The organism is Limnohabitans sp. MORI2, from assembly GCF_027925025.1.
Taxonomy (GTDB): Bacteria; Pseudomonadota; Gammaproteobacteria; order Burkholderiales; family Burkholderiaceae_C; genus Limnohabitans.
In genome coordinates this window covers 1,131,266-1,188,260 of the sequence record NZ_AP027058.1, presented here as the reverse complement: position 1 = coordinate 1,188,260, position 56,995 = coordinate 1,131,266, and the positions used below count along the sequence as shown (strand labels likewise).

Annotated in this window: 53 protein-coding genes, 3 tRNA genes and 1 pseudogene (2 of these 57 cut by a window edge); 29 read left to right on the top strand and 28 right to left on the bottom strand. The window is 53.7% G+C overall.

What is annotated here, in order from left to right; all coding sequences use genetic code 11:
* Positions 1-881 carry the 3' portion of a D-2-hydroxyacid dehydrogenase family protein gene (locus QMG27_RS06015; protein ID WP_281814330.1) on the top strand. Its footprint begins 127 nt before the window's first position, so the window shows 881 of its 1,008 coding nt (coding positions 128-1,008); the start codon falls outside the window, past its left edge; its stop codon occupies positions 879-881.
* 15 nt (positions 882-896) lie between these two features.
* Here the strand turns inward: QMG27_RS06015 and QMG27_RS06010 are convergent, their stop codons facing one another.
* On the bottom strand, positions 897-1,562 hold the full coding sequence (locus QMG27_RS06010) for a glutathione S-transferase (protein ID WP_281814327.1): 666 nt from the start codon (positions 1,560-1,562) through the stop codon (positions 897-899).
* Between the two features lie 174 nt (positions 1,563-1,736).
* On the opposite strand from QMG27_RS06010, the pseudogene QMG27_RS06005 reads away from it, so the two are divergent.
* From QMG27_RS06005 to QMG27_RS05980, 6 genes and pseudogenes are all read left to right on the top strand, one after another.
* Positions 1,737-2,660 (top strand): annotated as a pseudogene (locus QMG27_RS06005) (3-hydroxyacyl-CoA dehydrogenase family protein); the annotation flags it as partial.
* A 6-nt stretch (positions 2,661-2,666) separates the two neighbouring features.
* Positions 2,667-3,446, top strand: coding sequence for an enoyl-CoA hydratase (locus QMG27_RS06000; protein ID WP_281814325.1), 780 nt, complete (start codon positions 2,667-2,669; stop codon positions 3,444-3,446).
* A gap of 79 nt (positions 3,447-3,525) precedes the next feature.
* Positions 3,526-4,245, top strand: coding sequence for a Crp/Fnr family transcriptional regulator (locus tag QMG27_RS05995; protein ID WP_281814322.1), 720 nt, complete (start codon positions 3,526-3,528; stop codon positions 4,243-4,245).
* A 13-nt stretch (positions 4,246-4,258) separates the two neighbouring features.
* Positions 4,259-5,341, top strand: coding sequence for a phosphotransferase (locus QMG27_RS05990; protein ID WP_281814319.1), 1,083 nt, complete (start codon positions 4,259-4,261; stop codon positions 5,339-5,341).
* Between the two features lie 27 nt (positions 5,342-5,368).
* Entirely contained in the window at positions 5,369-6,631 is a 1,263-nt protein-coding gene (locus QMG27_RS05985) for an acyl-CoA dehydrogenase family protein (RefSeq protein WP_281814316.1), read from the top strand.
* Between the two features lie 9 nt (positions 6,632-6,640).
* Entirely contained in the window at positions 6,641-7,345 is a 705-nt protein-coding gene (locus QMG27_RS05980; protein ID WP_281814313.1) for a glutathione binding-like protein, read from the top strand.
* 3 nt (positions 7,346-7,348) lie between these two features.
* On the opposite strand, the gene QMG27_RS05975 is transcribed toward QMG27_RS05980, so the two are convergent.
* Entirely contained in the window at positions 7,349-8,605 is a 1,257-nt protein-coding gene (locus tag QMG27_RS05975; protein ID WP_281814310.1) for a VCBS repeat-containing protein, read from the bottom strand.
* A 122-nt stretch (positions 8,606-8,727) separates the two neighbouring features.
* Here QMG27_RS05975 and QMG27_RS05970 point away from each other — a divergent pair, with 122 nt between their 5' ends.
* Together QMG27_RS05970 and QMG27_RS05965 are read left to right on the top strand one after the other, a co-directional pair.
* Complete coding sequence (locus QMG27_RS05970; RefSeq protein WP_281814308.1) at positions 8,728-9,267, top strand: hypothetical protein; 540 nt, start codon at positions 8,728-8,730, stop codon at positions 9,265-9,267.
* A 56-nt stretch (positions 9,268-9,323) separates the two neighbouring features.
* Positions 9,324-10,268 (top strand): hypothetical protein, encoded by a 945-nt coding sequence (locus QMG27_RS05965; protein ID WP_281814306.1) that lies wholly within the window; start codon positions 9,324-9,326, stop codon positions 10,266-10,268.
* A 17-nt stretch (positions 10,269-10,285) separates the two neighbouring features.
* Here QMG27_RS05965 and QMG27_RS05960 read toward each other — a convergent pair.
* Both QMG27_RS05960 and QMG27_RS05955 read right to left on the bottom strand, forming a co-directional pair.
* Positions 10,286-10,362, bottom strand: a tRNA-Arg gene (locus QMG27_RS05960).
* Positions 10,363-10,404: 42 nt separating this feature from the next.
* Positions 10,405-10,481: transfer RNA gene (locus QMG27_RS05955), tRNA-Pro, on the bottom strand.
* 87 nt (positions 10,482-10,568) lie between these two features.
* On the opposite strand from QMG27_RS05955, the gene QMG27_RS05950 reads away from it, so the two are divergent.
* The 7 genes from QMG27_RS05950 (at position 10,569) to QMG27_RS05920 (ending at position 18,367) form a co-directional block, all read left to right on the top strand.
* A complete protein-coding gene (locus QMG27_RS05950; RefSeq protein WP_281814304.1) occupies positions 10,569-11,498 on the top strand; it encodes a LysR family transcriptional regulator in 930 nt (309 codons plus the stop codon).
* Between the two features lie 54 nt (positions 11,499-11,552).
* Positions 11,553-12,986: an FAD-dependent tricarballylate dehydrogenase TcuA gene (gene tcuA, locus QMG27_RS05945; protein WP_281814302.1), complete on the top strand. Its 1,434-nt coding sequence runs from the start codon at positions 11,553-11,555 to the stop codon at positions 12,984-12,986.
* Complete coding sequence (tcuB, locus tag QMG27_RS05940; RefSeq protein WP_281814299.1) at positions 12,973-14,145, top strand: tricarballylate utilization 4Fe-4S protein TcuB; 1,173 nt, start codon at positions 12,973-12,975, stop codon at positions 14,143-14,145. Before tcuA ends, tcuB begins: the two co-directional genes overlap by 14 nt.
* 15 nt (positions 14,146-14,160) lie before the next feature.
* Positions 14,161-15,135, top strand: a complete 975-nt coding sequence (locus QMG27_RS05935; RefSeq protein ID WP_281814297.1) for a tripartite tricarboxylate transporter substrate binding protein — start codon at positions 14,161-14,163, stop codon at positions 15,133-15,135.
* A gap of 23 nt (positions 15,136-15,158) precedes the next feature.
* Complete coding sequence (gene modA / locus QMG27_RS05930) at positions 15,159-15,950, top strand: molybdate ABC transporter substrate-binding protein (protein ID WP_281814296.1); 792 nt, start codon at positions 15,159-15,161, stop codon at positions 15,948-15,950.
* A 34-nt stretch (positions 15,951-15,984) separates the two neighbouring features.
* Positions 15,985-17,370 carry an OprD family outer membrane porin gene (locus QMG27_RS05925; RefSeq protein ID WP_281814294.1) on the top strand — a complete coding sequence of 462 codons (1,386 nt, stop codon included), beginning with the start codon at positions 15,985-15,987 and terminating at the stop codon, positions 17,368-17,370.
* A gap of 82 nt (positions 17,371-17,452) precedes the next feature.
* A complete protein-coding gene (locus QMG27_RS05920; RefSeq protein WP_281814292.1) occupies positions 17,453-18,367 on the top strand; it encodes a CaiB/BaiF CoA-transferase family protein in 915 nt (304 codons plus the stop codon).
* A gap of 57 nt (positions 18,368-18,424) precedes the next feature.
* Here the strand turns inward: QMG27_RS05920 and QMG27_RS05915 are convergent, their stop codons facing one another.
* The 11 genes from QMG27_RS05915 to QMG27_RS05865 form a co-directional block, all read right to left on the bottom strand.
* Entirely contained in the window at positions 18,425-19,558 is a 1,134-nt protein-coding gene (locus QMG27_RS05915; RefSeq protein WP_281814291.1) for an enoyl-CoA hydratase/isomerase family protein, read from the bottom strand.
* Positions 19,559-19,700: 142 nt separating this feature from the next.
* The gene (gene typA, locus QMG27_RS05910) at positions 19,701-21,518 is read right to left on the bottom strand and encodes a translational GTPase TypA (RefSeq protein WP_281814289.1); all 1,818 of its coding nucleotides are present in this window, start codon (positions 21,516-21,518) and stop codon (positions 19,701-19,703) included.
* Between the two features lie 15 nt (positions 21,519-21,533).
* Positions 21,534-22,508, bottom strand: a complete 975-nt coding sequence (truB, locus tag QMG27_RS05905; protein WP_281814286.1) for a tRNA pseudouridine(55) synthase TruB — start codon at positions 22,506-22,508, stop codon at positions 21,534-21,536.
* 52 nt (positions 22,509-22,560) lie between these two features.
* On the bottom strand, positions 22,561-22,932 hold the full coding sequence (rbfA, locus tag QMG27_RS05900; RefSeq protein ID WP_281814284.1) for a 30S ribosome-binding factor RbfA: 372 nt from the start codon (positions 22,930-22,932) through the stop codon (positions 22,561-22,563).
* A gap of 19 nt (positions 22,933-22,951) precedes the next feature.
* Positions 22,952-25,783: a translation initiation factor IF-2 gene (gene infB, locus QMG27_RS05895; RefSeq protein WP_281814282.1), complete on the bottom strand. Its 2,832-nt coding sequence runs from the start codon at positions 25,781-25,783 to the stop codon at positions 22,952-22,954.
* Between the two features lie 24 nt (positions 25,784-25,807).
* Positions 25,808-27,292 carry a transcription termination factor NusA gene (nusA, locus tag QMG27_RS05890; protein ID WP_281814261.1) on the bottom strand — a complete coding sequence of 495 codons (1,485 nt, stop codon included), beginning with the start codon at positions 27,290-27,292 and terminating at the stop codon, positions 25,808-25,810.
* Between the two features lie 28 nt (positions 27,293-27,320).
* A complete protein-coding gene (rimP, locus tag QMG27_RS05885; RefSeq protein WP_281814259.1) occupies positions 27,321-27,881 on the bottom strand; it encodes a ribosome maturation factor RimP in 561 nt (186 codons plus the stop codon).
* Positions 27,882-28,018: 137 nt separating this feature from the next.
* Positions 28,019-29,653, bottom strand: coding sequence for a dipeptide ABC transporter ATP-binding protein (locus QMG27_RS05880; protein ID WP_281814257.1), 1,635 nt, complete (start codon positions 29,651-29,653; stop codon positions 28,019-28,021).
* Positions 29,650-30,711: an ABC transporter permease gene (locus QMG27_RS05875; RefSeq protein ID WP_281814254.1), complete on the bottom strand. Its 1,062-nt coding sequence runs from the start codon at positions 30,709-30,711 to the stop codon at positions 29,650-29,652. The genes QMG27_RS05880 and QMG27_RS05875 overlap by 4 nt, the downstream gene beginning before the upstream one ends.
* Positions 30,677-31,711 (bottom strand): ABC transporter permease subunit, encoded by a 1,035-nt coding sequence (locus QMG27_RS05870; protein ID WP_281814251.1) that lies wholly within the window; start codon positions 31,709-31,711, stop codon positions 30,677-30,679. The genes QMG27_RS05875 and QMG27_RS05870 overlap by 35 nt, the downstream gene beginning before the upstream one ends.
* Positions 31,708-33,570, bottom strand: coding sequence for an extracellular solute-binding protein (locus QMG27_RS05865; RefSeq protein WP_281814248.1), 1,863 nt, complete (start codon positions 33,568-33,570; stop codon positions 31,708-31,710). The genes QMG27_RS05870 and QMG27_RS05865 overlap by 4 nt, the downstream gene beginning before the upstream one ends.
* Positions 33,571-33,605: 35 nt before the next feature.
* On the opposite strand from QMG27_RS05865, the gene fabI reads away from it, so the two are divergent.
* Together fabI and QMG27_RS05855 are read left to right on the top strand one after the other, a co-directional pair.
* Entirely contained in the window at positions 33,606-34,418 is an 813-nt protein-coding gene (gene fabI / locus QMG27_RS05860; RefSeq protein ID WP_281814245.1) for an enoyl-ACP reductase FabI, read from the top strand.
* A gap of 63 nt (positions 34,419-34,481) precedes the next feature.
* A complete protein-coding gene (locus tag QMG27_RS05855) occupies positions 34,482-35,339 on the top strand; it encodes a DNA ligase (RefSeq protein ID WP_281814243.1) in 858 nt (285 codons plus the stop codon).
* A gap of 15 nt (positions 35,340-35,354) precedes the next feature.
* Here QMG27_RS05855 and QMG27_RS05850 read toward each other — a convergent pair whose 3' ends face one another.
* Entirely contained in the window at positions 35,355-37,619 is a 2,265-nt protein-coding gene (locus QMG27_RS05850) for an arginine/lysine/ornithine decarboxylase (protein ID WP_281814240.1), read from the bottom strand.
* A 79-nt stretch (positions 37,620-37,698) separates the two neighbouring features.
* Here QMG27_RS05850 and QMG27_RS05845 point away from each other — a divergent pair.
* A tRNA-Ser gene (locus tag QMG27_RS05845) sits at positions 37,699-37,789 on the top strand.
* A 63-nt stretch (positions 37,790-37,852) separates the two neighbouring features.
* Here QMG27_RS05845 and QMG27_RS05840 read toward each other — a convergent pair.
* Positions 37,853-38,299 (bottom strand): polymer-forming cytoskeletal protein, encoded by a 447-nt coding sequence (locus tag QMG27_RS05840; RefSeq protein ID WP_281814238.1) that lies wholly within the window; start codon positions 38,297-38,299, stop codon positions 37,853-37,855.
* A gap of 27 nt (positions 38,300-38,326) precedes the next feature.
* Positions 38,327-39,262, bottom strand: coding sequence for a M23 family metallopeptidase (locus tag QMG27_RS05835; protein WP_281814235.1), 936 nt, complete (start codon positions 39,260-39,262; stop codon positions 38,327-38,329).
* Between the two features lie 200 nt (positions 39,263-39,462).
* On the opposite strand from QMG27_RS05835, the gene aat reads away from it, so the two are divergent.
* The 3 genes from aat to QMG27_RS05820 are packed head-to-tail and all read left to right on the top strand — an operon-like array spanning position 39,463 to position 41,745.
* On the top strand, positions 39,463-40,203 hold the full coding sequence (aat, locus tag QMG27_RS05830) for a leucyl/phenylalanyl-tRNA--protein transferase (RefSeq protein ID WP_281814233.1): 741 nt from the start codon (positions 39,463-39,465) through the stop codon (positions 40,201-40,203).
* A 2-nt stretch (positions 40,204-40,205) separates the two neighbouring features.
* Entirely contained in the window at positions 40,206-40,952 is a 747-nt protein-coding gene (locus QMG27_RS05825) for an arginyltransferase (RefSeq protein ID WP_281814231.1), read from the top strand.
* 13 nt (positions 40,953-40,965) lie between these two features.
* Positions 40,966-41,745: an IclR family transcriptional regulator gene (locus QMG27_RS05820; protein ID WP_281814229.1), complete on the top strand. Its 780-nt coding sequence runs from the start codon at positions 40,966-40,968 to the stop codon at positions 41,743-41,745.
* Positions 41,746-41,789: 44 nt separating this feature from the next.
* On the opposite strand, the gene QMG27_RS05815 is transcribed toward QMG27_RS05820, so the two are convergent.
* The 6 genes from QMG27_RS05815 to QMG27_RS05790 form a co-directional block, all read right to left on the bottom strand.
* A complete protein-coding gene (locus QMG27_RS05815; RefSeq protein WP_281814227.1) occupies positions 41,790-42,761 on the bottom strand; it encodes a serine hydrolase in 972 nt (323 codons plus the stop codon).
* A 119-nt stretch (positions 42,762-42,880) separates the two neighbouring features.
* Positions 42,881-44,419, bottom strand: a complete 1,539-nt coding sequence (locus tag QMG27_RS05810) for a 2-isopropylmalate synthase (protein ID WP_281814225.1) — start codon at positions 44,417-44,419, stop codon at positions 42,881-42,883.
* A gap of 207 nt (positions 44,420-44,626) precedes the next feature.
* Positions 44,627-45,430, bottom strand: coding sequence for a CDP-diacylglycerol--serine O-phosphatidyltransferase (gene pssA, locus QMG27_RS05805; protein ID WP_281814223.1), 804 nt, complete (start codon positions 45,428-45,430; stop codon positions 44,627-44,629).
* A 106-nt stretch (positions 45,431-45,536) separates the two neighbouring features.
* Complete coding sequence (ilvC, locus tag QMG27_RS05800; RefSeq protein ID WP_281814221.1) at positions 45,537-46,553, bottom strand: ketol-acid reductoisomerase; 1,017 nt, start codon at positions 46,551-46,553, stop codon at positions 45,537-45,539.
* Between the two features lie 37 nt (positions 46,554-46,590).
* The gene (ilvN, locus tag QMG27_RS05795) at positions 46,591-47,082 is read right to left on the bottom strand and encodes an acetolactate synthase small subunit (RefSeq protein ID WP_281814218.1); all 492 of its coding nucleotides are present in this window, start codon (positions 47,080-47,082) and stop codon (positions 46,591-46,593) included.
* A gap of 17 nt (positions 47,083-47,099) precedes the next feature.
* Complete coding sequence (locus QMG27_RS05790; RefSeq protein WP_281814216.1) at positions 47,100-48,872, bottom strand: acetolactate synthase 3 catalytic subunit; 1,773 nt, start codon at positions 48,870-48,872, stop codon at positions 47,100-47,102.
* A 261-nt stretch (positions 48,873-49,133) separates the two neighbouring features.
* On the opposite strand from QMG27_RS05790, the gene QMG27_RS05785 reads away from it, so the two are divergent.
* Genes QMG27_RS05785 through QMG27_RS05765 form a run of 5 tightly spaced genes read left to right on the top strand, consistent with a single transcriptional unit; the run spans position 49,134 to position 51,888 of the window.
* Complete coding sequence (locus QMG27_RS05785; protein WP_281814213.1) at positions 49,134-49,700, top strand: RNA polymerase sigma factor; 567 nt, start codon at positions 49,134-49,136, stop codon at positions 49,698-49,700.
* Positions 49,697-50,137, top strand: coding sequence for a DUF3619 family protein (locus QMG27_RS05780; protein WP_281814210.1), 441 nt, complete (start codon positions 49,697-49,699; stop codon positions 50,135-50,137). Before QMG27_RS05785 ends, QMG27_RS05780 begins: the two co-directional genes overlap by 4 nt.
* Positions 50,138-50,144: 7 nt before the next feature.
* Positions 50,145-50,798 carry a DUF3106 domain-containing protein gene (locus QMG27_RS05775; RefSeq protein ID WP_348773627.1) on the top strand — a complete coding sequence of 218 codons (654 nt, stop codon included), beginning with the start codon at positions 50,145-50,147 and terminating at the stop codon, positions 50,796-50,798.
* A complete protein-coding gene (locus QMG27_RS05770; RefSeq protein ID WP_281814207.1) occupies positions 50,795-51,304 on the top strand; it encodes an RDD family protein in 510 nt (169 codons plus the stop codon). The genes QMG27_RS05775 and QMG27_RS05770 overlap by 4 nt, the downstream gene beginning before the upstream one ends.
* Positions 51,301-51,888 (top strand): TIGR00730 family Rossman fold protein, encoded by a 588-nt coding sequence (locus tag QMG27_RS05765; protein WP_281814204.1) that lies wholly within the window; start codon positions 51,301-51,303, stop codon positions 51,886-51,888. The genes QMG27_RS05770 and QMG27_RS05765 overlap by 4 nt, the downstream gene beginning before the upstream one ends.
* 74 nt (positions 51,889-51,962) lie before the next feature.
* On the opposite strand, the gene QMG27_RS05760 is transcribed toward QMG27_RS05765, so the two are convergent.
* Positions 51,963-52,301, bottom strand: a complete 339-nt coding sequence (locus tag QMG27_RS05760) for a P-II family nitrogen regulator (protein ID WP_104797326.1) — start codon at positions 52,299-52,301, stop codon at positions 51,963-51,965.
* A 36-nt stretch (positions 52,302-52,337) separates the two neighbouring features.
* The gene (locus QMG27_RS05755) at positions 52,338-54,032 is read right to left on the bottom strand and encodes an NAD+ synthase (RefSeq protein WP_281814200.1); all 1,695 of its coding nucleotides are present in this window, start codon (positions 54,030-54,032) and stop codon (positions 52,338-52,340) included.
* Between the two features lie 44 nt (positions 54,033-54,076).
* Between QMG27_RS05755 and QMG27_RS05750 the strand changes: the two genes are divergently transcribed.
* On the top strand, positions 54,077-55,252 hold the full coding sequence (locus QMG27_RS05750) for a GNAT family N-acetyltransferase (RefSeq protein ID WP_281814197.1): 1,176 nt from the start codon (positions 54,077-54,079) through the stop codon (positions 55,250-55,252).
* Positions 55,253-55,308: 56 nt separating this feature from the next.
* On the opposite strand, the gene ppa is transcribed toward QMG27_RS05750, so the two are convergent.
* Together ppa and QMG27_RS05740 are read right to left on the bottom strand one after the other, a co-directional pair.
* Entirely contained in the window at positions 55,309-55,836 is a 528-nt protein-coding gene (gene ppa, locus QMG27_RS05745) for an inorganic diphosphatase (RefSeq protein ID WP_281814194.1), read from the bottom strand.
* 94 nt (positions 55,837-55,930) lie between these two features.
* Positions 55,931-56,074: a DUF3149 domain-containing protein gene (locus QMG27_RS05740; protein WP_281814191.1), complete on the bottom strand. Its 144-nt coding sequence runs from the start codon at positions 56,072-56,074 to the stop codon at positions 55,931-55,933.
* Between the two features lie 110 nt (positions 56,075-56,184).
* Between QMG27_RS05740 and moaA the strand changes: the two genes are divergently transcribed.
* Positions 56,185-56,995: the 5' portion of a GTP 3',8-cyclase MoaA gene (moaA, locus tag QMG27_RS05735; protein ID WP_281814189.1), read on the top strand. The gene runs 353 nt beyond the window's last position; only the first 811 of its 1,164 coding nucleotides appear in the window; it begins with the start codon at positions 56,185-56,187; the stop codon falls past the right edge of the window.

The window sequence follows — 56,995 nt, the reverse complement described above, 5'->3', positions numbered from 1 at the left end:
GGCTGCGTGATGCCGAAGTGCTGGTGTTGATCCGTGAACGCACCCACATCACCCGTCAGCTGCTGGACAAACTCCCCAAGCTTAAACTCATCTCCCAAACCGGCAAGGCCGGCTCTCACATCGACATTGCAGCCTGTACCGAACGCGGCATTGCTGTGGCCGAAGGTTCTGGCTCTCCTATCGCTCCCGCTGAATTGACATGGGCACTCATCATGGCAGCCATGCGTCGCCTGCCTCAATACATCAGCAACCTCAAACACGGCGCTTGGCAGCAGTCGGGGCTCAAAGCTGGCTCCATGCCCCCCAACTTTGGTTTGGGGCAAGTGCTGCGCGGCAAAACCCTCGGCATTTGGGGCTACGGCAAGATTGGTCAACTGCTGGCCGGCTACGGCAAAGCATTTGGTATGCGCGTGGTGATGTGGGGCAGTGAAGCCTCGCGAGAACGTGCAGCCAAAGATGGCTTGAATGTCGCCCCCTCACGCGAGGTGTTTTTTGAAGAGTGTGATGTGTTGTCGCTGAATTTGCGTTTGGTCGACGAAACACGGGGCATCGTGAAACTTGCAGATTTAACCCGCATGAAACCCACCGCATTGCTGGTGAACACTTCTCGTGCTGAGTTGATTGAACCCGACGCGCTCATCACCGCGCTCAACCGTGGACGTCCAGGCATGGCCGCCATTGATGTGTTTGAGAGTGAGCCCATCATGCAAGGCCAGGCGCTGCTGCGTTTGGAAAACTGCATTTGCACGCCCCACATTGGCTACGTGGAACAAGACAGCTACGAGCTGTATTTCGGCACGGCGTTTGACAATGTGGTGAACTTCATCAAGGGTACGCCCACCAACATCGTCAACCCTGGCGCACTGCAAGTACGCCGCTGATCAGCCCCTGCGGATCTAGCGCCCCTTGTTGGCCATGCGCTCGGCCATCAAGGCCATGCAAGCCTTTTTGTCTTCGTTGACTTTTTGCACCGAGGCACGCTCGGCCATTTGCTGGCTATATGCTTTGATCGGCAAATGCGCTAACAAATCTTCACCAAGCACGGACTTGGAAGCAAGAGAAGCCAAGGGCAAGCTCACGATGGCCGAGCAATCAGCCAGCGTGAAGGTGTCTCCTGCCACATAGGGTGAGAACTTCAGCAGTTTGGTCAAACCCGCCACACCTTTGGTGAGTTGCTTGCGCACACGCGTCTTGACCGCATCATCAACCTTGCCGCCAAAGAAAGCTTCTGGGTAAAGTTCTCGGGCCACGAGCTCCACATGCAAATCAATGTAGGTGATGATTTCACGCACTTTGGCCGCCTTGAACGGATCTGCAGGCAACAAGGGGTGATGTGGGTAAGCCTGCTCAATGTATTCAGCGCATACCGCAGATTCGCTGATACAGCCCTGTGGTGTTTCTAAAAAAGGCACCTTGCCCATGGGCGAGCGCAGCAAGGTCTCGGGCGAAGCTGGCATGACCCAGACGAGTTCTTCCTCAAACGGCACGGCTTTTTCAAGCAGCTGAATTTTGAGCTTGTTGTAGTAGTTGCTGACAGCGAAACCGCAAAGCTTGAGGGTCATGAAAAGTACTCCAGTCAATAAGGACCGAATTCATTCTGTCACAGGCCCATGCGGCTGAGCGCGAGAAACGCGGTATCGGTGTCACCCAAGTGCAACTCAAAAGGCCAGACAGCCTCGGCCATAATCTTCGCCATGAATTCCATCTACAAAACCATTGGCATTTTGGGAGGCGCCACAGAAGCGCTGCAAATCGCATCGGAGGGCGTGGCCGATTTCGCCACCATTGACCGTATCTTGCGCGACCAAGCAGGTTTCAAGCTCGGCCCGTTCCAACTGCTCGACATGACTGGCATTGATGTGGCACACGAGGCGATCACCTCTGTCTACCAACAGTACTTGAACGAGCCCCGTTACCGCCCAAGCGACATCGCAGCGCAACGTATCAACGAAGGCAAGCTGGGTCAGAAAACTGGTGCAGGTTTTTACACCTACGCGAATGGCGAAGCGCAAATGCCCGCCGAGCAACCCATACCCAGCGTGGCAGAAATGCCCCCTGTGTGGGTGTCTACACGCGCCATGCGCCGTCCCGAGCTGTTGCAATTGCTCAAGGACTTGGGCGCCAAAATTGAAACGGGTGCGTCGCCATCGGCACAAGCGCTGTCTATCGTTGCGCCCTTGGGTTTTGACGTGACAACCGTCGCCATCGTCGAGCGCCTCGACCCCGCCCGCACCATTGGCATCGACATGCTGATTGACGACAAGCTCACCCAACGCCGCGTGCTGGCCACCAGCCCCGCCACACGCGCGGACATGCGCGATGCAGCACACGCCTTGTTTGCCCGCGATGACAAAGCAGTCTCGGTGATTCGTGACAGCGGTGGTTTTGTCACGCAACGCGTGGTGGCCAACATCATCAACATCGCTTGCGACATGTGCCAACAGGGTTTGTGTACACCCGAAGAGATCGAAGCCACAGGCGCAGCGGATTTGGGCCACAGCATGGGCCCGCTCACCATGGGCAACAAATACGGCCCGACGGAAATCTTAGAAGTGCTGTTCAATGTGCAAACCGTGTACGGCGACACACGCTACCGCCCTAGCCCTTGGCTACGCCGTCGCGGCGCCTTGGGCTTGAGCCTCATGCACATCGAAAGCTAACCCCTCATGAGCGCGGAACTCAAAAGCACCAACCAAGGTCAAACCCTCATCTTGACCTTGTCAGACCCTGCGCTGCGCAACGCCATGGGCCCAGCCATGTACGCCGCTGGCATTGAAGCGCTCAATGTGGCCGAGACCAACCCTGACATTCGCAGTGTGGTCATCACCGGCGAAGGCGCACACTTTTGCGCCGGCAGCGATGTACAGCGCCTCAAAGCCAACCGTGAACAACCCGCCGAGGTTCAAGCGCAAATCATTGAAAGCTTGCACAGCTGGATGGAGGCCGTTCGCACCTTTCCTAAGCCCATCATCGCTGCGGTTGAAGGTGCGGCGGTCGGTTCTGGCTTTTCACTCGCGCTGATGTGCGACTTGGTGGTGGCTGCGCAAAACAGCGTGTTTGCCACGGCGTACAGCAACTTGGCCTTGTCACCCGATGCAGGTGCGAGTTGGCATCTGACAAAGATGCTGCCGCGACAGTTGGCAACTGAGTTGCTGCTCTTGGGTGATCGCATCAGCGCGCAACGCTTGCATGAGCTTGGCGTGGTCAACCGTGTGGTCGATTCGGGGCATGCATTGTCTGAAGCCTTGGCCTTGGCTGAACGCATCAATGCACGCGCCCCCAATGTGATGAACAGCATCAAAGAACTGGTGAACGATGCCAGCATGAACAGCCTCACCGCCCAATTGGCGCAAGAGCGCAATCAGTTTGTAAAAAACTTGCATCACCCCAACGCAGGCATTGGCATACAAGCCTTTCTCAACCAAGAAACACCCAACTACAAATAACCGCTGCACTCACACCCGCCACCGCCGCGGGTCTCCTGAGTGACAAATTCTTACTTTCAGGTCACACAAAAGACAGGCTATGGACGATCCTATTCTTAACATCGAAGAACGCGAGGCCATCAACGCAGGACGTTGGTTCTCATCTCTTTCACCTTCACTCAGGCACGACATTCTTCGATGCGCTTACGTCAAACGATGCAAAGACGGCGACTTGATTGCAGCTCGCGGCGACTCAGCCGACGAGTGGATGGCGTGCGCCAAGGGCGCCGTACGCGTGAGCTCGACCTCGCTGTCGGGCAAGCAAATCACATTCACCTATGTGGAGCCCGGCATTTGGTTTGGCGACGTGGCGATCTTGGACGGAGACCGACGCACACACGATGTGTACGCGCATGGCGACACATCTATTCTTTGTGTGGCCAAAGCGGACTTTCAAAAAATTCTCGCCCAGCATGTGGAGTTTTACGACGCCATGCTGCGCCTGCAAGCGCGTCGCATTCGTCAGCTGTTTGGTCTTGTGGAAGACCTCAATACCCTGCCACTGCGCTCGCGTTTGGCCAAGCAACTCTTGCACTTGGCGCGAAGCTATGGCGTGCCTTGCCTCACAAATGGCCAAGAAATTCGCATTGGGTTGCAACTCGCTCAAGAAGAACTGGCGCAGCTCTTGGGTGCCTCACGCCAACGCGTGAATCAAGAGCTCAAAGCCATGGAGCGCGAGGATGCCATTCGCATCGAACCAGGCGGCTTGGTGATTCGCAACCGCGACGCTTTGCTACACATCAGCGAAGCCGACCACTGACAGGAGCCCACGCATGAGCCGGGACGACACAACCAGCGCCCAGCCCATGCCCAGCGCACACAGCGTCAACACAGCTGCGCTGAACGCGTGGCTCAGCGCCAACCTCACGGGTTTTGAAGGCCCCATCTCGCTGGAGATGTTCAAGGGCGGGCAATCCAACCCCACCTACAAACTCGTCACGCCGCGCAAAAACTACGTGATGCGCACCAAGCCTGGCCCAGTGGCCAAGCTACTGCCTTCAGCCCACGCTATTGAACGCGAGTTCAAGGTAATGCAGGGCTTGTACGGCACCGACGTGCCTGTACCTCAAATGCATGTGCTGTGCGAAGACGAATCGATCATCGGACGCGCGTTTTATGTGATGGAACACATCGAAGGCCGTGTCCTGTGGGACCAAACCCTACCGGGCCAATCAAACGCCGAGCGGGCTTCCATTTACGATGAGATGAACCGTGTGATTGCCGCCTTGCACACGGTCAAATTTGCAGAGCGTGGTCTTGAAACCTATGGCCGCCCCGGTAATTACTTCGAGCGCCAAATTGGTCGCTGGAGTAAGCAATACATCGCATCCATCACGCAACCGATCGATGCCATGGACAAGCTCATGGCATGGCTACCCGCCCATATGCCCGCCAGTGCCAAAGACGAGAGCAAGGTGAGCATCGTGCACGGCGACTATCGCCTTGATAACTTGATGTTCCACCCCACCGAGCCACGCGTGGTGGCATTGCTGGATTGGGAGCTGTCTACGCTAGGACACCCACTCGCCGACTTCAGCTACTTATGCATGGGATGGCACATTCCACCTGGCACTTTCAGAGGCATTGGTGGCGTCGACATCGCGGCCTTGGGCATTCCCAGCGAAGACGAGAACATTCGCCGTTATTGCGACCGCACTGGGTTAGCCACACCTGCCGACTTGAAATCTGATTGGAATTTTTACCTCGCGTACAACATGTTCCGCATTGCAGCCATCTTGCAAGGCATTGCCAAACGTGTGGAAGCCGGCACAGCCTCAAGCGATCAAGCCAAAGCCAACGGTGCAGGTGCACGCCCCATGGCAGAGCTGGCATGGAAGTTTGCACAACGCGCCTAAAAAAATACAACGAGACAAGGAAACCCCATGAACTTCGATTACAGCGACAAAGTCAAAGACCTACAAGCTCGGTTACTGGCTTTTATGGATGCGCACATCTACCCGAATGAACAACGCTTCTTCGAAGAAATTGCCGCCAACCGAGCCAAGGGCAATGCTTGGGTACCCACCCAACTGGTGGAAGAGCTTAAACCACTCGCGCAAAAAGCGGGCTTGTGGAATTTGTTTTTGCCCCACAGCCCGCGCGCCCCAACAGGTCTGAGCAACTTGGAGTACGCCCCTTTGTGCGAAATCATGGGTCGCGTCCCTTTTGCAGCTGAAGTGTTCAACTCTTCTGCCCCCGACACGGGCAATATGGAAACATTGGAACGCTACGCCAGTGAAGCTCTCAAAGACCAATGGCTAGAGCCCTTGCTGCGCGGCGAGATCCGCTCAGCGTTTTTGATGACGGAGCCAGCCGTTGCATCGTCTGACGCCACCAACATCCAATGCAGCATCGTGCGCGATGGCAATGACTACGTCATCAATGGAACCAAGTGGTGGAGCTCAGGCGCAGGTGACCCACGCTGTGCGGTGTACATCGTGATGGGTAAGACAGACCCCACTGCGCCGAAGCACGCTCAGCAAAGCATGGTCGTCGTGCCTGCCAACACCCCTGGCGTGAAAGTCATTCGCCCCTTGAGCGTCTTTGGCTACGACGATGCACCGCACGGGCACATGGAGGTGAGTCTCACGAATGTGCGCGTGCCCGTTGAAAACCTATTGCTGGGTGAAGGCCGTGGCTTTGAAATTGCACAAGGTCGTTTGGGCCCTGGACGTATTCACCATTGCATGCGAACCATTGGCTCAGCCGAACGCGCGCTGGAATTGATGTGCAAACGCCTCAACAGCCGTGTGGCATTTGGCAAGCCTTTGTCGGCCCAAGGCGTATGGCACGAACGCATTGCCGAGTCGCGCATCATGATTGAGCAAGCGCGCTTGCTCACACTCAAAGCGGCCTACATGATGGACACCGTGGGTAACAAAGAAGCACGCTCTGAAATTGCCATGATCAAGGTGATTGCCCCTAACATGGCCAGCCAAGTAATTGACTGGGCCATGCAGGCTCATGGCGCAGCAGGTGTGTCGGATGACTTCCCATTGGCTTATGCCTACGCCACCCAGCGTTGGCTGCGCTTGGCCGATGGCCCTGATGAAGTGCACCGTCAGTCCATCGCCAAACTCGAGCTCGCGCGGCACATCGCCAGCGCACCACAAGACATTGACATGCCGATCACGCGCGGCAGCTAAGGAGGACACATGATTGACGTTTACTCATGGGCCACGCCCAACGGACACAAAGTCCACATCATGCTTGAAGAGTGTGGCTTGAAACTGGGCCGCGATTGGGTAGCACACCCTGTCAACATTGGCCAAGGTGATCAGTTCAAGCCTGAATTCTTGAAGATCAGCCCCAACAACAAAATTCCAGCCTTGGTTGATCCCCATGGACCTGATGGCAAACCTATCAGCGTCTTTGAATCGGGTGCGATTTTGTTGTACCTCGCCTCGAAGACAGGCAAGTTTTTACCCAAGAGCGACCGCGCCAAGTTTGAAGTGTTGCAGTGGCTGATGTTTCAAATGGGGGGCGTGGGGCCAATGCTCGGGCAAGCCCACCACTTTCGCATCTATGCGCCTGAGAAGATTGACTACGCCTACAACCGCTACACCAACGAAGCCAAGCGCTTGTATGGCGTGATGGACAAGCGTTTACAGACCAGCAAGTTCATTGGCGGCAACAGCTACAGCATTGCTGACATCGCCATCTTTCCGTGGCTACGCAGCTGGCAAAACCAGGGCATTGACTGGGCTGACTACCCTCACCTCAAAGCTTGGTTTGATTTGATTGCTGCACGCCCGGCTGTCCAACGTGGTGTGCAGGTGTTGGCTGATTTGCGCAAGCCCTTGCAGGATGACAAAGCCAAAGAGGTTTTGTTTGGGAAAACTCAGTACGCGTCCAAATGAGGCTCAATTGGCGCTAAATACCAATCCGCATCGCGTACCCGAAGCCGTACCAGAGCATCCCGCGTCGTAAGCGATGAACTGATTAGAGCCGTTCAAACGAAACATGCCAGGGAATCCACCAGCTGGATTAGAACCCGGCGTGGCCAACGTGCCATTGCCGAGGTTCAGTGATGTGTGGCTGTTGACAGGAAACTTTTTCATGCCCGCGGCATTCCCTGCTGCCGTTTGCATATACCCATAAAAACTATCAGTGCTAGAAACATAAAACAAATCCATCATGATCGCCGTATCACCGCTGAATGACACGGTAGGAAATAGATTCGAAGTCCCCGATGTGCAATTGGTAAAAAATGGCGGCGTGGATTGATTTTTCATCCACATCTGACTCTTTACGCCTGAGCTCAACTCGCCACTCACCACCAGATCAAGACGATTGTTTAGCGTTGGGATGAGAAATACTTGCTCCACACGTACGGGCATCGTAGGGGGCGAATATTGACCTTGGTTCACAAGGCAATTGGTCAGCCATGCAGACGTTTTATCTTCAAAAGGGGCCACTGATCCGCCTGTGCCTCTGAACACCATCAGCGACTCAAGATGCGTTGTACCGTCCTTATTGGAAAGCACCAAATCAGGATAGTTATCTCCGTCAATTTTTCCAGCCGATGCACGATTGCCTTTCAAAATCAGGCCCGTCCCAACACGTGTGTAAGCGCCGTTGCTTGAGCTTAAAAACACCAACTGCTCCTCTTCAACGGTACCCCCACATGACAAAAACACATCAGGTTTTCCGTCGTTGTTGAAGTCTGAGGTAATCGCATATTGATTGTTCACACAGGCCGCGCGATTTGAAAGAATGCGGGCTGTGTCATCGACCCATTTCGAATCATCTTTCCATCGCAAGAAATAAACCTTACCCGCCTGCCCGCCACTGCGTTTCACGACCACAAAAGCAGACAGTTGCCCATCTTGAAAAAAATCGCCAAACGTCAAAGAAACAGGACTAGTAGCGAGTTCATTCGCATCAAAGCTACTAATTCCAGGCAAAGACTTCACATCGTCAATTTGGGAGCGCAGCAAACGGGTATCGTTTTTATTGGCATACGAGCTGGTCGCACTTGCCAGCGCGGCATAAATTGGCCATGAATCAACATTTTGGCTCGCTGACGGCGAAGATGACGTAGATCCGCCCCCTCCCCCTCCGCACCCAATGAGAGCGAGAGCACACAACCATAGCAGTGATAACAGCTTGTAATTCATCTGTAGATTTGAATCGACCCATTCTCACTTTACTTGATCGATGAAAAACAAACTGACAAACTGATAAAGTTAGCTCTGTTCCAACCGATTCAAAAGACGTCATGTTCAAAAAGTTTTTCCTGTTGACCTGCCTGCTCCTGTCTGTGTGGACGGGCGTGCTTGCGCAAGATAAACCTTCAGCATCACGTGCTTTGCTCGCACGCCCACCGCAATCGGGCCCTGAACCCATGCTGCTGTTGGGACCCAAGAACAAACCGTTCACTGATATTTTGGTGCACACCACAAAACTGGACTACTACGACTGCAAAGGCATCGTGGCCCCCTGGTTTCGCGAGCTGTTAGTGGCTGAAATGAACTACTTTGCCGAACTGGTGGAGTTGCCATTCGTCAAAGGTGATGCTTGTGTGGTCAGCATTGGCACCGAAAAAAGCCTAACCCCTGGGCGCGTGAACATCCATCTCTACGTCAATGAACAGCGCCTCATAGCCTGCGTACGTAACGAACAATGTCCCATCTTTCGCAGTGTCAGCTTGATTCCTAAAGACAAAGTGCTGTACCGCTCCTACTTTTTGTCCGACATGTCCCGCAAGCTGATTTCTCAGCAATGCGTGACAGACAAAGGTAAGCACTACCCCGATACAACCTGCTACACCGTGCCCTGAGGCTTTTTTGCCGCAGGGGCTAAAGCCTCCCCTTGAACAGTCGATCTTCTAGGGATATGCGTTTTCTTTCCTCTTCCTTCATCGCTGCAGCATTGGTTCTGACGAGTTTCATCAACTCGCCAGCTTTAGCCAATGACCCGCCCAAGAAACCTGCAGCCAAAGAAGAGCCGCCCAAGCCCAAGTTTGACTATGTCGAAGAAGAAGGCGAAAAGGGACGAAGTGGCTACGTCTACAAGCGTGTAGCTAAGCCCAAGTTTGAAGAACCGCAAGAGGTGCCCAAGGCTGAACCGAAGGAGCACAAACCGGCAGCCAAAGACGACCATGGCAAAAAAGATGATGGCCATGGCGCTCCTCCAAAGAAAGAGGAGAAGAAGGACGATGGTCACGGGGCCCCGACTAAAAAAGAGGAAAAGAAAAAAGATGACGGTCACGGCGCACCTAAAAAGGACGGTGGTCACGGTGGTGGGCATGGCAAGGATGCCAAAAAGCCTGCTGTGCCTGCAGTCAGCGCGGTGTATGACCCTGCGGTGATCAAACTCGATGGCAACAACCGCCCTCTCACGCCGGTGATGTTCACCAACAAATACGCCGACTACTTTGTATGCCACAAAACCATCAAGACCAAGTTCAAAGAAACCGTCTTGGCAGAGATGAACACCTTCGCAGATCGTATGGGATTGCCACGCGCGCAAGACATGCCATGCATGATCAAGATTGCCAAGGCCAACACCAAATTTCCGGGGGCCGTCTACATTGAGTTCTATACCGATGTCAAAGCGGAAAAAGAATGCATCAAGATGGGCGAATGTGGCTCAACACGCCTCATGATGTTGTTTCCCAAAGACAAGACCGGCTTACACAGCAAAGAGCTATACCGCTCATATGTGTTGACGGACGAAAAAAAGTTCCGTCGCGCCAACTTTTGCGTGAGTCCCGATGGACATTTCCTGGGCGAAAAGCACTGCTATGTGGCACTGCACCCTGATTGGCTGTTTAACTGACAGCGACTCAAGAAAAATGGCCTGTCCGACAGGAATCGAACCTGTGACCCACAACTTAGAAGGTTGTTGCTCTATCCAACTGAGCTACGGACAGAAATGAAAAAAGGCCTCGAAAACGAGGCCTTTTTTGCTTTTGTGGTCGGGGCGATAGGATTCGAACCTACGACCCTCTGGTCCCAAACCAGATGCGCTACCAGGCTGCGCTACGCCCCGATCTCGCCATTGTAACCCGCAAATCACCTGTTTTCTAAATCTGCTGATACGAAAATCAGCCAACCGATCTTCATCCACAATTGAGCCGTGAAAATAGATTTTGATGGCATCCAAGCGTTCGTGGTCACAGCCGAGCTCGGCGGCTTCAACAAAGCCGCAGAACAGCTGCACATCACGCAAACTGCACTGACACGCCGCGTGCAAAAACTTGAAGCCTATTTAGGCCTGAAACTGCTCGACCGCACCACGCGGCGAGTTGAAATGACGGCGGTTGGCCGAGACTTTTTGCCCCAAGCACGCGCCATCGTGAATGAGATGACAACCGCCGTCGGACGTCTCAAAGACATGTCTCAACACGCCAAAGGCAACTTCACCCTTGCCTGTGTGCCCAGCATGGCAGCGCACATGCTGCCTCAGCTGATTCGCCAATATGCCGATGTGTGCCCTGGCAACCGCATCCGCTTGTTAGATGCCGCCTCTTATGAAGTGCGTCAAGCTGTACTCAACCACCAAGCTGAAATCGGGATTGCGGTCAATGGTGAAACCCACCCTGATTTAGTTGAAACCCCGCTATTCGACGACCCCTTGGTGTTCATCTGCCGTGACACCCACCCACTCCATGGCAGAGACTCGGTCACATGGGCGGATATGCGTGAAGCAGACTTGATCGTGGTGAGCAACTTCATGGCTACACGGGTCTTCATGGACTACCAGTTGGCCAAGCACGGCATTCGACTGAGCGGCAACTATGAAGTTCAGCATCACGCAACAGCCATCAACTTGGTTGCGGCGGGCGTAGGCTGTGCCATCCTGCCCTCATCCACTTTACTGGAAGGCGACCGTGCGCACGTACGCAAGATCACCTTAACCGGCCCAGTGGTCAAACGGAAAGTGGCTTTGCTGAGGCACAAAAACACCAGCCTCTCGCCAGCTGCCCAGGCTTTTTATGAGTTGATTCAAAAAGCGCACCTCAAGCCCAAAACATCGAAAACTCAATTAATGCGCAAAACGAAATAATCATCACAGATATTTCACTTCTCAACATAACTGTTTCGCCCGACACTCTGGGGCATGACAACCCAAGCACGTACAAACGAACCCGACGTTTTGGTCATTGGTGGCGGTAATGCGGCCCTATGCGCAGCCCTGATGGCAGCCGAGGCCGGTGCCTCGGTGCTGCTGCTCGAAGCCGCACCACGCGAATGGCGCGGCGGCAATTCAGGCCACACCCGCAATCTGCGATGCATGCATGATGCACCGCAAGACGTGCTGGTTGACGCCTATCCCGAAGAAGAATATTGGCAAGACTTGCTCAAAGTCACTGGCGGCATCACCAACGAAAAGCTGGCACGCTTGGTCATCCGAGCTTCATCCACTTGCCGCGATTGGATGCGTAAGCATGGCGTGCATTTCCAGCCCCCACTCTCAGGCGCTTTGCATGTGGCCCGAACCAATGCATTTTTCATGGGCGGTGGCAAAGCGTTGGTCAATGCGTATTTCCGCAGCGCAGAAAAATTGGGCGTGCAAATTCGCTACAACGCCCCCGTCGACAAACTCGACATTGAGAACGGACGTTTTGTGGCCGCGTATGTGGGCAACGAGCGCATCACCGCGAAAACCTGCGTTTTGGCCGCTGGTGGTTTTGAGTCCAACCGCGAATGGCTGCGCGAGGCATGGGGACAAAACGAGCGCGGCGAATGGCCTGCCGACAACTTCCTGATTCGAGGCACGCAATTCAACCAAGGCGTGCTGCTCAAGCACATGTTGGCGCACGGCGCTGACCGAATTGGAGACCCCACCCAAGCCCATATGGTGGCGATTGATGCACGCGCACCGCTGTACGACGGTGGTATTTGTACGCGCATTGACTGTGTGTCACTTGGCGTGGTGGTCAACCGCGATGGTCAACGCTTCTACGACGAAGGTGAAGATTTTTGGCCCAAGCGTTACGCCATTTGGGGACGTTTGGTCGCCCAACAACCGGAGCAAATTGGCTACTCCATCATTGATGCCAAGGCCATTGGTCGCTTCATGCCGCCCGTCTTCCCTGGCGTGCAGGCCGACACGTTACCAGAGCTTGCACAAAAACTTGGCTTGCCCGTGGACACGTTCATGCACACCCTCAACGACTACAACCATGCCTGCCGCATCGGCACGTTTGATCACACCAAATTGGACGATTGCCATACCGAAGGCGTGACGCCTGCTAAAACGCATTGGGCTCGCCCCATCGACACAGGGCCTTTCTATGGCTATGCACTGCGCCCAGGCGTGACCTTCACGTACCTTGGATTGAAAACAGACGAGACTGCTGCAGTTCGCTTCAACGATGTGCCAAGCAGCAATCTGTTTGTCGCGGGCGAAATGATGTCTGGCAACGTACTAGGCAAGGGCTATACCGCCGGTGTGGGCATGTCAATTGGCACGGCCTTTGGTCGCATTGCAGGCACACAAGCCGCTAAAGCGGCTTTGGCTTTGAAGGAGGCAGCACATGCAAACGCTTGATGCCCTCACACGCGATGCACGCGCCTTGGCCAATGGCGAAGTCGTGTTGTCAGCCCCCGAAACTGAAGTGGCGCGACAGCTCCAAATTTGCAATGCTTGTCGTTACTGCGAAGGCTTTTGCGCCATGTTCCCAGCCATGACACGGCGCTTGGCGTTTGACAAAGCAGACATTCATTACTTAGCCAACCTGTGTCACAACTGCGGTGCTTGCTTGCATGCATGCCAATATGCACCGCCCCACGAGTTTGCCGTCAACGTGCCACAAGCCATGGCCCAAGTTCGTGGGCAAACCTATGCAGACTATGCATGGCCACCGGCACTCGGTGCGCTCTACAAACGCAACGGCCTCACCTTGTCTTTGGCCTTGGCCGCAGGCTTGTCGATCTTTTTGTTGCTCACGCTGCAAATGAACGGCACATTGCTTTCTAACCAGCTGGCGGGCAACTTTTACAACCTGTTTCCGCACAACTTGCTGGTAGGCATGTTTGCCCCCGTGTTCTTGTTTGCTGTACTTGCGCTGGCATTGGGTGTGCGCCGCTTTTGGCGTGACATCACACCTGCCACCAGCGGTGCAGCACTCACACCGCCTGCCGCTGGTGAAGCCACACACGACGTGTTGCGCTTGAAGTATTTGGATGGCGGTCACGGCGAAGGGTGCAACAACAAAGACGATGCCTTCACCCTCTCGCGTCGCCGCGCACATCACCTCACCTTCTACGGCTTCGTGCTGTGTTTTGCAGCGACCAGCTTGGCCACGGTCTACCACTACGCCCTCGGCTGGGCGGCCCCTTATGACTTACCAAGCCTTCCGAAAGTGTTGGGTGTCATCGGTGGCGTGAGCTTGTTGCTAGGCACCGCAGGCTTATTCAAACTCAACTTGCAACGCCACCCATCGCATGGCGATGTCGCGCAAAAACCCATGGACTTGGGCTTCATCGCCTTGCTGTTTTTCATCAGCTTGAGCGGCTTGGTATTGTGGCTAGGTCGTGGCAGCACAGCGATGCCCGCTTTGCTGGCCATTCATTTGGGCGTGGTGATGGCCTTGTTTGCCACCCTGCCGTACGGCAAGTTTGCACACGGCATTTTTAGAACAGCCGCCTTGCTGCGGTATTCAGTAGAAAAGAGACAACCCAACACCATCGGTTTGGGCAGCGATTAATTTGAAAGGATAACCATGAACAAACGTAATTTCATCAACACCTGCGCCTTGCTGGCGCTTGGCCTCAGCAGCTTTACAGCCCAAGCACAAGAATTTCCACCGAAGAAAAGCATCACCATGGTGGTGGGCTTTGCAGCGGGCGGTGCAGCAGACACAGCAGCACGCATCATCGCCAAGAAATTGGGCGACAACATTGGTGCTTCTGTGGTGGTGGACAACCGTGGTGGTGCGGGCGGCAACATCGCGCATCAATTTGCGGCCAATGGCCCAACCGATGGCAGCACAATTTTGTTTGGTTCTGTGGGCCCGCTCACGATTGCGCCACACATGATGAAGATCGCGTACGACCCCGTCAAAGATCTCTCCCCCATCACCATGGGCGTGAACTTTCCCAATGTCTTGGTGGTCCATGCGGGCACAGGCATCAAAACTTTTGCCGAATACATTGCCTACGCCAAAAAGAACCCCAAGAAACTCGACTACGCTTCGACAGGCCCAGGGTCGGCGTCCCACCTCGCTGGTGAGTTGCTCGACGACATGGCCGGCATTGACACCGTGCACGTCCCCTACAAAGGTGGTGCACCTGCCTTGCAAGATTTGCTAGGTGGCCGCGTTGCCGCTTACTTCTCAACCTATTCCACGTCACAAGCCTACATCGACAACGGCAAACTGATTCCTTTGGCCAGCACCGGCGCACAACGCTTGAAGCAGCTGCCCAAAATTCCAACCATTGCAGAGTCTGGCTACCCCGGCTTCAGTGCCACCAACTGGTATGCGTTTGTGGCTTCGTCCAAAGTGCCCGCACCCATCTTGGACCGCTGGAACACCGAGCTGGTCAAAGTGCTCAAGTCACCTGATGTGGTGGAGCAACTCAACAGCCATGGCCTTACCCCACAACCCGGCACACGCGATGAATTGGCCAAGTACATCGCCAAAGAGTCAGCCACATGGGGCCGCGTGATTCGTGAACGAAAAATCACAGGCGAATAAATAAAAAATCTAGGAGACAACACATGAACACTTCGTACATCCTCACCCGCCGCCTGCTGCTCGCTGGCCTTGGCTTATTCCTTGCCGCATCCCACATTGCACAAGCGGCAGAAATTCGGGTCATCACATCTGGCGCATTCACCGAGGCCTACAAAAAACTCGTGCCAGAGTTTGAAAAACAAACGGGTCACAAAGTGATCAGTTCGTTTGGGGCATCGGTGGGCAATGCTCCCGACTCGATTCCCTCACGCTTCGCTCGTGGTGAAAAGTTTGACTTGATCATTTTGTCGGACGGCGGCTTAGAAGCCATGGTGAAAAAAGGCAATGTCATTCCAGGTAGCCGTGTGGACTTGGTGCGTTCACAAATCGGCGCAGCGGTGCGCAAAGGCACCCCAAAGCCCGACATCAGCACCGTCGAAGCCTTGAAGCAAACTTTGCTGAATGCCAAATCCATCGCCTACTCAGCCAGTGCCAGTGGTACCTATTTATCGACTGAGTTGTTTCCTAAACTTGGTGTGGCCGAGCAACTCAAAGACACGGCCAAGAAAATCATGAGCGAACGCGTGGGTGCTGTGGTGGCACGCGGCGATGCTGAGCTTGGCTTTCAGCAGGTGAGCGAGTTGATTTATTTCAAAGAGCTCGACTTCATTGGCACTTTGCCCGAGTCTGTGCAGCAAACCATCTTCTTCTCTGCGGGTTTGGTGGAAGGCTCGACCGAGCAAGACACAGCCAAGCAACTGATCAAATTCTTTCAATCTCCAGAAGTCGCTGACGTGATCCGCAGCACAGGTCTTGATCCCGTATCAGCCAAGTAACGACTCATCTTTCAATAAACAATCAGAAACACCCATGAAAAATCGATCAAACAAAACTCTCATTGCTACAGCCATTGGCATGGTCTTTACATCGTCAACAGCATTTGCAATTGATACGACTGGTCACTCGCTCGAGCTAAAAACACGTCTAGTTCAGTTCGACGTCGACGTTGACAAAACCACAACAACTGGAGACTTCCGACAACTTGCTCTGGGTAATCAACTCGAATATAAATCACCATATTTTTCAGACTTCATTGGGATCGATGCCAGCTTGTTTCAAGTGAACAAGCTTGGTGAGTCATCCGTTCAGAAAAACGAAATGCTCCCAAACGATACAGCTGACAGCACCAAAGTTGTGAACTCTTGGTCGCAAATGGGGCAAGCCTACATGAAGCTCAAGCACGGTGATTTGGTAGAGGCAAAAATCGGTAGACAGTTGCACAACAGTTTGCTTCTGAAAAGCACAAATAGCCGCGCAGTTCCAGATACGTTTTCGGGCTATTCGTTTAGTGTCAGACCAACGTCTGAAATTAAAGTCTATGGTTCTGTTTACGACTCATGGTTGCCACGGAGCGGCGATAAGTTTCAAAAATTCGGCACTGAAGTGCCTGTCGATTCAACTAACAACAAAGGGGTGACAAAAAACATCATCGACACAGTAACGATTTACGGTACTCAATACATAAATGGCCCCATTCAAATTGATTTTGAATCTTTGAATTCAAAAAACTATTTGCAAAAGTACGGCTTGATGGGGTCCTACACATTTACCCTGGCAAACAAAGAAACACTCAAGCTAACGGCGGGCATATCAACAACTGCTGATGACGGATCTCTGTTTACATGTGCGGCAGAAAAAGAGCTCGATTACCCAACTGGTACGACCAATTGCAAAAATGACGGCAAAGGAAAATTTTTAGACTTGGAGTGGAAAACTGGTAGCTGGACAATTGGAGGTGCTATCGCGAAATTCAATGGCTTGTGGATAGAAGACAACTTTGCAGCAAGCAACGTTTCACGCAAAGGTTCGCTCATACAAGATCATGGAAGTAACTTCTTCCCAACTGCTTCCACGTCAGGCAATGACATGACCAACAACGGCGAATTGGCCCGTATGGTTCGTGCCACTTACGATTGGAACAAGTATGTCAACGGCTTAAAAACCGCTGTCAAATACAAACTTGGCACTGGCGCTACAAACAACTACCAAGCCTCACTGGGCTCTGGGCGTGAAAGTGAGCGAGAGTACGACATCATCTATGCAACACCATCGATCAAAGGCCTTACCTTTCGCTATAACTATTTGAAATACGAAGCACATGTCACAGGTACGATAAAAGCAATTACAGAAGGAGGAAGTAAAGCATTCCGCGAAGATCATCGTATCTATGTAGATTACACCTATCGCTTCTTCTAATCGACTTGTAGTTTTAAGCGCATTAAAAGCCTGCTCAATTAGCAGGCTTTTTCATTTGGTATGAAACATAGATAATTAAGTAATGACAAGTAATCTCATGGCCGCAGTCACAAAACCACTCAAAGGTATTCGTGTTCTCACCCTCGCTTTGAATCTACCCGGCCCAGCCGCAGTGATGCGGCTGCAGGCCATGGGCGCTAAGTGCACCAAGCTTGAACCGCTGGCGCCCAAAGGCATGTCCACGGCGGACCCCATGGGTATTTACAAACCCGCTGCGTATGAGGTGATGCACCAAGGCTTAAAGGTTTTGCAAGCCGATTTGAAGTCTGAACGTGGCCAAGCCGCTCTGCACAAACAGCTGGCACAGACCGATGTGCTCATCACTTCGTTTCGCCCATCGGCGTTGACCAAGCTGGGCTTAGCCTGGAAAGAACTGCACAAGCGCTACCCTGCGCTCTGCGTGGTGAGCATCGTGGGTGCACCTGGTGAACGTGCAGAAGAAGCAGGACACGACTTGACCTACCAAGCAGACAGCGGCTTGGTGAATGGGCTGGAAATGCCCGCGAGCTTGTATGCCGATATGGGTGGCTCTTTGTTTGCCACAGAAGCGGTGCTGCAAGCCTTGCTCTTGCGTCAACGCCCAGGCCGTACACAAGGTAAAGGCGTGTTCCACGAAGTTGCGTTGTGCGAGGCATCCGCCTACTTAGCGCTCCCCCGCACTTGGGGCCTGACGCTGCCCAGCGGCGATGTAGGTGGCGCACATGCGGGCTACAAGATTTACCCCTGCAAAAATGGACGCGTGGCAGTGGCCGCCTTAGAACCGCACTTTGCAGCACGTCTGTGTGAAGCCGCAGGCTTGCCCCAACAAGCGGCCATGCAAATGCACAAACGCAGCACGCATGAAGCGATTGCCAAGTTCTTGACCTCGCAAACTCGCGCACAACTCGACAAGCTGGCCAGCAGCAAAGACATTCCCTTGCACACGCTTCCGCGCTGAATACGCTTGTGACCCAAAAGAAAACGCCCCTTGCATAGGGGCGTATTTCTATGTGCTTCAGCGCAAATGGCGCAATGGATGCGCTGATGCAGGCCAGGGGCTTTCAAAAAATGGCAACACCATCTCTGACGTGACATCCGTAATGCGCGAGGGCTGCCACTTCGGTGTGTGATCTTTGTCAACCGCCAAAGCGCGGATGCCTTCCACCGTTTCACTGCTGACGCCGCGACGAGATAAATGGTCGGTCTGAAAACAATGACGCACCAAATCTCGCTCCATGCGCAAGTCATCGGCAAGCGTCATGTTCTTACCTCTGCGGACTTGCTCTAGCGTGACACACAGCATCAACGGCGATTGATGGTGCAAAGCCTTCAAGGTTTGCATCGACCATTCATCATCGCCTTGCAGGGCTTGCTCCATGTCTGCCACTGTGGCTAAGCCGAACACCTGATCAATGCGGGCAGCTTGCCATGCTGGCGTTTGAGTCAATGCTTGCGCAGTGGAGGCCTCCGCCTGTTCGCGTAGCCACTTCACCACAGCATCGCCAGTGGCCCACTCATGCTGCTGCAACGCATCCCACAGCGCAGGCAAGGCCATTGAATCGACACACACATCGGCCAAGCCCACATGCAACGATTCACCGCCGCGCAGCACATAGCCCGTGAGTGCCAAATATTCACCCATGTAGGCGGGACATGCAGGACCAGCGCAACGCCCCAAGAAATAACCACCGCCGACATCTGGGAACAAGCCAATGTGCGTCTCGGGCATCGCCATCTTGGTGCGCTCAGTCACCACGCGCAGCGCTGCACCTTGGCTGATGCCCATACCGCCGCCCATGACGATGCCATCCATGAACGCGATGTAGGGCTTGCTGTAGTTTTGAATTAAGTGGTTGAGGCTGTATTCCTCGGTAAAGAAGTCTTCCAGCGTGACGTCACCGCTCAGCGCGGCTTGGTGAAAGTAACGAATGTCACCACCTGCACAGAAGGCACCGAAGGGTCCCTCTTTGTTGCTACCGCGCACCACGACTGCCTTGATCAGCGCATCGTCTTGCCACTGCTGCAACACATGGTTGAGCTCGCGCACCATGGCCAACGAAAGCGCATTCAAAGCTTTGGGGCGATTGAGGGTGATCAAACCCAAATGGCCCACGCGCTCGGCGTGCACGTCGGTGGTGTAGGTGGACATGGTGACTCCTTTTTCAAATACTGATGTGTATTTTCTTCAATTCAATATCCCATCAAACAACTGAGATGCACCCGCGCGACACATCAAAAGTCGAGACGTAAAAAAGCCGAGGCGAACCTCGGCTTTTTTCAAAACAAGTGGATCACTTGTTGCGCTTGCGCTCGTGCTCTTTCAAGAAGCGCTTGCGCAGACGCACGCTCTTAGGCGTGATTTCGACCAACTCATCGTCCTCGATGAATTCCACACCGTATTCGAGTGTGAGGTCGATCGGAGGCGTGATCTTCACGGCGTCTTCTTTACCAGACACGCGGAAGTTGGTGAGCTGTTTGGTACGTGTGGCGTTCACCACCAAGTCGTTGTCACGGCTGTGGATACCCACAATCATGCCTTCGTACACAGGGTCGCCGGCCTTCACAAACATGCGGCCACGGTCGTCCAACTTGCCCAAGGCGTAGGTGAAGATTTCACCGTCGTCCATGGAGATCAACACACCGTTTTTACGACCAGCGATGTCGCCTTTGTGTGGCTCGTAGCTGTCAAAGATGTTGGAGATCAAACCTGAGCCACGGGTCAAGTTCAAGAATTCGTTGGTGAAACCAATCAAGCCACGGGCAGGAATGCGATATTCCAAACGCACACGGCCACGGCCATCGGGTTCCATATTGACCAATTCACCTTTACGCTCACCCAAGGCTTGCATGACGCCGCCTTGGTGCTCTTCTTCGATGTCGGCTGTCACCAACTCGATGGGCTCATGTCGCTCGCCATTCACATCTTTGAACAACACGCGTGGCTTAGACACCGCCAACTCGTAGCCTTCACGGCGCATGTTTTCCAACAGAATGGTCAAGTGCAATTCGCCGCGACCAGCGACTTCAAAAATGCCGTCTTCGTCGGTTTCCTTCACGCGCAGGGCCACGTTGTGCTGCAGCTCTTTCTGCAGGCGGTCCCAGATTTGGCGGCTGGTCACAAACTTGCCATCACGGCCTGCCAAAGGCGAGGTGTTCACGCAGAAGTTCATGGTCAGGGTGGGTTCATCCACCTTGAGCATGGGCATCGGTGCAGGATTATTGGGATCAGTCACTGTCACGCCAATGCCGATGTCGGCAATACCGTTGATCAACACGATGTCGCCAGGGCCAGCTTCAGTCACTTGCACGCGATCCAAACCTTGGAAGGTCAACACTTGGTTGACACGACCTTTCACAGATGAGCCATCAGGCCCTTCCATGACCAACACGTCCATGCCGGGCTTGACCTTACCTTGGCTCACACGGCCCACGCCGATACGGCCAACGAAGGTAGAGAAGTCAAGCGCAGAGATTTGCAACTGCAAAGGTGCTTCAGGGTCACCGCTGTTCGGCGGCACATGCTTCAAGATGGTGTTGAACAAAGCTGACATGTCGGGGCCCCACTGCTCGCCAGCAGCACCCTCTTCCAACGACGTCCAGCCGTTGATGCCGGAGGCGTACACCACGGGGAAGTCGAGTTGTTCGTCGTTTGCGCCGAGTTTGTCAAACAAGTCGAAAGCGGCGTTGACCACCTTGTCGCAATTCGCGCCAGGCTTGTCCACCTTGTTCACCACAACGATGGGCTTCAAGCCCAAAGCCAAGGCCTTTTTGGTCACGAAGCGGGTTTGAGGCATGGGGCCTTCTTGCGCGTCGATCAACAACACCACGCCGTCAACCATCGACAACGCACGTTCCACTTCACCACCGAAGTCCGCGTGACCAGGGGTGTCAACGATGTTGATGTGTGTGCCTTCCCAGCTCACGGCGCAGTTCTTCGCCAAGATGGTGATGCCGCGCTCGCGCTCGATGGCGTTGTTGTCCATCACGGTGTCAACCACTTTTTCGTGGTCAGCAAAGGTACCCGATTGACGCAGCAACTGGTCAACCATGGTGGTTTTGCCATGGTCAACGTGGGCGATGATGGCGATGTTGCGAATTTGCTTACTCATGCTTTTTCTCTTCCTTTATGCCTGCTCGGCCAGCGAGGGCTGGTTGGCAGACGATCTTTCCAAAATTTGTTGAATTTCAAGGGGACTCAACAATCGCCCCGGAATCAACTCCCCCGCTTTGACGTGGGCGCTGCCCAGCAAAGCACGTGGTTTTTCTCCAAACACACACACGCGGTCTTGGTCAGTCCAAGCGCCACGACGACGCACACCGCTCAAAAAGCGACCTGCATTTTCCGCATCCAATGTGACAGCGGTGTGGTCTGACAACAAACACTCGACAGGCATCAAGCGCGCTTCGCGCGCGGGCTCTGCCATCGCCGTGAGGTCTTCCAACGTCACGCAATCCGCCGCCACAAACGGGCCTGTCGCCACACGGCGCAAGGCGCTCAAATGACCACCACACCCCAAAGCCTCGGCAATGTCTTCGCCCAAAGTACGGATGTACGTGCCTTTGCTGCACACCACGCGCAAACGCAAAAACGGCGCATCGCCATTGAGCTGCATGTCTAGCAGCTCTAAATCGTGAATCACCACATGACGTGGTTCGCGCTCAACGGTTTCACCCGCGCGCGCATATTCGTACAAAGCTTTACCGTCCTTTTTCAAGGCACTGTACATGGGCGGCACTTGCGTGATCGGCCCCATGAAACGGTCTAGCACCTCCACCACTTGACCCACGGTGCAAGTGACAGGACGCGCTGAAGTCACTTCACCTTCGGCATCCGCCGTGCTGGTTTTGACACCCAAGCGCACAGTGGTTTCGTAGGTTTTGTCAGCATCCAAATGGAGCTGACTGAATTTGGTGGCAGCGCCAAAACACAGAGGCAACACGCCAGTAGCCAACGGATCAAGCGTACCGGTGTGGCCAGCTTTTTCAGCACGTAACAACCATTTAGCTTTTTGCAGCGCATCGTTGCTGGACAAACCCATCGGCTTGTCCAATAACAACACGCCATGCACAGGGCGTCGTTGCACGCGAACGCGCGGCATACGTGTGTTGGAAGGCTTCGCGCTTCCTTGTGACTGCCCCACGGCGCTCATGTCAGTCGTCCTTCGCTTTGGAAGCGACGGCCTTGGCAATCAAGGCGTTCATGTCTGATGCGCGTTCAGGCGTGCGGTCATACACAAAGTGCAACGTAGGCACGGTGTGGATGTGCAAGCGTTTGAACAAGCCATTACGCAAGAAACCTGCAGCTTGGTTCAAGCCCTCCCCGGTCTTCACGGGGTCGCCGTTTAACACGCTGAAATGCACTTTGGCATGGGCGTAATCGGGCGTCACTTCCACGCCTTGCAGCGTGACCATACCCACGCGTGGGTCTTTCAACTCACGCGAGATCAACTCGGCCAGGTCGCGCTGGATCTGGTCGGCCACTTGGTAGCTGCGGTTAGGGGTGCTGCTCGGTTTACGTGCCATGCCTCATCGCACAAACGCTTTACAGCGTACGTGCCACCTCTTTGATCTCGAAGAATTCCAACACGTCGCCTTCGACGATGTCGTTGTAGTTCTTGATGGTCAAACCGCACTCGAAGTTTTCTTTCACTTCTTTGGCATCGTCTTTGAAACGCTTCAAGCTGTCGAGCTCGCCAGTGAAGACCACCACGTTGTTGCGCAACAAGCGCAACTTCGCGTTGCGACGCACCACACCGTTGGTGACCATACAGCCCGCGATCGCACCAATCTTGCTGACGCGCAGCACTTGGCGGATCTCGGCGTTACCGATGATTTCTTCCTTCTTGTCAGGCGTGAGCATGCCGGACATCGCCGCTTTGAGGTCGTCCACAGCGTCATAAATGATGTTGTAGTAACGGATGTCAACTTCGCTGGTCTCAGCCAGCTTGCGCGCACCAGCGTCAGCTCGGGTGTTAAAGCCAATGATGACGGCCTTCGAAGCAATCGCCAAGTTCACATCGCTCTCGCTGATGCCACCGACCGCGGCGTACACGAGTTGCACCTTGACTTCGTCGGTCGACAACTTGAGCAACGATGCAGCCAAGGCTTCTTGTGAACCTTGCACGTCGGCTTTGACGATGATGGGCAGAGTTTTGACTTCGCCTGCAGCCATTTCGGAGAACATGTTCTCCAGCTTGGCGGCTTGTTGCTTGGCCAGCTTGGTGTTGCGCACCTTGCCTGCACGGTAGGTGGCGATTTCACGGGCGCGTCGTTCGTCAGACATGACCATGAATTCATCGCCCGCTTGTGGCACTTCGGTAAGACCTTGGATTTCCACAGGAATGGATGGACCGGCCGACTTGATGGGCTTGCCGTTTTCGTCCAACATGGCTCGCACGCGACCATAGGTTTGGCCGGCCAACACCACATCACCCACGTTGAGCGTACCGGACTGAACCAAGACCGTGGCTACTGGGCCGCGACCTTTGTCCAAACGGGCTTCGATCACCAAGCCTTTGGCCATGGCATCGACGGGCGCTTTGAGCTCGAGCACTTCAGCCTGCAAGAGCACTTGCTCCAGCAACTCATCAATGCCAGTACCGACCTTGGCCGACACTTCACAGAAAGGCGAATCGCCACCGAATTCTTCGGGTACCACTTCTTCGGCCACCAGTTCGCCTTTGACGCGTTCAGGATTGGCACCGGGCTTATCAATCTTGTTGACGGCCACCACGATCGGCACACCCGCCGCTTTCGCGTGTTTGATGGCTTCTTTGGTTTGCGGCATCACGCCGTCGTCCGCCGCCACCACCAAGATGACGATGTCGGTGGCTTTGGCACCACGTGCACGCATGGCCGTGAAGGCCTCGTGACCGGGCGTGTCCAAGAAAGAAATCATGCCGCGTGGTGTTTCCACGTGGTAAGCGCCAATGTGTTGGGTAATGCCACCAGCTTCGCCAGAGGCGACTTTGGCGCGACGGATGTAGTCGAGCAACGACGTTTTACCGTGGTCCACGTGACCCATGACCGTCACCACAGGTGCGCGTGTCACAGCTTCGGCGTGGTGAGCAGATGCTTCTTCTTCGGTGAACGCTTCTGGGTCATCCAACGCAGCGACCACCGCTTTATGGCCCATTTCTTCCACCACAATCATGGCGGTGTCTTGGTCTAACGGCTGGTTGATGGTGGCCATTTGGCCGAGCTTCATCAACTGCTTGATGACTTCAGAGGCCTTGATGGCCATCTTGTGGGCCAACTCGCCCACGGTGATGGTCTCGGGCACGTGCACTTCGAGCACGCGCGCCTCGACAGGTGCTTGTGGTGCGCGGTCGTCATCACGATCGCGGTCACGGCGGCCTTTGGGGCCACCACGCCAGTTGTTACGTCCCACACCACCTGTGGCATCACCACGGGTTTTGATGGTTTTCTTTTTCGCTTGATCATCGGCCCAGCTAGAGGAAAGCTTGGCACTCTTGACTTCTTTGTTACCTGCACCTGCTGCACCGGAAGTGCTTGGTGCAGCCGCACCAGCGCGTGCACCAGCAGCGCCTGCAGGCTTGTGCAAGGTGCCTTTGATCGCTTTGGCATCAGGTGCTGGCTCAGGCTTCTTAGCCACCAATGTTTTGGCAGGTGAGCTCATCATCTGACGAATCGCCTCAGCTTCGGCCAAGGCTTTGCGGCGACGCGCGTCCAAGTCGGCAGCACGCGCAGAATCTTCCTCTGCGCGAGCCTTAGAAGCAGCCGCAGCTTCGGCACGTGCCGTCTCAGCAGCTTGCGCCTTGGCATCCGCATCAGAGGTTTCAGCAGCGGATTCAACCGCAGGCGCAGCAGCCTCCGCAACTTGAGCCTGTGCTTGTGCTTTCGCCGCATCTTGCTTGGCGCGCTCTTTTGCTTCTTGTTCTTCGCGCTGGCGGCGCTTTTCAGCCAACTCTTCCTCTTGACGACGAATCAACTCGGCCTGGCGACGGGCTTCTTCTTCACGACGTGCCAATTCGGCATGGTCAATCAGCGGTGCAGCCGGCTCTTGCACGACCGCTTGAGCCGGCGCTACGGGTGCCTCTGCGGCCGCATCTTCGTCACGTTTCACGAAGGTGCGTTTTTTACGCACTTCCACTTGAATGGTGCGCGCTTTGCCTGTGGCGTCGGCTTGTTTGATCTCGGTGGTCGATTTCTTGACCAAGGTGATTTTTTTGCGCTCAGGCGATGCTGTGCCATGGCTGGCTTGCAAATGGCTCAAGAGCTTCTGTTTGTCACCTTCGGTCAGCACATCGCTGGCCGAAGATTTGGCGACGCCCGCTGCCTTGAGCTGGTCAAGCAGGGTGTCGGTGGGTTTTTTGAGTTCGCTGGCAAACTCGGCTACGGTCGTACTGGTCATTTCTGGTATTCCTCTCCATGACCATTACTCTTGACCCGTGAACCAATGTTCACGTGCCTTCAAGATCAGGGCTTTGGCATCTTCTTCGCTTTGGCCTGTGATGGCTGTGAGCTCGTCCACGGCCAAATCGGCCAAATCGTCACGGGTGTGTACGCCGCTCTCGGCCAACTTAGGCAAGAACTCCGCATTCAATCCTTCGAGGTCGCGCAAATCTTGCGACACCTCTTCGACGCTCTCTTCGCGTGCAATTTCCATCGTCAACAACGCGTCTTTGGCGCGGGTGCGCAACTCGTTGATGGTGTCTTCGTCGAAGCTTTCGATTTCCAGCATCTCTTGCAAGGGCACATAGGCCACTTCTTCCAAGCTGGTGAAACCTTCTTCGATCAGGATATCCGCCACTTCTTGGTCCACGTCCAACTTGGCCATGAACAATTCGCGGATGCTGTGTGTTTCGTCAGCTTGTTTCTGAGCAGACTCAGCGGCATCCATGATGTTGATTTTCCAGCCGGTCAATTCAGCTGCCAAACGCACGTTTTGGCCGCCGCGACCGATGGCGATGGCGAGGTTTTCTTCGTCCACCACCACATCCATGGCGTGACGCTCTTCGTCCACCACGATGGAGCTCACGTTGGCAGGTGCCAAAGCGCCAATCACAAACTGAGCTGGGTCTTCACTCCACAACACGATGTCCACGCGCTCGCCTGCGAGCTCGGTGGTCACCGCGTTCACGCGAGTGCCACGCACGCCAACGCAAGTACCGATGGGGTCCACGCGCTTGTCGTGAGAAATCACAGCGATCTTGGCGCGTGAACCAGCGTCACGGGCGCAAGATTTGATCTCGAGCATGCCTTGTTCGATTTCTGGCACTTCATGGCGGAACAACTCGACCATGAATTCTGGGGCTGAACGCGACAAGATGATCGGCGCGCCACGCAAGGTGAGGTCTACGTCCATGATCATGGCGCGCACACGGTCACCACTGCGGAAGTTTTCCTTGGGAATCATTTCGCTGCGACGCAGACGACCTTCGACGCGACCGGATTCGACAATGATGTCGCCTTTGTCCATGCGCTTGACAGTACCGACAAAAATCTTATCGCCGCGTGACATGAATTCGTTCAGCAACATTTCGCGCTCAGCATCGCGAATTTTTTGCAAGATCACTTGCTTCGCAGCCATCGCGCCAATGCGACCGATGGGCAAAGACTCGACAGCTTCTTCGATGTATTCGCCTTCTTCGACGTCGGCCACGCGCTCGCGAGCGTCCATCAGCATTTCTTCAGCATCTGGGTTTTGCAAGCCAGCTTCATCAGGCACCACCAACCAGCGGCGGAATGTTTCGTACTCGCCTGTGTCGCGGTCCATCGCCACGCGGATGTCCACGTCGCCTTCGTACAGCTTTTTGGTGGCTTGGGCCAACGCCAACTCAACGGCGCCAAACACCACATCGCGTTCGACGTTTTTCTCGCGCGAGATTGCCTCGACCAGCATCAACATTTCGCGGTTCATGATCGGTTACTCCTTCTCTTACCTATGTTCAACGGGGCTTTTTGCCCTTGAAATCCACAATCGGGGCCAGACGCGCGTCGCGCAATTCGTCCAGCGTGAAACCCAGTGCATGCACTGGCATTTCGGCTAATCTTTTGGGGCTTACTTTTTGCCCTGGCTTGGCCTTGACTTCATCACGCCAGGTGATTTGCCAGCCCGCGCCATCGTCGGTACGTTCTAAGGTGCCACGGAATTTTTTGCGGTTGGCAGCCACTTGACCGCCACCGGCTTCGCCGATCGGCGCTTTGAGCGTCAGATCGACCTCTTCTCCCACAAAGCGCTCGAAATCAGCCTGGTGGCGCAAGGGGCGATCAATGCCAGGCGAAGACACTTCCAAGCGGGCGTAATCAGCGCCATCCACTTCAAGGGCAAACTGCAACTGTCGGGTGACGCGCTCGCAGTCTTCGACATTGACCAACTGCATAGGCTCACCTGCGGTCCAAGGCATGTCAATCGTGATGCGCAAGAGACCCCCTGCAGAGCGCTCAACCTCTACCAAGTCGTAACCTAAACCGGTCACTGTTTGTTCTACTGTTTGCTGCAAACTCACGTCGTCAAATCGCCTTGAAATCCAATGTTCAAAAAACAAACGACCAAAAAAAACGAGCGGTAGTTACCCGCCCGTTTGGTCGTGAAGCGCTTATTGTAGCGCCTAAATGCTTGATTATCAAAGGATAAATGGGATTTTTAGGCCTCGCCCCCTAGCAAAATCTTCGTGTAAGGGGCTTGCGGATTGTTCATGACCTGTTCAAACGTCCCCGCCTCGACCACCTTGCCGCCTTGCATGACCATCACATGGTGCGCCATAGCGCGGATGACCGACACATCGTGGGTGATGAGCAAGTAGCTCAAACCCCGCTCGCGCTGGAGCTTTTGCAGCAGTTGAATAACTTGCAGCTGCGTTGTGGCGTCCAAGGCGCTGGTGGGCTCATCCAAGACCAAAACCTGCGGCTCAATGACCAAGGCTCGCGCAATGGCTAAGCGCTGGCGTTGCCCACCCGAAAACTCGTGCGGGTAGCGCTGCAACAGCCCCGGAAACTCGGTTTCGGTCAAACCCACCGCAGCCAAAGTCACCAAAATGCGTCGTAAGCGCCCTAATTCATCCAAGTCTGGCGCATGCAAAGTCAGACCTTCGGATACCAGTTCTTGCACGTTCATACGCGGGGATAGCGAGGAAAACGGATCTTGGAATACCACTTGCACCTTGCGACGCAAGGGCAAGTCAGGCGCAGCTTTACCTTGCCAAGCCTGCCCATCCACGGTCAGTGTGCCTTCGTGCGGAATCAGCCCCAAGGTCGCCAAAGCCAAGGTGGTTTTGCCTGAGCCAGACTCACCAATCACGCCCAGGGTTTGGCCTGCACGCAGATCGAAGCTGGCTCCCTGCACAGCAACAAACTGGTCGTCCTTGAACCACCCTTTCCAACCGACTCGGCGAACGGGGTAGCACACGCGCAGCGCGCGGGCTTGTATGACAGCCGGCGCATTGCTCTGCGCCTCAACCACCTCCCGCGGGGGTTGGCTATTGATCAATTTCTGGGTGTATGGATGATTGGGGTATGTCAACACCACATCGACTTGCCCAGACTCGACCACAACGCCCTTTTCCATCACCAACACTTGGTCTGCAAAATAACGCACGGTGTTGAGATCGTGCGTGATGAGCAACACAGCCATGCCAAAACGTTTTTGCAAGTCGTTGAGCAAATCCAATATTTGAGCGCGCAGCGACACATCCAGTGCAGTGGTGGGCTCATCGGCCACCAACAAGCGCGGACGACACGCCAAAGCCATGGCAATCATGACACGTTGGCGCTGCCCACCCGAAAGTTGATGTGGATAAGCGCTGGCACGGCGCACAGGCTCTGGAATGCCTGTCAGGCTCAGTAGCTCAATCGCTTCGTGCCAAGCTTCTGCACGCGTCATGCCACGCTTGAGCTCTAACACTTCAGCGATTTGGTTCCCCACCATGAGTAAAGGATTCAGAGCCGTCATCGGCTCTTGGAAGACAAAAGCGATGTCTTGCCCACGGATATTGAACAGCTCTTTTTCGCTGAGTTTGACGAGGTCATGGGTCTGCGGCGCTTCTGTGGCATCTGGGCGCAAGGTGTCTTCATCTTGCGCAATCCACAACACACGCCCTGAGACACGAGCACCTTCGAGCAACTTCACAAAACTCAGTGCTGTCACGCTTTTGCCGGACCCTGACTCCCCCACAAGCGCAAGCTTTTCGCCAAGGTCTAAGTTAAAGCTAATGCCTTTGACGACATCTTCGGCTTGGAAACCAATGCGTAAATCACGCACTTGAAGTAAAGGTAGTCTCATGTGCGCGCCTTTCTGGGATCGAGCGCATCACGCAAAGCATCGCCCATGAAAGTCAACAGCATCAAGGTCACCACCAACACCACGAAAGTAAACAATGAAATCCACCAAGCATCGATGTTGTTTTTGCCCTGCGCCAGCAACTCACCCAAGCTCGGCGTGCCAGGCGGTACACCCAACCCCAAAAAGTCCAGTGAGGTGAGCGACAAAATAGCTGCGCTCATGCGAAACGGCAAGAAGGTCACCACAGGCGTAAGACTATTGGGCAACACATGTCGCCACATGATTTGCAGGTTGGACAAACCCAGCGCACGCGCAGAACGCACGTAATCAAGTTGACGGTTACGCAAAAACTCGGCGCGAACGTAGTCTGACAAACCCATCCAACCAAACAAGCCCAACAAAATCAACAGCAAACTGACGCTGGGGTCAAACACCGCAGAGAAGATGATGAGCAAGTACAGCTCAGGCATGGCACTCCAAATTTCAATGAATCGTTGCATGGCCAAGTCGGTTTTCCCACCGAAGAAACCTTGCAAAGCCCCCGTCAAAATGCCAATCACAGTGCCGAATAACGTCAGTGCCAGAGCAAACAACACTGAAATACGAAAGCCGTACAGCAAACGTGCCAACACATCACGCCCTCGGTCATCCGTCCCCAACCAGTTATCGGCTGACGGCGGCGCGGGATTGGGCGCTTTAGCGAAGTAGTTCAAAGTGCTGTGGTGATAAGGCACAGGCGGATACAAAGCCCAGTTACCAGGCTTGTCAAACTGAGCTTGAATGAACGGATCTAAAAAGTCAGTGGGCGTATCAAAGTCACCGCCAAACGTGGTTTCAGGCTGGTTGTGCAGGATGGGCATGTAAAAGCTGCCGTCATAGCGCGCCAACAAAGGCTTGTCATTACACAGCACTTCAGCCAACAAGCTCAGACCAAAGAAAAAGACAAACAGCGCCATGCTGTAAAAGCCAAGACGGTTATGCCTAAACCTCAGCCAAGCACGCTGGGTGGGCGACAAAGATGCTTCAGTCGAATTTGACACGCGGGTCCACCCATACATAACAAAGATCGCTGATGAGCTTGGTAACCAACCCAATCAACGTGAACAGATACAACGTCCCCAACACCACGGGGTAATCTCGACGCATCACACTTTCATAACTCAACAAGCCCAAGCCATCCAGCGAAAACAAGGTTTCAATCAACAATGAACCCGTAAAGAATGCACCAATGAACGCTGCAGGGAAACCTGTGACCAGCGGAATGAGTGCGTTGCGAAACACATGGTTCCAGATCACGCGCCGTTCTGACAGACCTTTGGCCCGAGCGGTCAGCACGTATTGCTTGCGAATTTCTTCTAGCATGGCGTTTTTGGTCAACAGCGTGGTCACAGCAAAAGCGCCCAACACGCTCGACGTCACAGGCAAAACAATGTGCCAGAGGTAATCCGTGATTTTGGCGCCCCATGTGAGTTGCTCCCAGTTGGCTGAAGTTAAACCTCGCAAAGGGAACCACTGCAACTGTCCACCAAATACCACCAACAAAGCCACACCCAGCACAAAGCCGGGAATGGCAAAACCGATCAGCACAAACAAACTGGTCACCCAGTCAAACGTCGAACCTGCACGCACCGCTTTGGCCACGCCCAAAGGCACCGAGATGAGGTAACTCAAAAGGAATGTCCACAACCCCAAACTGATGGAGACGGGCATTTTTTCTTTGACCAACTCCCACACTGTTTTGGGATAGAAAAAGCTTTTACCCAAATCGAACACAGCAAACTGTTTGAGCATTTGCCAAAAGCGTTCAGCGGGTGGTTTGTCAAAGCCATATTGCTGTCGAATTTCCTCGATACGTGCAGCATCGACACCTTGACGGCCGCGATAGCCAGCGCCGCCAACCGCAGCACCCTCTCCGCCCGTATCACGCCCCTGCAGCTGCGACACCATTTGTTCAACAGGACCGCCCGGCACAAACTGGATGACCACAAACGTCATCAGCAAAACGCCCAACAACGTAGGAATCATCAACAACAAACGTCTGAGAATGTACGAACTCATGGCGCACGCTCCGCTCTTTTAGCCGCCGCCAAAGTGGCACGGTTATCAATCGTGGCCCACCATGTGGCAGACGCCCAGGTTTCAGGCTGGTAATAGCGCGGCATCACGGCTGGCAACTCGAAGCGTCCATTGCGCCAAGCAACACGATGTACCCCACCATACCAATGCGGCACGGTGTAGTGGCCGTGTCGCAGCACGCGGTCTAAGGCCCTCAGTGCAGTGATGAGCTGAGGCCGTGTTTTGGCTGAGGTCACGTGGTCCAGCAAGGCATCAACAGCTGGGTCTTGAATGCCAATGAAGTTACCAGAGCCCTCTGTGGTGGCAGCCTTGGAGCCAAATCGCTCCATCAATTCGGTGCCTGGCGACTCGCTGCCCACGATGCGATTGCTGATGATTTCAAAATCAAACACATCCAAACGTTTTTGCAACACAGCGAAATCAATGATTTTGTAGTTCACTTGAATGCCAAGTTTTTCAAGGTTCTTGCTATAGGGCGTGATGACACGGCCCATCGTGCCCGAGTTGTCTAAAAACTCCAAAGTGAAAGGCTCACCCTTGGCGTTGCGCAAAGCACCATCACGGTAGGTCCACCCAGCTTCGGCAAGCAAGGTTTTGGCACGACGCAAATGGTCGCGCAAAGTTTCACCTGATTTGGGATCTAACGAAGTGCGTGGCGGCAGCGGTACAGCTTCGCTGAATACCTTGGGAGTGAGCTTGTCGCGCAACGGTGTGAGTAATGCCAATTCAGAAGCATCGGGCATGCCTGTGGCTTCAAACTCACTGGCGACAAAGTATCCACGCACACGTTGGTAGGCACCGTAAAACAACTGACGGTTCATCCACTCGAAATCCATCGCAAGCTCAATGGCCTCCCGCACACGCACATCTTTGAATTTGGGCAAACGGGTGTTGAACATGAACCCCTGGAAATCGCCTGCGTTGTTGTGCTTGAACTCGCTTTTCATCAATTCACGACTGACAAATTGCTTGCCTGTGTACCCCCTCGCCCACTCACGAGCGATGAACGATTGCACCAAATCAAACTCGCCTGCTTTGAAGCCTTCTAGCTGCGCCGTGTTGTCTTTGTAAAGACGGTAAGTGATGCGATCAAAGTTGAACATGCCTTTACGCACATTCAAGTCGCGAGCCCAATAGTTGTTGTCTCGCTCATAGCTCACGTCCCGACCAAAGACGACACGGCCCATTTTGTAGGGACCGCTGCCAATAGGCGTGTCCGTCACAATTTTGTCGAGAGGTTTTGGATAGCCATTTTCGCCGCCCCATTGGCGGCTGAACACAGGCATGGCACCCACGATCAAAGGTAGCTCTGGGTTGACGCGTTTGAAATCAAACCGCACGGTACGTGAATCCAGCACTGCGACACCGGCCACTTCGGCGTATAGCGTTCGAAACTGTGGCGCAGCTTGCTTGCTGATCAGTTGCTCAAACGAGTGCTTGACATCCTCCGCCATGACAGGATCACCATTGTGAAAGCGGGCTTGTGCACGCAACTTGAATGTCACTGAACGACGATCCGACGCTACGCTCACATCTTCGGCTAACAAGCCATAGGCTGTGGTAGGTTCATCCATCGTGCCCGTCAGCAAAGACTCAAACACCAAGCCCGTCAGCCCAGGTGCTGCATTGCCTTTGAGGGTGAATGGGTTGTATTTATCAAAGCTCGACAAACGTGACGGCGGCACCAACACCAGCTCGCCCCCCTTGGGCGCCAAGGGGTTGGCATAGTCGAAGTTTTTGAAGTTAGCAGGGTATTTAATGTCTCCAAATTGGGCATAGGCGTGGCCAGCCCACGATGGACCAGAGCACAAAAACGCCAACAAAATGAAGAAGCTACGCATGCGACAATTCTGCAAGATTTTTTTGGAGAGATTTCATGAGTAAAAAAACAGGTTTCCTGTCTGGCAAAAAACTTCTGATCACAGGCGTGTTGTCCAACCGCTCCATCGCTTATGGCATTGCCAAAGCATGCCACGACCAGGGCGCCGAGTTGGCTTTCAGCTACGTGGGTGAGCGATTCAAAGACCGTATCACCGAATTCGCTGCCGATTTTGACTCTAAGCTCATTTTCGACTGTGACGTGAGCAGCGATGAGCAAATCACTCAAATGTTCAAAGATCTGTCGGCTCATTGGCCCACATTTGACGGTTTTGTGCACTCCATTGGCTATGCGCCCCGCGAAGCCATTGCAGGCGATTTCTTGGATGGTTTGTCGCGCGAAGGTTTTGCCATCGCCCACGACATCAGCGCCTACAGCTTCCCCGCAATGGCCAAGGCGGCCCTGCCCTATCTCAACGACAACTCCGCTGTTCTGACCCTGTCGTACTTGGGAGCCATTCGTACTGTGCCCAACTACAACACCATGGGCCTCGCCAAAGCCTCTCTCGAAGCGTCTGTGCGCTACTTGGCCGAATCTTTGGGCGCCAAGGGTCGCGGCTTGCGCGCCAACGGCATCAGCGCCGGCCCCATCAAAACACTGGCAGCCAGCGGCATCAAAGGCTTTGGCAAGATTTTGAGCGTGGTGGCTGAAGCTTCGCCCATCCGTCGTAACGTGACCATCGAAGACGTGGGCAACGTCGCAGCATTCCTGATGAGCGATCTGGCTGCAGGTATGACCGCTGAAATTAGTTATGTCGACGGCGGATTTAGCCAAGTTGTAGGTGGCATTGCCGAGCCTGTAGCCGAGTAAGCTGGCGCTCCTGGCCACGCGGGGTGGCCACATGTGTGGGCTGTGCGCCCCAAGGAGATGGCCATGCAACGCCGCGATTTGCTCACTCACCTCTCCTTGGGCTGCCTCGGCAGCCTCGTAGCTTTACCCGCAAGGGCCACACAGCCGCCTGCGCTTTGGCTGGCCAACCCGTATCAAGGCGATGAAAAACTCACGGAGTACTGGGTGAGTGAAAAATACGATGGGATACGCGGCTATTGGGATGGTCGCCAACTTTTGAGCCGAAGTGGCAAAGTACTCACCCCACCCAATTGGTTCGTAAAAGATTGGCCAACACAGCCATTTGAGGGCGAGCTTTGGGCTGGACTGGGGCAGTTTGAGCAAGCTGCTTCTGTCATCCAACAAAGACAAGCCCCTGACAGCGACTGGCACGCCATGCGCTTCATGGTGTTTGACATGCAAACGCCGAACCAAGCGTTCACCGAGCGAATTGTGAGGTATCAAAACATCGTCAAAGAGATCGGTAAGCCTTGGGTTCAGGCCGTGACTCAAAGCCAAGTGCCATCTCATGCGGCATTGAAAGCTCTACTGAACACAACCGTGAAAGCGGGTGGCGAAGGCTTGGTACTGCACCGTGGCAGCAGTCTGTACCAAAGCGGGCGTAATTCTGATGTCTTCAAGCTCAAACGCCAAGAGGATGCAGAAGCCAAAGTAGTCGGCCATGAAGGTGGCCAAGGCAAACATGCGAAACGCCTGGGCGCCTTGTGGGTCGAAACACCACAAGGCCTACGCTTCAAACTCGGCACAGGTTTTTCAGACTTTCAAAGAGAAAACCCACCAGCCGTGGGCCAGTGGGTCACTTATACCTATCGCGGACTGACTGACAAAGGCGTGCCGCGTTTTGCCAGCTTTGTGCGGATTAGGCCTGCGGTTGAGCGCTGAGACCAGCAGCCCGCACTAGGTTTTGACGCAGTCGGCGTAATAACGCTTCACGCCATCCGCCCCCACCTCTTCCACCAAACCGTGGATATCGGTTTCAAAACCGGGACATTGCAAGTTGAATTCGCGGGCGAACTTGAGGTAGTCCACGATCTTCTTGTTGAACACTTCACCTGGGATGAGCAACGGAATACCCGGTGGGTATGGCGTGACCAAGCTGGTGGTGATGCGGCCCAGTAAATCGTCCACAGGCACACGCTCGGTGTTGCGGTGTGCGATTTGTGCGTAGGCATCGCTGGGCTTCATGGCGGGTGTCAAGTCGCTCAGGTACATCTCGGTGGTCAGACGTGCGATGTCGTACTTGGCATAGAGCGTGTGAACGTGCTGGCACAAATCGCGCAAGCCCATGCGCTCGTAAGCACGGTGCTTTTGGCAGAACTCGGGCAGGATGCGCCACATGGGTTGGTTGCGGTCGTAGTCGTCTTTGAATTGCTGCAACGCGGTGAGCAACGAGTTCCAACGGCCCTTGGTGATGCCGATGGTGAACATGATGAAGAAGCTGTACAAGCCTGTCTTCTCCACAATCACACCGTGCTCGGCCAAGAACTTGGTCACGATGCTGGCAGGAATACCTGTCTTGTCGAACTTGCCGTTCAAATCTAAACCGGGTGTGACGATGGTGGCCTTGATCGGGTCCAACATGTTGAAGCCATCGGCCAAGTTGCCAAAGCCATGCCACTTGGATGACTTGCCCTTGCCTTTGATGATCCAGCTGTCTGCGCGGCCAATGCCGTCTTCCACCAGTTCATCTGGACCCCAGACCTTGAACCACCAGTCTTTGCCGTACTCGTCATCCACCTTGCGCATGGCGCGGCGGAAGTCCAGCGCTTCAGCAATGCTTTCTTCCACCAAGGCGGTACCACCGGGCGGCTCCATCATGGCAGCAGCCACGTCGCAACTGGCAATGATGCTGTACTGCGGGCTGGTGCTGGTGTGCATCAAATACGCCTCGTTGAACAAGTGACGGTCCAACTTGGTTTTTTGTGAGTCTTGTACCAACACATGACTGGCTTGGCTGATGCCGGCCAACAACTTGTGAATGGACTGCGTGGCATACACCACCGAGTGCATGGGGCGCTCGCGCTTTTTACCCATGGCGTGGTAGGTGCCGTAAAACGGATTGAACGCTGCATGAGGTAGCCAAGCCTCGTCAAAGTGCAGGTTGGCCACATAGCCGTCAAGCATGTTTTTGATGGTTTCGGTGTTGTACAACACGCCGTCATAGGTGGACTGCGTCAGAGTCAGCACGCGAGGCTTGACCTTCTTGGCATCCACACCTTTGAGCAAGGGGTTGGCCTTGATCTTGGCTTGAATCGTTGCAGGCTCAAACTCGCTTTGCGGGATCGGGCCGATGATGCCGTAGTGGTTGCGCGTGGGCTTCAAGAACACAGGTACAGCGCCGGTCATGATGATGGAGTGCAACACCGACTTGTGGCAGTTGCGGTCCACCACCACCACGTCGTCAGGAGCAACTGTGTGATGCCACACAATTTTGTTAGATGTGCTCGTGCCGTTGGTCACAAAGAAGCAATGGTCGGCATTAAAAATACGAGCCGCATTGCGCTCGCTCTCGCCAATCGCGCCGTTGTGGTCCAACAGCTGACCCAACTCTTCCACCGCGTTGCACACGTCGGCACGCAGCATGTTTTCACCATAAAACTGGTGATACATCTGTCCCACAGGGCTCTTCAAAAACGCCACGCCGCCCGAGTGACCGGGGCAATGCCATGAGTACGAACCATCTTCGGCGTAGTCGAGCAAGGCCTTGAAGAATGGGGGTTGCACGCTTTCCAAATAGCTCTTGGCTTCACGGATGATGTGACGCGCCACGAACTCAGGTGTGTCTTCAAACATGTGAATGAAGCCGTGCAACTCGCGCAAGATGTCGTTGGGCAAGTGACGTGAAGTTTTGGTTTCGCCGTACACATAAATCGGCACGTCGGCGTTTTTGCGGCGCACTTCTTCGATGAAGTTGCGCAGGTTCAATACAGCGGGGTCAAGGTCAGGGCCTGGTGTGAACTCCTCATCGTCAATCGACAAGATAAACGCACTGGCGCGTGACTGTTGTTGCGCAAACTGGCTCAAGTCACCGTAGCTCGTGACGCCCATGACCTCATAGCCTTCACCCTCGATGGCCTCGGCTAACGCACGAATGCCCAGACCTGAGGTGTTCTCAGAACGAAAATCCTCGTCAATGATGACGATGGGGAAGCGAAATTTCATGCGGGACTCCGAGCGTTTCAAGCTTGAAAAAAACAACAGCGCCGAAGTGTACTCGCCCACTGTTACAATATTGGGCTTCGGAGCGATGGATGAGTGGTTTAAGTCGCACGCCTGGAAAGCGTGTGTGGGTTAATAGCCCACCGCGGGTTCGAATCCCGCTTGCTCCGCCACCTTAAAACAAAAAAGCGCCTCATGAGGCGCTTTTTTTACGTCTGTAGTACGTTGCAGCCAGCTCAGCTACTGCTCTCCTGGGCTTTCTTAATCACATTTTTGGCATCGGTCGTACTATTGGCCGCCGCGGCAGAGCTGATGGGATTTTGAATCACCAAGCCAAGTAGGCGAGCACCATGCTCCACGGCGATGGAGCCATAGGAAATATCGCCCTGAACAATGGAATCCTTATGGAACTCCACGCGCTCAGCTGCATAAATATTGCCTTCAACTTTGCCAGCCACCATCACTCGGTGTGCCGTGATGTCACCAGACACTTCACCTGTTTTACCAATTGCCACAGTGACCTTGTTGTCCTTGGTGGTTTCGATGTTGCCCACCACTTTGCCATCGATGCGAACGCTATCTAGGAGCACCAATCGCCCGTAAATTTGAGTCGTGCGGCCAATGATGGTGTCAAAACGCTCTTGCGAGGGTGACAGTGATTTGTCTCTGAGTTTTTCAAACATGACAGGCTTTCAGAAAAAACGAATCACTCACTGCACACTGGCAGTGGTTTGCGTCAACATTTGAGTGGGATTAAGTACACGGTCATGTCGCATGACTTCGTAATGGAGATGAGGACCAGTCGACCGTCCTGTATTCCCCAATTGCGCAATGGTCTCACCACGTTGAACTTTTTGCCCTACATCAACCAAACGTTTGCTCAAGTGGGCATAACGTGTCGTGAACCCTTCGATATGACTGACTTCCACCACGTTGCCATAGGATGCATCCCACCCTGAGCGAGTGACCGTGCCAGCGGCAGTGGCCACTATGGGGGAGCCAATTTCTGCTACAAAATCCAAACCCTCGTGCATCGCCAATTGCCCTGTGAAGGGATCGTTACGAATGCCGAAACCACTGGTCACTCGGTAATCTTTCCCCATAGGAACACCCGTCGGCAATGCATGCAGCCAGCTGAGTTGAGAGGACCAGTTTTGGGTCAACATTTTCACAGCCACCTGAGTTTGTTTGAACTCATCCAAGGCAGATGCAAAATCATCATGCAAGTCATGTGAAGGCCCGCCCTGCACACGCGGTGCAACCCACGGACCACCGCGTGCATCGTCTTTTTTGCTGTATTTGTCGCGCAAGTTAACTGGCGTGGCAACTTCCATGAATTTATTTTTCAGGGTTTCGAGTTGTCGAATCTCTTGAACCGTGGCGTTCATTGTCTGACGCAAGTTGTCCAGCCGTTCGCGATAAACCGCTTCAACTTTTTGTTGTTCTGCTTCAGTCGTAACCCCGCCCATGCTTCTGGCCAAGCTTGGGCTCATTTCGATGGCGATACGAAAACCAATGAAATGCAGCAATACCCCCAAAGACACCAAGACAAATGCTGAGGCGCACACAGCCACCAGCACCTTTTTGGCTGTAATTGAAACGGTCCGCACTGAAGCGGTGGGGCCTGATACCCACATTAACTGCATAAATAAGCTCCGCGAATTTCCGGTAGATTTTTATTGGTAGACAAGAATTGTAGGGAGTTCCACCCCTAAAAGTCACTTAAATTTTTCAGATCTTGTATCAGCAATTACAAAGAATGCTTGTTTTAAAAAAGTTAATTCGATTGCGCTAAAACTTTACAAAAAGCCCGACTGATCCATCCAAAAAATGAAAAAATGCCCGAATGAACATTCCTTGGATTGAGGTAAATACCCCACTACCCCCACCTCAAAACGCCCAAAAAATAGGCACCCCACTAGCCGGTTTGGTAGCAGCTGGGGGGGATTTGTCGGCTTCTCGTCTACATGAAGCCTACTCTCAAGGCATATTTCCATGGTTCAGTGACGGACAGCCCGTGCTTTGGTGGTCACCAGACCCGAGGATGGTGCTTCGTGTCGAAGAATTCAAGTTACATCGCTCACTACGTAAAACTCTGTTGAAATTTCAAAGGAGCTCCGACCACGAATTGCGGTTTGATACTGCGTTTGAACAAGTCATTCGACACTGCGCGGAACACCGCCGATCAGGACAATCCGGGACATGGATTACCCCAGAAATGATCCAAGCCTATCTCGAACTCCACCGTTCAGGCTTCGCACACAGCATAGAAACTTGGGTGCAAGGACAACTGGTTGGAGGCCTGTATTGCGTCTCAATCGGCGATACGCTGTTTGGTGAATCCATGTTTGCTCTACAAACAGATGCCTCCAAAATTGCCCTCGCTGGCTTAGTTGCGTTTGCCCGATCGCAAGGGCTGACATGGATTGACTGCCAACAAAACACTAGGCATCTTGCATCTTTGGGCGCGAAAGAAATTCCAAGATCTGATTTTCTGACCCAAGTTGAACTAGCCGATAAAACAACAACCCGCCTATGGCATTTCGCCCCAGAACTTTGGCACCATGTAATGCATCGTGACTTATAGACATGACAACCCCCTCTGAACTTCCCTTTCATGCGCTTCAGTTTTATGCAACAGCACCCTATCCATGCAGTTATCTCATAGACCAAACAGCGCGTTCACAGGTGGCCACACCGAGCCATGCCATCACAGCTGATGTCTATGATCATTTGATCGGTCAGGGCTTTCGCCGGAGTGGGTTATTTACGTACCGCCCCTACTGCGACCGTTGTCAGGCCTGCGTTGCATTACGAGTCAACGCAAAAGAGTTCAAACCCAATAGAAGCCAGCGGCGAGCGTGGGCTCAACACCAACATTTAGAAGCACGGGTTTTAAAACTGGGGTTTGATGCTGAACACTACGAGCTGTACTTGCGTTATCAAACCCAGCGTCATGCAGGCGGAGGTATGGACGAAGACAGTACAGAGCAGTACACGCAATTTTTATTACAAAGTCGTGTCAACACGCGACTCATCGAATTTCGAGAGCCCGCAAAAAGCCACAACGACACAGGCACACTGAAAATGGTCTCGATTGTGGACGTCCTCGCAGACGGCTTATCGGCGGTCTATACCTTTTACGAACCAGAACCACTCAGCCAATACGGCACCTACGGCGTGCTATGGCAGATTGAGCAAGTCAAGAAGTTAGACCTGTCGCACGCTTATTTGGGCTATTGGATTGAAGACAGCCCGAAGATGCGATACAAGTCAAACTTTAAGCCATTTGAAAGGCTTAAAGATGGCAATTGGGAATCTCATAATTTCACATGATAAAATATTTACCATGCGAAAAACCACTTTGCCAACCACACCGAATATCCAAGTCATTGAGCGTATGTTCACGCTCATTGATGTGTTGGCTTCGCGTGAGGAAGCAATTTCATTGAAAGAAATCAGTGAACGAGCTGGCCTTCATCCGTCTACCACGCATCGGATTTTGAATGATCTGACGGTTGGTCGATTTGTTGACCGTCCCGAAGCTGGTAGCTATCGATTAGGTATGCGCTTGCTCGAATTGGGTAACTTGGTGAAAGGTCGTTTAAATGTTCGAGATGTGGCGTTTCAACCCATGCGTGAACTTCATAAACTGATTCAACAACCGGTGAATTTAAGCGTTCGTCAAGGTGACGAGATCGTCTATGTCGAACGCGCTTTTAGCGAACGCTCAGGCATGCAAGTGGTTCGAGCTATTGGGGGACGAGCCCCCCTGCATCTGACCTCTGTCGGAAAATTGTTTTTAGCACTGGACGATCCGCAGCGGGTGCGAGCCTATGCAACGCGTACAGGTCTAAGCGGACAAACACGAAACAGCTTGACTCAACTTCCAGCACTAGAGAGAGAATTAGCAAAAGTTCGTCAATACGGTGTCGCGCGCGACAACGAAGAGCTAGAGCTCGGTGTACGGTGCATGGCCTCAGGCATTTATGACGATCAGGGAAAGTTAGTGGCTGGCTTATCAATCTCTGCGCCAACGGAACGTCTGGATGATGAGTGGTTACCCAAACTGCAAGCCACGACGCACGCCATTTCGCATGCCTTGGGTTACCAAGAGAATCACAAATAAAAAAAGCCAGCACATGTGCTGGCTTTTTTTTAGTCGGATCGAAATTATGTTTGTGGACGTCCTTGGTTTGAGTGGTTTGTTTCTACCCACTTGCGCACACGCTCCGCATCGGCAATTCGACTGAGTTTGCCGGCCGAATCCAAGAACACCATGATCAACTTGCGCCCAGAAACTTTGGCTTGCATCACCAAACATTGACCTGCTTCAGAAATGTAGCCCGTCTTTTGCAAACCGATGTCCCAATTGGGGTTTTTCACCAGGCGATTGGTTGTGTTGTATTGCAATGTGCGGTTACCAACTTCGACACTGTGACTTGGGGAAGTAGAAAGCTCGCGCAAGGTAGCATCGTGATAGGCATTGCCGACCAAAGTCGCAAGATCCTTGGCACTGGATTGATTTTGGCTTGACAGCCCTGTGGGCTCTACGTAACGTGTGTCGCGCATACCCAATTGAGCCGCTTTGGCATTCATGAGCCCTACAAATGTGTGCATGCCGCCTGGATAGGTGCGGCCCAAAGCATGAGCTGCACGATTTTCGCTTGCCATCAAAGCCAGGTGCAACAACTCACCACGCGTTAATGTCGCGCCAACCCGCAAACGCGAGCTACTGCCCTTTTCAGTATCCACATCATCTTGCGTAATTGTGATGGATTCATCCATCGGCAATTTAGCTTCGCTGATGATCAACCCCGTCATCAACTTCGTAATGGAAGCGATGGGCAAAACTGCTTGGTCGTTCTTGCTGAGCAGTACTTCATGTGTATCTTGGTCGATCACATAGGCCACACTCGACTTCAGATCCAGCATGTCACTGGTGGCGTGCAAACCAGCTTTTTGGCCAAACGAAGGCACAGGCACTGCAGTTTTGAACGCTTTGGCATGTCGAACATGCGTCTTAACCACAGAAGGCTTGGTCTTTTGTACGGTTGGTTTTTTCTGTTGAACAGCGGCCTGTACGTGCGTGACACACAGTGAAGTCAGCAAACCGAGCGAAGTTGCAATCAGCAGTCGTTTCAAGTGGCGTTCCTTAAGCTTGAAAAACACATTGAGGTTAGTCTACCAAGAAAAGTGACGCAAGATCAAGGACTTGCGTCACTTATTTAACAAAATTGATACGGTGTATTGTTTTTTGTAATTTATCCTTGTGCAGCGACTCGGTCTGATTTGCTCTGAAGCTTGTTCAACGCACTCAGGTATGCCTTGGCAGAAGCCACCACGATATCTGGGTCTGAACCCACGCCATTGACCACGCGACCGCTGTTTTGCAAGCGAACTGTCACCTCGCCTTGGCTCTCTGTCGAGCCGCTGATGGCGTTGACCGAGTAAAGCACCATTTCAGCACCACTCTTGACGTGTGACTCAATGGCCTTGAGAGAAGCATCAACAGGGCCGTTGCCATCTGAATCACCCTTCACCTCTTTACCGGCGACCGTGAAGACCACAGTGGCATGAGGACGTTCACCTGTTTCGCTGTGTTGCGACAAGGACACAAACGCAAACTGTTCGCTCGCATGACTAGAAGCTTCATCACTCACCAAAGCCAAGATGTCTTCATCAAAAATCTCGCTCTTACGATCGGCTAACTCTTTGAATTTGGCAAATGCGGTGTTGATGTCAGCTTCGCTCTCCATCTGCACACCCAAGTCTTCCAAACGTTGCTTAAAGGCATTACGGCCACTCAATTTGCCCAACACAATTTTGTTGGCACTCCAACCCACGTCTTCAGCACGCATGATTTCGTAAGTATCACGCGCTTTGAGCACGCCGTCTTGGTGGATACCCGAGGCGTGCGCAAACGCATTCGCACCCACCACTGCCTTGTTAGGCTGGACCACAAAACCAGTGGTTTGGCTCACCATCCGGCTCGCTGCCACGATTTGCTTGGCATCGATGTTCAGGTCGAGATTGAAGTAATCGCGACGGGTTTTGATGGCCATGACCACTTCTTCCAAGGAGCAGTTACCTGCGCGCTCGCCTAAACCGTTGATCGTGCATTCCACTTGGCGAGCGCCACCAATCTTCACGCCAGCCAACGAGTTGGCCACAGCCATCCCCAAATCGTTGTGACAGTGAACCGACCAAATCGCTTTGTCCGAGTTAGGCACACGTTCGCGCAAGGTTTTGATGAAGTTGCCATACAACTCGGGAATGGCATACCCAACCGTGTCTGGGATGTTGATGGTGGTGGCACCTTCGGCGATCACAGCCTCCACCACGCGACACAAAAAGTCCATCTCGCTGCGGTAGCCGTCTTCTGCACTGAATTCGATATCACCCACCAAGTTACGTGCAAAACGCACCGATTGCTTGGCCTGCTCAAGCACTTGCTCAGGTGACATGCGCAACTTCTTTTCCATATGCAACGGCGATGTCGCAATGAAGGTGTGAATGCGTGCACGATTTGCACCTTTGAGCGCCTCTGCGGCACGGCTAATATCGCGGTCATTGGCGCGTGACAAAGAGCAGACTGTGGAATCCTTGATCGCGTTGGCAATGGTTTGCACGGCTTCGAAATCGCCGTTGGAACTTGCCGCAAAACCAGCTTCAATGACGTCAACCTTTAATCGCTCCAATTGACGGGCAATGCGCAGCTTTTCGTCGCGCGTCATGGAAGCGCCAGGCGATTGTTCGCCGTCACGCAAAGTGGTGTCAAAAATGATGAGCTTGTCGGTCATGGTCAGGACTCCTAGATTCCTAAAAAACTTGCAACGTTTGGTTTAGCCCCAAAGCAAAAGGCCCGCTGCGAGTGCATACGGGCCTTGTGGGGTTTGCGCGTGCGCTACCAACTCCGCCCGTTGGGGGATAGAAGCAGTAGAGCCAGCGAAAAATTTGTCATGGGTCGAATTTAGCACAAAGAAAAACACTTTGCGCGAAGAAGTGTCTTATTTGTGCAAGCCTGCCTCATCAGGCTCGTCAGTCGACGTGCTAATCACACTGGTTTGCATGCCTTTGGCACGACGCCATGCATATAAACCGTAGCCACTCAAGCCGTAAAACATGAACAACGCAAACAAGACGATGGGAGGATGAATGGTAATGACAGCGATGATCAACGCCATCAAGACAATCACCACAAACGGCACGCTTTGCTTCATTTGCACATCTTTGAAGCTGTAAAACGGCACATTGGTGACCATGGTCAAACCTGAGTACAAACACCAAGCGAACATCGGCCAAGCCACCTCTGGACCAGAGATGCCCATCTCAGTCATCAGCCACATGAACCCCATCACCAGTGCAGCGGCGGCAGGAGAAGGTAAACCTTGAAAGAAGCGCTTGTCGACCACTGCGGTATTGACATTGAAACGAGCCAAACGCAAAGCAGCACAAGAGATGTACACAAACGCAGCCACCCAGCCCCAACGCCCCAAGCCTTTGAGAGCCCACTCGTATGAAATCAATGCAGGCGCCGCTCCGAATGACACCATATCAGCCAGCGAGTCCATTTGCTCGCCAAATGCACTCTGCGTGTTGGTCATGCGTGCGACACGACCATCCAAACTATCGAGCACCATGGCGCAAAACACACCAATCGCTGCCAGCTCGTAGCGGCCATTCATCGCCATCACAATGGCATAAAAACCACCAAACAAAGCAGCCAAAGTAAACAGATTCGGCAACACATACACCCCCTTACTGGGCTTGCGTGGCACAAATTCTTCTGTTTGATCTTGTGGTTCTGACATGCGTATCGCTCCGAAAATTAGACCTACAGTGTAAGCGCTGCGTCAACTGCACACAAAAAAGACAAAGGCCACCGAAGTGGCCTTTGTCAGTGCAACAAGCGACCGCTTAGTTGCGGGTTTGGTCAACCAGTTTGTTCTTGGAAATCCAAGGCATCATGGCGCGCAGTTTGGCACCCACTGTTTCAATGGCGTGCTCAGCATTCAAGCGACGACGTGCAGTCATGCTTGGGTAGTTGGTACGCCCTTCCAAGATGAACATCTTGGCGTATTCACCGGTTTGGATGCGCTTCAAGGCGTTGCGCATGGCTTCACGAGATTTCTCGTTGATCACCTCGGTGCCTGTCACGTACTCGCCATACTCTGCGTTGTTAGAGATGGAGTAGTTCATGTTGGCGATGCCTCCTTCGTACATCAAGTCCACGATCAACTTCAACTCGTGCAAGCACTCGAAGTAAGCCATTTCAGGGGCGTAGCCAGCTTCGGTCAAAGTCTCGAAGCCCATTTTCACCAATTCAACAGCGCCACCGCACAACACGGCTTGCTCGCCGAACAAGTCGGTTTCGGTTTCTTCTTTGAAGTTGGTTTCGATGATGCCGCCTTTGCCACCACCGTTGGCCATGGCATAGCTCAAAGCCAAGTCACGGGCTTTGCCAGACTTGTCTTGGTACACAGCGATCAAAGAAGGCACACCACCGCCTTTGAGGTATTCAGAACGCACGGTGTGACCTGGGCCTTTGGGGGCGACCATGATCACGTCCAAGTCAGCGCGGGGCACCACTTGGTTGTAATGCACGTTAAAGCCGTGAGCAAAAGCCAAAGTAGCGCCTTGCTTCATGTTGGGCGCAACGTTGTTGTTGTACACCTCGGGGATATTTTCGTCGGGCAACAAGATCATGACCAAGTCAGCAGCTTTCACAGCGTCGTTGACTTCCATCACGGTCAAACCGGCCTTGGCTACTTTGTCCCATGATGCGCCACCTTTGCGCAAACCCACCACCACTTTGACGCCTGAATCGTTCAAGTTTTGGGCGTGTGCATGGCCTTGTGAGCCGTAGCCAATGATGGCCACTGTTTTGCCTTTGATGAGTGACAGATCACAATCTTTGTCGTAAAAAACTTTCACGGGGTTCTCCTAAAAAATACTTTGAACAGGTTTGAATTTAAACGCGCAAGATACGTTCACCGCGGCCAATGCCACATGCGCCCGTGCGAACGGTTTCGAGAATTGCGCTGCGGTCAATTGCTTCTAAGAACGCATCGTTCTTAGACAGGTCACCCGTCAACTCAATGGTGTAGCTCTTCTCGGTCACATCAATGATGCGGCCACGGAAGATGTCGGCCATGCGTTTCATCTCTTCACGCTCTTTGCCAACAGCACGTACTTTCACAAGCATCAACTCACGTTCGGTGTAAGCACCTTCCGTCAAGTCAACGACTTTGACTACTTCAATCAAGCGGTTCAAATGCTTGGTGATTTGTTCAATCACCTCGTCTGAGCCATGTGTTTGAATGGTCATGCGTGACAAGCTGGGGTCTTCGGTAGGAGCCACGGTCAGAGACTCAATGTTGTAACCGCGGGCTGAGAATAAACCCACCACACGCGACAAAGCACCGGGTTCGTTTTCGAGCATCAGGGAAATGATGTGTTTCATGTTGTCATCCTTCCCGTTCAGAGATCTTCGCTGCCGAGCAGCATTTCGGTAATGCCCTTGCCGGCTTGCACCATGGGGAACACGTTCTCTGTGGGATCTGTACGGAAATCCATAAAAACCGTACGATCCTTGAGTTTTCGAGCTTCGCGAATCGCTGGCTCGACATCTTCAGGACGCTCAATCAACATACCAACATGACCATAGGCTTCCGCCAATTTCACGAAATCAGGTAACGCATCCATGTAGCTGCTGCTATAGCGACCCGAGTATTCAATCTCTTGCCATTGACGCACCATACCCAAGAAGCGGTTGTTCAATGCCATCACCTTGATAGGCGTGTTGTACTGGAAGCAGGTCGACAGCTCTTGGATACACATCTGTACCGAACCTTCACCTGTAATACAGAACACTTCGCTGTCAGGCTTGGCTAGCTTAATGCCCATCGCGTAAGGAATGCCAACGCCCATGGTGCCCAAGCCGCCCGAATTGATCCAGCGACGAGGCTCATCAAAGCCGTAGTATTGAGCCGCCCACATTTGGTGCTGCCCCACATCGGAAGTGATGTAAGTGTCTGTACCTTTAGTGAGCTTGTGCAAAGTCTCCACCACATACTGAGGTTTGATGACTTCTGAGTTCTCACGGTCATACTTCAAACAATCACGCTTGCGCCAACCTTCGATAGTTTCCCACCAACCACTCAATGCACCGGCGTCGGGCTTCAAGCCTGACTCTTTGATCATGTCGATCATCTCGACCAACACGTCCTTCACGTCACCCACGATTGGAATATCTACCTTCACACGTTTGGAAATGCTGGATGGATCGATATCAATGTGAATGATCTTGCGCTCGTTTTGGGCAAAGTGTTTAGGGTTGCCAATCACACGATCGTCAAAACGTGCACCCACTGCTAGCAACACATCGCAATGCTGCATAGCGTTGTTAGCTTCAATCGTGCCGTGCATGCCCAGCATCCCCAAAAACTTGGGAGCACTGGCAGGGTAAGCCCCCAAGCCCATCAAGGTGTTGGTAACGGGGTACCCCAACATATCCACCAAAGTGCGCAACTCTTGCGAGGCATTGCTCAACAAGACGCCACCGCCGGTGTAGATGTAGGGACGCTTGGCCGACATCAACAGCTGCAAGGCCTTGCGAATTTGACCACCGTGGCCTTTGCGCACAGGGTTGTATGAGCGCATTTGCACTTCAGCCGGATAACCTTCGTAGGGTGCTTTTTTGAATGACACGTCCTTAGGAATATCGACCACCACAGGACCTGGACGGCCACTGCGTGCAATATGGAATGCCTTCTTGATGGTCATGGCCAAATCACGAACGTCTTTGACCAAAAAATTGTGTTTCACAATGGGTCGCGTAATGCCCACGGTGTCGCATTCTTGAAAAGCATCTAAACCAATCGCATGCGTGGGCACTTGACCGGTGATGATGACCATCGGAATGCTGTCCATGTAAGCCGTGGCAATACCGGTCACCGCATTGGTGACACCAGGGCCCGAGGTCACCAATGCCACGCCCACATCGCCAGTTGCACGGGCATACCCATCAGCGGCATGCACAGCTGCCTGCTCGTGACGCACGAGCACATGTTGCATGGTGTCTTGCTTGTAAAGCGCGTCGTAAATGTAGAGGACCGAACCACCTGGGTAGCCCCAAATGTGTTTGACATTTTCAGCTTGGAGGGCTTTGACCAAAATTTCGGCGCCCATCAGCTCTTGCACGTGTCCGCCAGTAGCGGATGCGGAATGCGATTCCGACTTTGTAGTTTCCATTTTTTTACCTTTTAACCTGAGTGAATTTCGTCAACGAAAAACCTTGGGTGCTTCTTTGCAAACCCTTATGGGGCAGCATCGAAACTTTGGACCTTCAGCCATAGACGCATGGTTCGCGTCGGACCCAGACCCGTTTGCCTTTTGTGTCGAATTGCAACCGTTGATTATGGCACTTTCCTGAGGCAAATTCATTCTTAAGCACGCAAAAACCCTTGGCAAGTGCCATAATCGCGCCCGATTTAAACCATAGAACCATCGTCAGTGGCCACCGAACAAGAACTGTCAGACTTTTTAAAGAGCGTTGAGAAGCGAGCCTTCAAACGCTCCGTCTACCATGTTCGCGACGAAGAAGCGGCCCTTGACATCGTTCAAGACAGCATGATGAAGCTGGCTGAGCACTACGGCGACAAGCCAGCTGAAGAGCTACCCATGCTGTTTCACCGAATTTTGTCAAACACAACGCTGGACTGGTTCCGCCGGAACAAAACTCGCAAAGCACTGTTCAGCAATTTCAGCGACTTCGACTCCGAAAAAGACGAAGGCGAATTCGACCTTTTAGAGGCTTTGGCCGTTGACAACGACAGCCAAACCACCCAAAGCGCCGAGGACAACTTCGCCAGTATCGCGAATGTCCATGATATTGAAGAAGAAATACAAAATTTGCCAGCACGTCAACGAGAAGCCTTCTTGCTGCGTTACTGGGAAGATCTTGATGTTTCCGAAACAGCTGCAGCCATGGGCTGCTCCGAAGGAAGCGTCAAAACGCACTGCTCACGGGCCGTTTTGGCACTCAGTAAAGCGCTCAAAAACAAAGGAATTCAACCATGACACATACCGCAAATACCCAAGACGAGTTTGGCTTGCGCATTGCTGCTCGTTTGAATTCAGCAAGTCTAGAACTCCCCCACGACATTTCTGAGCGTTTGCGTGCTGCACGCACCCGTGCTGTTGCTGCACGACTAAAACCACAAAGTCGCTTACAAACTAGCTCAGGCCTTGTCCAGCAAAACGGTACAGCCTTACTGAACTTTGGCAGCGACGAAGGCTTGAACATCTGGAGTCGCTTGGCGTCTTTGTTGCCGCTTATCGCTCTGGTTGCAGGCTTAGCGCTGATCCAAAACATCATGGACGATGACCGTGCCAACGAACTGGCCGAAGTGGACTCGGCCTTGCTGGTTGATGATCTCCCTCCCTCAGCTTATGCAGACCCCGGATTTCTTCAGTTCTTGAAAAACCCACTCGCCTTGAGTGAATCGAAAGAGTAAGACGCACATGTGGCACTACCGCGCAATTTCAGCCACCTTAGCCGTTCAGCTATTGCTGGGAGGCATGGTGCTTTTGCGCCACGAGCCAACGACCGCACAAACCACCTCAGCAGCCAGACCCGCCCCCAGTCTGCCGGGTCGACCTCTTTGGATGGATTTAACTGAATCACAGCAGCAGGCCTTGGCTCCTTTGATCCAGCTCTGGCCAACGATGACCGAACCACATAAACGCAAGTGGCTAGCGGTATCCCAAAACTTTTCACAGCTCTCAAGCGACGAGCAAGCTACCGTGCAGGGGCGCATGCGCGAGTGGGCAGCATTGAGCCCACAACAACGCGCAGCTGCACGCCTAAATTACGCTGACGCCAAACAGCTTCTACAAGAAGATAAAAAAGCCAAATGGGAGGCCTACCAAGCCCTATCGCCAGAAGCTAAGCAAAAACTCGCTTCACAACAATCGGTTCAACCCGTGCTAGGAGCAGCACCGGCGGTCAAACCTGTTTCTGCAACCAAATTGGCCACTCCCCCTGCGGCTAGCGCAAACAAAGCATTACCACGCATTGCCACAGATCAAGTCGCACCGACAACACTGCTGCCCACACCGATCACAAATGCAGCGCCTGCCAATGGTGCTTCAGATAGCAGCTCTGTTGCCCAATGAGCGCATCGTTCACCGCACCTAGCCTGCCCCGCAGGATGGCATGCTGGGTATACGAAGGACTTCTTTTGTTTGGCGTCCTGTTCATCTCTGGTTACTTATTCAGCACACTCAGTCAAACACGTCATGCCTTGAATAACCGGCACGGGTTGCAAGCGTTTCTGTTTTTGGTCATCGGTATTTATTTCACATGGTTTGGACAAAAGGGCCAAACCTTAGCCATGAAAACTTGGCACATTCGTGTGGTTGATGCGCATGGTGCTGCATTAACCCAAAAACGTGCTTTTATGCGCTATGTACTCAGCTGGCTATGGTTTCTTCCACCTCTAGCCATCCTCTCCCCCTATGCGCTCACAGGCGGTGAGACAGCCGTTTTGTTCCTGGGCTGGGTGAGCGTCTGGGCTGTACTAAGCCGTTTTCATCCACAACGTCAGTTTTGGCACGATGCATTGGCAGGTACGCGACTGATTGATGCACGCCCCCAACCTCACCCCCAAACGCCAACATGACCGCCCCTGCTTTCTCTGTCTGTGTCTACTGCGGCTCACGCAACGGCACTCAACCTGAATATGCAGATATCGCCCGCCAAGTCGGCGCGTGGATTGGTCAACACAATGGGCAGTTGGTCTACGGCGGTGGCAACAACGGCTTGATGGGCCTCGTGGCACAAGCCACCGCAGATGCGGGCGGCCGTGTGGTAGGCATCATTCCTAAAGCGCTACAAACCAAAGAAAACACGCGTACCGCCTGCACCGAGCTGCATGTGGTGGACACCATGCACGAGCGCAAACACATGATGGCCGAACGCGCCGATGTGTTCCTTGCCCTACCCGGTGGCATTGGCACCTTTGAAGAGTTCTTTGAGGTGTGGACTTGGCGCCAGTTGGGCTACCACGACAAGCCTATCGGCCTGCTCAACACCCAAGGCTATTACGACGGCTTGCTGGCCTTTGCACAAAACAGCGTCCACCAAGGCTTTCTGAACGATTGGCAAATGGACTTGATTCGCAGTGGGCACGAGCCTGTGAGCTTATTGGAAGAGCTGGTGCAAGCTGCGGGCTTTTCCCCTGAGCCTAAACTGGCAGACCTCTAGACCGACAATCCCGCAAAAAAAACCGCAGACCTTCGCAGGCTGCGGTTTTTGTCATAGGGAACGACGCGTCTAAATTAAATCGCAGTTTCGTCCAACTCGCCTGTGCGAATGCGCACGACGCGCTCGACTGGCGTGATGAAAATCTTGCCGTCACCAATCTTGCCAGTGCGGGCTGCACGCACGATGGCGTCGACACAGTTGTCCACATCGGCAGCTTTCACCGTCACTTCAATTTTCACTTTTGGCAAAAAGTCCACCACGTACTCTGCACCACGGTACAACTCGGTATGGCCCTTTTGACGGCCAAAGCCTTTGACCTCTGTCACCGTCAAACCCGTCACACCACACTCAGCCAATGCTTCGCGCACTTCTTCGAGTTTGAATGGTTTGATAACGGCTGTGATTTGCTTCATGGTTCGAGTCCTTGGGTTCAATGAAAAGGCCTGAGATCAGGCACGAAACTTATTGGTTATAGGATAACGCCAATCCTTGCCAAAACTGCGATGGGTGACCCGAATTCCCACGGGGGATTGACGGCGTTTGTATTCGTTGATGCGAATCAATCGAGTCACTTTCTCCACATCAGCCCGCTCGAACCCTGCTGCGATGATCTCGTCCGAGCTTTGGTCGTTCTCCATGAAGCGCGCAACGATTTCGTCCAACACCTCATAAGCGGGCAAGCTGTCTTGATCAGTTTGATCTGGGCGTAACTCAGCACTAGGTGGGCGCGTGATGATGCGCTCCGGAATAGGCTCAACACCTGTGCCATAAGGGTCATGGGCATTGCGCCAACGCGCCAGCTTGAACACCAAGGTCTTGGCCACGTCTTTGATGACGGCGAAACCACCGGCCATGTCGCCATACAAGGTGCAATAACCAGTGGCCATTTCGCTCTTGTTGCCCGTGGTCAGCACAATAGAGCCAAATTTGTTCGACAACGCCATCAGCAACGTGCCACGAATACGGGCTTGGATGTTCTCTTCAGTGGTATCGAGCTGCGTGCCTTCAAAGTCAGCTTTGAGCGAACCCAAAAACGCCTCGAACTCCGGCACGATGGATACCTCGTCGTAGCGAACGCCCAAGCGCTTGGCCATGTCCCGCGCATCGACCCAGCTGATTTCGGCGGTGTACGGCGATGGCATCATTACCGTGCGTACTTTGTCTGTACCTAAAGCATCCACAGCAATGGCCAACACCAAGGCTGAATCAATACCGCCAGACAATCCCAACAATACGCCGGGGAAACCGTTTTTACCGATGTAGTCACGCACGCCCAAGACAAGGGCGTGCCATAAATCGGCTTCGAGTGAACCATCCTCAGCCACTTCACCCGACAAATGAATCTTCACCGAGCCGAGGCCAGATGTGGTCTGCGCTAATTGCTCATGCGTCACATCTACAGTGAATGCTGCCGCCTCAAAACTAGGCGCACGCGCAGCCAATGTGCCATCGGCGTTCAGCGCAAACGAGCGGCCTTCAAACACCACCTCGTCTTGGCCACCCACCAAATGCGCATAAATCAACGGCAAGCCCGTGGCTTGCACACGTCCACGCATGGCCTGCTCGCGTTCATCACCTTTGCCCACATGGAAAGGCGACGCGTTGATCACGGCCAACAGCTCAGCGCCTGCCGCTTTGGCCTCCACCGCTGGTGCATCAAACCATGCGTCTTCACAAATCAGCAGACCGACTTTGGTGCCAGCAACCTCAAACACGCAAGGCTTGTCACCCGCCACGAAATAACGACGCTCATCAAACACTTGGTAGTTGGGCAGCTCGCGTTTGGCGTAGGACGCTACCACTTGGCCCTCGCACAGCACGCTCGCCATGTTGAAACGCCGCTGCACCGAGACCGAGCGCGTGCGCTCGTCACCGCCCGATGGGTGCCCCACCACCACATGCAAGCCCTTTAACCCGCTCAGAGCAGCGGACACCGTTTTCAAGGCATCATCACAGGCTTGAATGAACGATGGGCGAAGGAATAAATCTTCCGCCGCGTAGCCGCACAAAGACAACTCGGGCGTCAGCACCAACCGCGCACCATTTGCATAGGCTGTCGTGGCGCAATCGATGATTTTCTGGGCGTTACCCGCCATGTCGCCCACCACGAAATTCAATTGAGCAACACAAATTTTGAGAGTCATGGCAGCAGGCACGTGTCCAAAGTAAAACAGGTCTAAAAAAGCAAATGGATTATGTCATCCGCGTCCACGCGAGTCCGCTCGATATCCCTGCCGCCGCATGGGATGCCCTGCTCGCACAGCAAGACGCGCCCTCGCCCTTCATGCAGCACGCCTACCTCGCGGCCTTGCACACCAGCGGCAGTGCCACGCCTGATACAGGCTGGACGCCACAATTCGTCACTCTTTGGCAAGGTGACGCCTTGGCCGCCGCCAGTGCGCTGTACATCAAAGACCACTCCTACGGCGAATACGTCTTTGACTGGGCATGGGCCAACGCCTATGCCGACCACGGCCTGAACTACTTCCCAAAAGCCACTTGTGCTGTCCCCTTCACGCCTGTACCTGGGTCACGCTTATTGGCTGTGGATGCAAACGCTCGCCAAGCATTGCTCAAAGCCATGCTGGAGGTGGCCCATCAGCACGAGCTCTCGTCATTGCATCTGCTCTTCACCAGCCCCAACGACCGCGCAGCCTGCGATGCCCTTGGTCTCATGCAACGCCAAACCGTGCAGTTCCATTGGCACAACGCCGATATGCAGGGCCAACGCTTTGAAAGCTTCGACGCCTTCTTAGCGAGCCTGTCCCAAGAGAAACGCAAAAAGATCAAGCAAGAGCGTCGCCGTGTCGCCGATGCAGGTGTGACGTTTCGCACCTCGCTAGGTGCAGACATCAGCACAAAAGATTGGGACTTTTTCTACCAATGCTACGAACGCACCTACCTTGAACACGGCAACGCGCCCTACCTGAGCCGCGAATTCTTTGAGCACATGCAACACCACATGCACCACAACTGGGTATTGTTTGTGGCCGAACGCGAAGGCCACGCCATCGCCAGCAGCTTGGTGGCCGTACAAGACTTGGGCACACCACAGGCTGTCGCTTATGGCCGCTACTGGGGCGCGTTAGAGCGCGTGGATTGCCTACATTTCAAGGCTTGCTACTACCAGCCACTGGACTGGTGTATTGCCAACGGCGTACAGCGCTTCGAAGGCGGGGCGCAAGGTGAACACAAAATGGCCCGCGCCCTCATGCCCGTGGCCACCTACAGCGCGCATTGGCTCGCCCACCCCGCGTTTGCAGATGCGGTGGAGCGATACCTTGAGCGCGAGTCAGCAGGCGTGAGCCACTACCTCAACCATTTGGCCGAACGCAGCCCCTTCAAGCGTCACGAACCCCAATAAAACGCAGGCGTAAAAAAGCCCGCTGGCAGCGGGCTTTCGATGGACTCAACCAAGAATCACTTCTTGTAATTGGCAATACCGTCCAAGATTTCTTTGTGGGCAGACTCAATGCCTTCCCAGCCTTTGACCTTGACCCACTTGCCTTTTTCGAGGTCTTTGTAGTGTTCAAAGAAGTGGGCGATCTGTTGCAATTGCAACTCATGGATGTCAGCCAACGACTTGATGTTGCTGTAACGGGCCAAGATTTTCTCGGTGGGCACAGCCAACACTTTGCCGTCCACGCCGCCTTCGTCTTCCATCAACAAGATGCCCAACGCACGGCAAGGCACCACCACGCCGGGAGGCAATGGGAAAGGTGTCATCACCAACACGTCCACAGGATCGCCGTCGCCAGCGATGGTTTGTGGCACATAACCGTAGTTGGTGGGGTAATGCATGGCCGTACCCATGAAGCGGTCCACGAACAGAGCACCAGACTCTTTATCGACTTCGTACTTCACAGGGTCTGAGTTCATCGGGATTTCGATGATCACGTTGAAGGCTTCAGGAACTTTGCTACCGGGGGTGACTTGATTCAGGGACATGGTGTCTAGTTATAAAAGTTAAAAAAGAAACACAGAAGATTAGCCCCGATTTTACTTTCACGGGGCTTGCGTCTCTGTGCTGTCTTTGGAACCCTTATTCGTGGGTACTTTTGCCGGTTTCGTCCATCAAGCCCATGAAAACGCGCAAAAAGTAGACCGCCATCACCAGCACAAAGGCAATCACGCCCACGCTCATCAGGCCGTAGTCGGTGGAAAAAAGATCGATCAATGCTTTCATGAAGCTCTCCTGTCTGTATTGCAATGCGCTTACTTTGCCTTGTTTAGGGGTCTGGCGCACTGATCTACATCAAGGCTTAGGGGAATCGTGACTCGGGCACAATCCAAACCATGTCTGAACGCGTGATTCCCCTGGTCGACCAACGCCTGCGAGCCCTCGCGGCCTCTGTGCCAGCCCTTCCCATTGCGGCCACTGGGCTCTTGAGCGACAGCTTGGGCCGCCCACTGCACGATCTGCGCATCAGCGTGACCGACCGTTGCAACTTTCGCTGCAACTACTGCATGCCCAAAGAGGTGTTCAACAAAGACTACGCCTACTTGCCCCACGGCGACTTGCTGAACTTTGAAGAAATCACGCGTCTGGCCAAAGTGTTTGTGGCCCACGGCGTGCGCAAAATTCGCCTCACAGGCGGTGAGCCGCTGCTGCGCAAGAACCTTGAAATACTGGTCGAGCAACTCGCCAACATCCAAACACCTGACGGCACGCCCTTAGACCTCACCCTCACCACCAACGGTTCGCTCCTGGCGCGCAAAGCCAAGTCACTCAAAGACGCGGGCTTGAACCGCGTGACGGTGAGCCTAGATGGCCTAGACGACGCCGTGTTCCGCGCCATGAACGATGTGGACTTTCCCGTGGCCGATGTGCTCGACGGCATTGCCGCCGCCAAAGACGCGGGGTTGGGAATAGACGCCCATGGTCAACTGACCGGCCTCAAAGTCAATATGGTGGTCAAGCGCACCACCAACGTCGACCAAATCTTGCCCATGGCTCGCCACTTCCGCGGCAGCGGCATCACCCTGCGATTTATTGAGTACATGGATGTGGGCGCGACCAACGGTTGGCGCATGGACGAGGTGATGCCCTCTGCCGAAGTTATCCAACACATCCAGCAGGAATTTCCACTGGTAGCCCTAGAGGCCA

What these genes read in the sequence shown, in the direction of transcription:
- QMG27_RS06010 (WP_281814327.1), bottom strand. Translation starts at nt 1,562, where the DNA reads ATGACCCTCAAGCTTTGCGGTTTCGCTGTCAGCAACTACTACAACAAG.
- QMG27_RS06000 (WP_281814325.1), top strand. Translation starts at nt 2,667, where the DNA reads ATGAGCGCGGAACTCAAAAGCACCAACCAAGGTCAAACCCTCATCTTG.
- QMG27_RS05995 (WP_281814322.1), top strand. Translation starts at nt 3,526, where the DNA reads ATGGACGATCCTATTCTTAACATCGAAGAACGCGAGGCCATCAACGCA.
- QMG27_RS05990 (WP_281814319.1), top strand. Translation starts at nt 4,259, where the DNA reads ATGAGCCGGGACGACACAACCAGCGCCCAGCCCATGCCCAGCGCACAC.
- QMG27_RS05985 (WP_281814316.1), top strand. Translation starts at nt 5,369, where the DNA reads ATGAACTTCGATTACAGCGACAAAGTCAAAGACCTACAAGCTCGGTTA.
- QMG27_RS05980 (WP_281814313.1), top strand. Translation starts at nt 6,641, where the DNA reads ATGATTGACGTTTACTCATGGGCCACGCCCAACGGACACAAAGTCCAC.
- QMG27_RS05975 (WP_281814310.1), bottom strand. Translation starts at nt 8,605, where the DNA reads ATGAATTACAAGCTGTTATCACTGCTATGGTTGTGTGCTCTCGCTCTC.
- QMG27_RS05965 (WP_281814306.1), top strand. Translation starts at nt 9,324, where the DNA reads ATGCGTTTTCTTTCCTCTTCCTTCATCGCTGCAGCATTGGTTCTGACG.
- tcuA (WP_281814302.1), top strand. Translation starts at nt 11,553, where the DNA reads ATGACAACCCAAGCACGTACAAACGAACCCGACGTTTTGGTCATTGGT.
- tcuB (WP_281814299.1), top strand. Translation starts at nt 12,973, where the DNA reads ATGCAAACGCTTGATGCCCTCACACGCGATGCACGCGCCTTGGCCAAT.
- QMG27_RS05935 (WP_281814297.1), top strand. Translation starts at nt 14,161, where the DNA reads ATGAACAAACGTAATTTCATCAACACCTGCGCCTTGCTGGCGCTTGGC.
- modA (WP_281814296.1), top strand. Translation starts at nt 15,159, where the DNA reads ATGAACACTTCGTACATCCTCACCCGCCGCCTGCTGCTCGCTGGCCTT.
- QMG27_RS05925 (WP_281814294.1), top strand. Translation starts at nt 15,985, where the DNA reads ATGAAAAATCGATCAAACAAAACTCTCATTGCTACAGCCATTGGCATG.
- QMG27_RS05920 (WP_281814292.1), top strand. Translation starts at nt 17,453, where the DNA reads ATGACAAGTAATCTCATGGCCGCAGTCACAAAACCACTCAAAGGTATT.
- QMG27_RS05915 (WP_281814291.1), bottom strand. Translation starts at nt 19,558, where the DNA reads ATGTCCACCTACACCACCGACGTGCACGCCGAGCGCGTGGGCCATTTG.
- typA (WP_281814289.1), bottom strand. Translation starts at nt 21,518, where the DNA reads ATGAGTAAGCAAATTCGCAACATCGCCATCATCGCCCACGTTGACCAT.
- truB (WP_281814286.1), bottom strand. Translation starts at nt 22,508, where the DNA reads ATGCCGCGCGTTCGCGTGCAACGACGCCCTGTGCATGGCGTGTTGTTA.
- rbfA (WP_281814284.1), bottom strand. Translation starts at nt 22,932, where the DNA reads ATGGCACGTAAACCGAGCAGCACCCCTAACCGCAGCTACCAAGTGGCC.
- infB (WP_281814282.1), bottom strand. Translation starts at nt 25,783, where the DNA reads ATGACCAGTACGACCGTAGCCGAGTTTGCCAGCGAACTCAAAAAACCC.
- nusA (WP_281814261.1), bottom strand. Translation starts at nt 27,292, where the DNA reads ATGAACCGCGAAATGTTGATGCTGGTCGAGGCAATCTCGCGCGAGAAA.
- QMG27_RS05880 (WP_281814257.1), bottom strand. Translation starts at nt 29,653, where the DNA reads ATGAGACTACCTTTACTTCAAGTGCGTGATTTACGCATTGGTTTCCAA.
- QMG27_RS05875 (WP_281814254.1), bottom strand. Translation starts at nt 30,711, where the DNA reads ATGTATGGGTGGACCCGCGTGTCAAATTCGACTGAAGCATCTTTGTCG.
- QMG27_RS05870 (WP_281814251.1), bottom strand. Translation starts at nt 31,711, where the DNA reads ATGAGTTCGTACATTCTCAGACGTTTGTTGTTGATGATTCCTACGTTG.
- QMG27_RS05865 (WP_281814248.1), bottom strand. Translation starts at nt 33,570, where the DNA reads ATGCGTAGCTTCTTCATTTTGTTGGCGTTTTTGTGCTCTGGTCCATCG.
- fabI (WP_281814245.1), top strand. Translation starts at nt 33,606, where the DNA reads ATGAGTAAAAAAACAGGTTTCCTGTCTGGCAAAAAACTTCTGATCACA.
- QMG27_RS05855 (WP_281814243.1), top strand. Translation starts at nt 34,482, where the DNA reads ATGCAACGCCGCGATTTGCTCACTCACCTCTCCTTGGGCTGCCTCGGC.
- QMG27_RS05850 (WP_281814240.1), bottom strand. Translation starts at nt 37,619, where the DNA reads ATGAAATTTCGCTTCCCCATCGTCATCATTGACGAGGATTTTCGTTCT.
- QMG27_RS05840 (WP_281814238.1), bottom strand. Translation starts at nt 38,299, where the DNA reads ATGTTTGAAAAACTCAGAGACAAATCACTGTCACCCTCGCAAGAGCGT.
- QMG27_RS05835 (WP_281814235.1), bottom strand. Translation starts at nt 39,262, where the DNA reads ATGCAGTTAATGTGGGTATCAGGCCCCACCGCTTCAGTGCGGACCGTT.
- aat (WP_281814233.1), top strand. Translation starts at nt 39,463, where the DNA reads ATGAACATTCCTTGGATTGAGGTAAATACCCCACTACCCCCACCTCAA.
- QMG27_RS05825 (WP_281814231.1), top strand. Translation starts at nt 40,206, where the DNA reads ATGACAACCCCCTCTGAACTTCCCTTTCATGCGCTTCAGTTTTATGCA.
- QMG27_RS05820 (WP_281814229.1), top strand. Translation starts at nt 40,966, where the DNA reads ATGCGAAAAACCACTTTGCCAACCACACCGAATATCCAAGTCATTGAG.
- QMG27_RS05810 (WP_281814225.1), bottom strand. Translation starts at nt 44,419, where the DNA reads ATGACCGACAAGCTCATCATTTTTGACACCACTTTGCGTGACGGCGAA.
- pssA (WP_281814223.1), bottom strand. Translation starts at nt 45,430, where the DNA reads ATGTCAGAACCACAAGATCAAACAGAAGAATTTGTGCCACGCAAGCCC.
- ilvN (WP_281814218.1), bottom strand. Translation starts at nt 47,082, where the DNA reads ATGAAACACATCATTTCCCTGATGCTCGAAAACGAACCCGGTGCTTTG.
- QMG27_RS05790 (WP_281814216.1), bottom strand. Translation starts at nt 48,872, where the DNA reads ATGGAAACTACAAAGTCGGAATCGCATTCCGCATCCGCTACTGGCGGA.
- QMG27_RS05780 (WP_281814210.1), top strand. Translation starts at nt 49,697, where the DNA reads ATGACACATACCGCAAATACCCAAGACGAGTTTGGCTTGCGCATTGCT.
- QMG27_RS05775 (WP_348773627.1), top strand. Translation starts at nt 50,145, where the DNA reads ATGTGGCACTACCGCGCAATTTCAGCCACCTTAGCCGTTCAGCTATTG.
- QMG27_RS05770 (WP_281814207.1), top strand. Translation starts at nt 50,795, where the DNA reads ATGAGCGCATCGTTCACCGCACCTAGCCTGCCCCGCAGGATGGCATGC.
- QMG27_RS05765 (WP_281814204.1), top strand. Translation starts at nt 51,301, where the DNA reads ATGACCGCCCCTGCTTTCTCTGTCTGTGTCTACTGCGGCTCACGCAAC.
- QMG27_RS05760 (WP_104797326.1), bottom strand. Translation starts at nt 52,301, where the DNA reads ATGAAGCAAATCACAGCCGTTATCAAACCATTCAAACTCGAAGAAGTG.
- QMG27_RS05755 (WP_281814200.1), bottom strand. Translation starts at nt 54,032, where the DNA reads ATGACTCTCAAAATTTGTGTTGCTCAATTGAATTTCGTGGTGGGCGAC.
- QMG27_RS05750 (WP_281814197.1), top strand. Translation starts at nt 54,077, where the DNA reads ATGGATTATGTCATCCGCGTCCACGCGAGTCCGCTCGATATCCCTGCC.
- ppa (WP_281814194.1), bottom strand. Translation starts at nt 55,836, where the DNA reads ATGTCCCTGAATCAAGTCACCCCCGGTAGCAAAGTTCCTGAAGCCTTC.
- QMG27_RS05740 (WP_281814191.1), bottom strand. Translation starts at nt 56,074, where the DNA reads ATGAAAGCATTGATCGATCTTTTTTCCACCGACTACGGCCTGATGAGC.